Origin of the sequence: Massilia sp. Root335 (assembly GCF_001425685.1) — a bacterium.
Taxonomy (GTDB): domain Bacteria; phylum Pseudomonadota; class Gammaproteobacteria; order Burkholderiales; family Burkholderiaceae_D; genus Telluria; species Telluria luteola.
Map to the genome: position 1 here is coordinate 21,748 of NZ_LMCY01000050.1, position 55,983 is coordinate 77,730.

The 55,983-nt window shown below is 66.5% G+C and carries 52 protein-coding genes, 1 other RNA gene and 2 pseudogenes (1 of these 55 only partly in view); 38 read left to right on the plus strand and 17 right to left on the minus strand.

Features of this window, described 5'->3' with window-relative positions; genetic code table 11:
- The 3 genes and pseudogenes from ASC93_RS32430 to ASC93_RS25755 all read right to left on the minus strand — a co-directional run.
- Window positions 1-801: pseudogene (locus tag ASC93_RS32430) on the minus strand (gamma-glutamyltransferase); the annotation flags it as partial.
- A gap of 34 nt (window positions 802-835) precedes the next feature.
- The gene (locus tag ASC93_RS25750) at window positions 836-1,231 is read right to left on the minus strand and encodes a hypothetical protein (RefSeq protein WP_056449560.1); all 396 of its coding nucleotides are present in this window, start codon (window positions 1,229-1,231) and stop codon (window positions 836-838) included.
- 98 nt (window positions 1,232-1,329) lie between these two features.
- The gene (locus ASC93_RS25755; protein ID WP_056449685.1) at window positions 1,330-1,926 is read right to left on the minus strand and encodes a glutathione S-transferase; all 597 of its coding nucleotides are present in this window, start codon (window positions 1,924-1,926) and stop codon (window positions 1,330-1,332) included.
- A gap of 136 nt (window positions 1,927-2,062) precedes the next feature.
- Here ASC93_RS25755 and ASC93_RS25760 point away from each other — a divergent pair, with 136 nt between their 5' ends.
- Genes ASC93_RS25760 through ASC93_RS25770 form a run of 3 tightly spaced genes read left to right on the plus strand, consistent with a single transcriptional unit; the run spans window position 2,063 to window position 4,838 of the window.
- A complete protein-coding gene (locus ASC93_RS25760) occupies window positions 2,063-3,295 on the plus strand; it encodes an acyltransferase family protein (protein WP_082548347.1) in 1,233 nt (410 codons plus the stop codon).
- 47 nt (window positions 3,296-3,342) lie between these two features.
- Window positions 3,343-4,227, plus strand: a complete 885-nt coding sequence (locus ASC93_RS25765; RefSeq protein ID WP_056449564.1) for a dienelactone hydrolase family protein — start codon at window positions 3,343-3,345, stop codon at window positions 4,225-4,227.
- Window positions 4,227-4,838: a nucleotidyltransferase family protein gene (locus ASC93_RS25770; protein WP_056449566.1), complete on the plus strand. Its 612-nt coding sequence runs from the start codon at window positions 4,227-4,229 to the stop codon at window positions 4,836-4,838. Before ASC93_RS25765 ends, ASC93_RS25770 begins: the two co-directional genes overlap by 1 nt.
- On the opposite strand, the gene ASC93_RS25775 is transcribed toward ASC93_RS25770, so the two are convergent.
- Window positions 4,751-5,953: a YbfB/YjiJ family MFS transporter gene (locus ASC93_RS25775; RefSeq protein ID WP_056449569.1), complete on the minus strand. Its 1,203-nt coding sequence runs from the start codon at window positions 5,951-5,953 to the stop codon at window positions 4,751-4,753. The genes ASC93_RS25770 and ASC93_RS25775 overlap by 88 nt on opposite strands.
- 135 nt (window positions 5,954-6,088) lie before the next feature.
- On the opposite strand from ASC93_RS25775, the gene ASC93_RS25780 reads away from it, so the two are divergent.
- Window positions 6,089-6,994, plus strand: coding sequence for a LysR family transcriptional regulator (locus tag ASC93_RS25780; RefSeq protein ID WP_056449571.1), 906 nt, complete (start codon window positions 6,089-6,091; stop codon window positions 6,992-6,994).
- A 6-nt stretch (window positions 6,995-7,000) separates the two neighbouring features.
- Here ASC93_RS25780 and rpoH read toward each other — a convergent pair whose 3' ends face one another.
- The 5 genes from rpoH to ftsY form a co-directional block, all read right to left on the minus strand.
- Complete coding sequence (gene rpoH, locus ASC93_RS25785; protein ID WP_056449573.1) at window positions 7,001-7,891, minus strand: RNA polymerase sigma factor RpoH; 891 nt, start codon at window positions 7,889-7,891, stop codon at window positions 7,001-7,003.
- Between the two features lie 419 nt (window positions 7,892-8,310).
- Window positions 8,311-8,655 (minus strand): hypothetical protein, encoded by a 345-nt coding sequence (locus ASC93_RS25790; RefSeq protein WP_056449575.1) that lies wholly within the window; start codon window positions 8,653-8,655, stop codon window positions 8,311-8,313.
- 190 nt (window positions 8,656-8,845) lie between these two features.
- Window positions 8,846-9,766, minus strand: a complete 921-nt coding sequence (gene ftsX, locus ASC93_RS25795) for a permease-like cell division protein FtsX (RefSeq protein ID WP_056449578.1) — start codon at window positions 9,764-9,766, stop codon at window positions 8,846-8,848.
- Complete coding sequence (locus tag ASC93_RS25800) at window positions 9,763-10,428, minus strand: cell division ATP-binding protein FtsE (protein WP_056449580.1); 666 nt, start codon at window positions 10,426-10,428, stop codon at window positions 9,763-9,765. The genes ftsX and ASC93_RS25800 overlap by 4 nt, the downstream gene beginning before the upstream one ends.
- Before the next feature lie 7 nt (window positions 10,429-10,435).
- Window positions 10,436-11,611 (minus strand): signal recognition particle-docking protein FtsY, encoded by a 1,176-nt coding sequence (gene ftsY / locus ASC93_RS25805; protein ID WP_082548348.1) that lies wholly within the window; start codon window positions 11,609-11,611, stop codon window positions 10,436-10,438.
- Window positions 11,612-11,867: 256 nt separating this feature from the next.
- Here ftsY and ASC93_RS25810 point away from each other — a divergent pair, with 256 nt between their 5' ends.
- Together ASC93_RS25810 and ASC93_RS25815 are read left to right on the plus strand one after the other, a co-directional pair.
- Complete coding sequence (locus tag ASC93_RS25810; RefSeq protein ID WP_157202127.1) at window positions 11,868-12,074, plus strand: hypothetical protein; 207 nt, start codon at window positions 11,868-11,870, stop codon at window positions 12,072-12,074.
- 70 nt (window positions 12,075-12,144) lie between these two features.
- Complete coding sequence (locus ASC93_RS25815) at window positions 12,145-12,846, plus strand: YjjG family noncanonical pyrimidine nucleotidase (RefSeq protein ID WP_056449584.1); 702 nt, start codon at window positions 12,145-12,147, stop codon at window positions 12,844-12,846.
- A 6-nt stretch (window positions 12,847-12,852) separates the two neighbouring features.
- Here ASC93_RS25815 and ASC93_RS25820 read toward each other — a convergent pair whose 3' ends face one another.
- Entirely contained in the window at window positions 12,853-14,553 is a 1,701-nt protein-coding gene (locus tag ASC93_RS25820; RefSeq protein ID WP_056449586.1) for a thiamine pyrophosphate-binding protein, read from the minus strand.
- Window positions 14,554-14,677: 124 nt separating this feature from the next.
- Between ASC93_RS25820 and rnpB the strand changes: the two genes are divergently transcribed.
- The 5 genes from rnpB to ASC93_RS25840 all read left to right on the plus strand — a co-directional run bounded on the left by rnpB (window position 14,678) and on the right by ASC93_RS25840 (window position 19,617).
- Window positions 14,678-15,017, plus strand: an RNA gene (gene rnpB / locus ASC93_RS26085) — RNase P RNA component class A.
- A gap of 31 nt (window positions 15,018-15,048) precedes the next feature.
- A complete protein-coding gene (glpK, locus tag ASC93_RS25825) occupies window positions 15,049-16,542 on the plus strand; it encodes a glycerol kinase GlpK (RefSeq protein ID WP_056449588.1) in 1,494 nt (497 codons plus the stop codon).
- A 74-nt stretch (window positions 16,543-16,616) separates the two neighbouring features.
- A complete protein-coding gene (locus ASC93_RS25830; protein WP_056449590.1) occupies window positions 16,617-17,120 on the plus strand; it encodes a hypothetical protein in 504 nt (167 codons plus the stop codon).
- Window positions 17,121-17,244: 124 nt separating this feature from the next.
- Window positions 17,245-17,721: a hypothetical protein gene (locus ASC93_RS25835; RefSeq protein ID WP_157202128.1), complete on the plus strand. Its 477-nt coding sequence runs from the start codon at window positions 17,245-17,247 to the stop codon at window positions 17,719-17,721.
- A gap of 204 nt (window positions 17,722-17,925) precedes the next feature.
- Window positions 17,926-19,617 carry a methyl-accepting chemotaxis protein gene (locus ASC93_RS25840; protein WP_056449596.1) on the plus strand — a complete coding sequence of 564 codons (1,692 nt, stop codon included), beginning with the start codon at window positions 17,926-17,928 and terminating at the stop codon, window positions 19,615-19,617.
- A gap of 9 nt (window positions 19,618-19,626) precedes the next feature.
- Here ASC93_RS25840 and ASC93_RS30225 read toward each other — a convergent pair.
- Both ASC93_RS30225 and ASC93_RS25845 read right to left on the minus strand, forming a co-directional pair.
- Window positions 19,627-19,806, minus strand: a pseudogene (locus tag ASC93_RS30225) (C4-dicarboxylate ABC transporter); the annotation flags it as partial.
- 42 nt (window positions 19,807-19,848) lie between these two features.
- Window positions 19,849-20,088 carry a hypothetical protein gene (locus ASC93_RS25845; protein ID WP_056449598.1) on the minus strand — a complete coding sequence of 80 codons (240 nt, stop codon included), beginning with the start codon at window positions 20,086-20,088 and terminating at the stop codon, window positions 19,849-19,851.
- A gap of 132 nt (window positions 20,089-20,220) precedes the next feature.
- Here ASC93_RS25845 and ASC93_RS25850 point away from each other — a divergent pair, with 132 nt between their 5' ends.
- Window positions 20,221-21,603 (plus strand): PLP-dependent aminotransferase family protein, encoded by a 1,383-nt coding sequence (locus ASC93_RS25850; protein ID WP_200958405.1) that lies wholly within the window; start codon window positions 20,221-20,223, stop codon window positions 21,601-21,603.
- 91 nt (window positions 21,604-21,694) lie between these two features.
- Here ASC93_RS25850 and ASC93_RS25855 read toward each other — a convergent pair whose 3' ends face one another.
- Entirely contained in the window at window positions 21,695-22,645 is a 951-nt protein-coding gene (locus ASC93_RS25855; RefSeq protein WP_056449601.1) for an AAA family ATPase, read from the minus strand.
- A gap of 471 nt (window positions 22,646-23,116) precedes the next feature.
- Here ASC93_RS25855 and mraZ point away from each other — a divergent pair, with 471 nt between their 5' ends.
- The 18 genes from mraZ (at window position 23,117) to lpxC (ending at window position 43,017) form a co-directional block, all read left to right on the plus strand.
- Complete coding sequence (gene mraZ / locus ASC93_RS25860) at window positions 23,117-23,545, plus strand: division/cell wall cluster transcriptional repressor MraZ (RefSeq protein ID WP_056449603.1); 429 nt, start codon at window positions 23,117-23,119, stop codon at window positions 23,543-23,545.
- Between the two features lie 8 nt (window positions 23,546-23,553).
- Entirely contained in the window at window positions 23,554-24,513 is a 960-nt protein-coding gene (gene rsmH, locus ASC93_RS25865; protein WP_056449605.1) for a 16S rRNA (cytosine(1402)-N(4))-methyltransferase RsmH, read from the plus strand.
- The gene (ftsL, locus tag ASC93_RS25870) at window positions 24,510-24,782 is read left to right on the plus strand and encodes a cell division protein FtsL (RefSeq protein ID WP_056449607.1); all 273 of its coding nucleotides are present in this window, start codon (window positions 24,510-24,512) and stop codon (window positions 24,780-24,782) included. The genes rsmH and ftsL overlap by 4 nt, the downstream gene beginning before the upstream one ends.
- Window positions 24,779-26,548: a penicillin-binding protein 2 gene (locus ASC93_RS25875; protein WP_056449609.1), complete on the plus strand. Its 1,770-nt coding sequence runs from the start codon at window positions 24,779-24,781 to the stop codon at window positions 26,546-26,548. The genes ftsL and ASC93_RS25875 overlap by 4 nt, the downstream gene beginning before the upstream one ends.
- A complete protein-coding gene (locus ASC93_RS25880) occupies window positions 26,548-28,080 on the plus strand; it encodes a UDP-N-acetylmuramoyl-L-alanyl-D-glutamate--2,6-diaminopimelate ligase (protein ID WP_056449612.1) in 1,533 nt (510 codons plus the stop codon). The genes ASC93_RS25875 and ASC93_RS25880 overlap by 1 nt, the downstream gene beginning before the upstream one ends.
- Before the next feature lie 2 nt (window positions 28,081-28,082).
- A complete protein-coding gene (murF, locus tag ASC93_RS25885) occupies window positions 28,083-29,555 on the plus strand; it encodes a UDP-N-acetylmuramoyl-tripeptide--D-alanyl-D-alanine ligase (protein WP_229412879.1) in 1,473 nt (490 codons plus the stop codon).
- A gap of 4 nt (window positions 29,556-29,559) precedes the next feature.
- Window positions 29,560-30,729 (plus strand): phospho-N-acetylmuramoyl-pentapeptide-transferase, encoded by a 1,170-nt coding sequence (gene mraY, locus ASC93_RS25890; protein WP_056122815.1) that lies wholly within the window; start codon window positions 29,560-29,562, stop codon window positions 30,727-30,729.
- 13 nt (window positions 30,730-30,742) lie between these two features.
- On the plus strand, window positions 30,743-32,239 hold the full coding sequence (gene murD, locus ASC93_RS25895) for a UDP-N-acetylmuramoyl-L-alanine--D-glutamate ligase (RefSeq protein WP_056449691.1): 1,497 nt from the start codon (window positions 30,743-30,745) through the stop codon (window positions 32,237-32,239).
- On the plus strand, window positions 32,239-33,456 hold the full coding sequence (gene ftsW / locus ASC93_RS25900; RefSeq protein WP_056449616.1) for a putative lipid II flippase FtsW: 1,218 nt from the start codon (window positions 32,239-32,241) through the stop codon (window positions 33,454-33,456). Before murD ends, ftsW begins: the two co-directional genes overlap by 1 nt.
- Window positions 33,453-34,541: an undecaprenyldiphospho-muramoylpentapeptide beta-N-acetylglucosaminyltransferase gene (murG, locus tag ASC93_RS25905; RefSeq protein WP_082548350.1), complete on the plus strand. Its 1,089-nt coding sequence runs from the start codon at window positions 33,453-33,455 to the stop codon at window positions 34,539-34,541. Before ftsW ends, murG begins: the two co-directional genes overlap by 4 nt.
- Window positions 34,538-35,935, plus strand: a complete 1,398-nt coding sequence (gene murC, locus ASC93_RS25910) for a UDP-N-acetylmuramate--L-alanine ligase (RefSeq protein ID WP_056449620.1) — start codon at window positions 34,538-34,540, stop codon at window positions 35,933-35,935. The genes murG and murC overlap by 4 nt, the downstream gene beginning before the upstream one ends.
- A 2-nt stretch (window positions 35,936-35,937) precedes the next feature.
- A complete protein-coding gene (locus tag ASC93_RS25915; protein ID WP_056449622.1) occupies window positions 35,938-36,906 on the plus strand; it encodes a D-alanine--D-alanine ligase in 969 nt (322 codons plus the stop codon).
- Between the two features lie 18 nt (window positions 36,907-36,924).
- Window positions 36,925-37,746, plus strand: coding sequence for a cell division protein FtsQ/DivIB (locus ASC93_RS25920; RefSeq protein ID WP_056449624.1), 822 nt, complete (start codon window positions 36,925-36,927; stop codon window positions 37,744-37,746).
- Between the two features lie 21 nt (window positions 37,747-37,767).
- Window positions 37,768-39,000 (plus strand): cell division protein FtsA, encoded by a 1,233-nt coding sequence (gene ftsA / locus ASC93_RS25925; protein ID WP_056449626.1) that lies wholly within the window; start codon window positions 37,768-37,770, stop codon window positions 38,998-39,000.
- Between the two features lie 206 nt (window positions 39,001-39,206).
- On the plus strand, window positions 39,207-40,409 hold the full coding sequence (gene ftsZ / locus ASC93_RS25930; protein WP_056449628.1) for a cell division protein FtsZ: 1,203 nt from the start codon (window positions 39,207-39,209) through the stop codon (window positions 40,407-40,409).
- A 209-nt stretch (window positions 40,410-40,618) separates the two neighbouring features.
- On the plus strand, window positions 40,619-41,122 hold the full coding sequence (locus ASC93_RS25935) for a peroxiredoxin (protein ID WP_056449630.1): 504 nt from the start codon (window positions 40,619-40,621) through the stop codon (window positions 41,120-41,122).
- 26 nt (window positions 41,123-41,148) lie between these two features.
- Window positions 41,149-42,009: a DMT family transporter gene (locus ASC93_RS25940; RefSeq protein WP_229412878.1), complete on the plus strand. Its 861-nt coding sequence runs from the start codon at window positions 41,149-41,151 to the stop codon at window positions 42,007-42,009.
- Window positions 42,010-42,081: 72 nt separating this feature from the next.
- Window positions 42,082-43,017, plus strand: coding sequence for a UDP-3-O-acyl-N-acetylglucosamine deacetylase (gene lpxC, locus ASC93_RS25945; protein WP_056449632.1), 936 nt, complete (start codon window positions 42,082-42,084; stop codon window positions 43,015-43,017).
- A gap of 154 nt (window positions 43,018-43,171) precedes the next feature.
- Here lpxC and ASC93_RS25950 read toward each other — a convergent pair whose 3' ends face one another.
- Complete coding sequence (locus ASC93_RS25950; RefSeq protein WP_056449634.1) at window positions 43,172-43,675, minus strand: DciA family protein; 504 nt, start codon at window positions 43,673-43,675, stop codon at window positions 43,172-43,174.
- Window positions 43,676-43,920: 245 nt separating this feature from the next.
- Between ASC93_RS25950 and secA the strand changes: the two genes are divergently transcribed.
- From secA to ASC93_RS25975, 5 genes are all read left to right on the plus strand, one after another.
- Window positions 43,921-46,716 (plus strand): preprotein translocase subunit SecA, encoded by a 2,796-nt coding sequence (gene secA, locus ASC93_RS25955; RefSeq protein ID WP_056449636.1) that lies wholly within the window; start codon window positions 43,921-43,923, stop codon window positions 46,714-46,716.
- Between the two features lie 217 nt (window positions 46,717-46,933).
- Window positions 46,934-47,785 (plus strand): PEP-CTERM sorting domain-containing protein, encoded by an 852-nt coding sequence (locus ASC93_RS25960; protein WP_056449637.1) that lies wholly within the window; start codon window positions 46,934-46,936, stop codon window positions 47,783-47,785.
- Window positions 47,782-48,489: a DUF6445 family protein gene (locus ASC93_RS31540; protein ID WP_056449638.1), complete on the plus strand. Its 708-nt coding sequence runs from the start codon at window positions 47,782-47,784 to the stop codon at window positions 48,487-48,489. The genes ASC93_RS25960 and ASC93_RS31540 overlap by 4 nt, the downstream gene beginning before the upstream one ends.
- Window positions 48,490-48,500: 11 nt before the next feature.
- The gene (locus ASC93_RS25970; protein WP_056449639.1) at window positions 48,501-50,045 is read left to right on the plus strand and encodes a tryptophan halogenase family protein; all 1,545 of its coding nucleotides are present in this window, start codon (window positions 48,501-48,503) and stop codon (window positions 50,043-50,045) included.
- Window positions 50,046-50,154: 109 nt separating this feature from the next.
- A complete protein-coding gene (locus ASC93_RS25975) occupies window positions 50,155-50,967 on the plus strand; it encodes a hypothetical protein (RefSeq protein WP_056449641.1) in 813 nt (270 codons plus the stop codon).
- 22 nt (window positions 50,968-50,989) lie between these two features.
- Here ASC93_RS25975 and ASC93_RS25980 read toward each other — a convergent pair whose 3' ends face one another.
- Window positions 50,990-52,039 (minus strand): MerR family transcriptional regulator, encoded by a 1,050-nt coding sequence (locus ASC93_RS25980; protein ID WP_056449643.1) that lies wholly within the window; start codon window positions 52,037-52,039, stop codon window positions 50,990-50,992.
- 40 nt (window positions 52,040-52,079) lie between these two features.
- Window positions 52,080-53,156, minus strand: coding sequence for an AI-2E family transporter (locus ASC93_RS25985; protein WP_056449646.1), 1,077 nt, complete (start codon window positions 53,154-53,156; stop codon window positions 52,080-52,082).
- 242 nt (window positions 53,157-53,398) lie between these two features.
- Between ASC93_RS25985 and argJ the strand changes: the two genes are divergently transcribed.
- From argJ to ASC93_RS26000, 3 genes are read left to right on the plus strand one after another with little or no spacing between them, the layout of a single operon-like run.
- Window positions 53,399-54,637 (plus strand): bifunctional glutamate N-acetyltransferase/amino-acid acetyltransferase ArgJ, encoded by a 1,239-nt coding sequence (argJ, locus tag ASC93_RS25990; RefSeq protein ID WP_056449648.1) that lies wholly within the window; start codon window positions 53,399-53,401, stop codon window positions 54,635-54,637.
- A 4-nt stretch (window positions 54,638-54,641) separates the two neighbouring features.
- Window positions 54,642-55,547, plus strand: a complete 906-nt coding sequence (locus ASC93_RS25995; protein ID WP_056449649.1) for an ATP-binding protein — start codon at window positions 54,642-54,644, stop codon at window positions 55,545-55,547.
- Window positions 55,540-55,980: an NUDIX domain-containing protein gene (locus tag ASC93_RS26000; RefSeq protein ID WP_056449650.1), complete on the plus strand. Its 441-nt coding sequence runs from the start codon at window positions 55,540-55,542 to the stop codon at window positions 55,978-55,980. The genes ASC93_RS25995 and ASC93_RS26000 overlap by 8 nt, the downstream gene beginning before the upstream one ends.
- Here the strand turns inward: ASC93_RS26000 and ASC93_RS26005 are convergent.
- Window positions 55,977-55,983, minus strand: partial view of a hypothetical protein gene (locus tag ASC93_RS26005; protein ID WP_056449652.1) — the 3' end only. 1,028 nt of this gene lie beyond the right edge of the window; 7 of the gene's 1,035 nt are visible here — the last part of the coding sequence; its start codon lies beyond the right edge, outside the window; its stop codon occupies window positions 55,977-55,979. The genes ASC93_RS26000 and ASC93_RS26005 overlap by 4 nt on opposite strands.

Here is a 55,983-nt window from a genome sequence, read left to right on the forward strand (position 1 = left end):
TACCTCGTAGTTCGCGAGGTCCGCGAGGCTCATCGTGCCGGGCCGGACCTGGCTGCCGGCCGTGACGGGCGGCCGGTTGACGGCGGCGGCGACGGCGCGCGCCAGCGGACCTTCGTAAAACGTTTTATACCCTTTCGCGGCCAGTTCCCGATACGCCTTGGCGAGGTCGGGATTCTTGACGATCGTCCCGGTCGGCAGCGCCTTGCCGTCTTTCAGGTACAGCCGGCTCGTCGTGCTGAACATGCCGAATTTTTTCTCGTTTTCGACCATCAGCCCGTGCAGCGTCTCGTTGACGGGGAAGCCCTTTGTCGCGACCTGGATCGCGGGCGCCAGCACCTGCTTGAACGTCATGGTGCCGTAGCGCTCCAGCGCCTCGTGCCAGCCGCGCACGGTGCCCGGCACGCCGACGGACGCGCCGCTGGCGACGGCCGTGTCGAAATCGATCGGCCTGCCGTTGTCCTGGAAGACGGCGGGGCTGAACGACGCGGGCGCCGTTTCGCGGTGGTCGATCGTGATCACGCGCTTGTCCTTGGCGAGGTACACGACCATGAAGCCGCCGCCGCCGATGCCGCAGCTGAACGGATCGGTGACGCCCAGCGTGGCGGCTGCCGCGACCGCGGCGTCGACGGCGTTGCCGCCCTGGTTGAGGATGGCGAGCGCGGCCGCCGACGCCTTTTCGCTGATCGTGGCGACGGCGCCGCCGGTGCCCGTGGCGACCGGGGTCTTGGCGAGCGCGAGCGGCGGTGCCAGGACGATGGAGAGGGTCAGAGCGCAGGCGAGGGTTTTGACTGAGTGGGTCATGGCTGGCGCAGGGAGTGGGTGATCGTGGCCGTGCTCATTTCGTGCTGACCTTGAGCGTGACGGGAATGACGTCGCCGGGACGCATCGTGCCGGCCGCGCGCGCGGGCGGGATCGCGGAGGTGTCGAGGACGATGCGGGCGCCGTGCAGCGCCGCCGGCGCGGCCGTCGGCTGGTCGGGGCCGAGCGTGAATTCTTCGATGCCGTCAGGGCCGTCGAGGAGGAAGCGGAAGATCAGCCGTCCGGCCCAGATGCAGCGCGTGTTCGCGGGGCAGCGGCTGTCGCTGTAGCTGTCGTACGTGAGGACGAGGCCGCGCGCCAGTTCGACGCGCTGCTCGGGCCGGAGCGGATACACGCCCTCGTGCAGCGGCGCGGCGGCGCACCCGGCCAGGATAGTCATCAGCAACATGGCGAACGGGCGCGGCAGCGTCATGGAGCGTCCTTGTGTACGTTTGGCCAATCATAGCAAAATCGCCAGTCGGGGCCGGCGCAATTCGGCCTCGGCCGGCGGACGTTCCCGCCACGCGCCGTTCAGTCGATCGGATAGCGCAGGAACACGGGCAGCGCTTCCGCGCGCGCGGCCCAGGCGGCCAGGCGGGGGAAGTCGGCGCTCGCGACGATCTGCGGCACCATCAACCGGACGAACGACCACGTGATGGCGGCCGTGATGGCGGCCTGGTCGAGGGCGGCGACGTCGAACGCGTCCGCTTCGGCCTCCAGCAGCCTCAATGCGGCGAGCAATTGTTCCTGCACGCGGTCGAGCCACGGCTGGTGCAGCTTTTCCGCCGGGCGCAGCGTGTGCTCGTAGACGATCTGCGCCGTCTTCTCGCACGCGGCCAGCGCCGGGCCGATGGCGCGCAGGGCCTGTGCGCGCGCGGCCGGGGCGGGCGGCAGCAGGGAGCGGCCCGTCAGCGCCTCGGCGTACTCGAGCATCAGGGTGGAATCGATCAGGAACGAACCGTCGTCCAGGACGAGCGTCGGCGCCTTGACCGTCGGATTGATCGCGGCGAATTCGTCGAAGTTGCGGAACACCGAGAGCGCCTTGTGTTCGAACGGGACGTCGAGCAGGTCGAACGAAATGGCGACGCGGCGGACAAACGGCGAATCGAGCATGCCGATGAGTTGCATGGGGACCTCCTGATAGTTGCAGTTGCAGTTGCGGTTGCGGTGGTCTTTCATTCTATTGCCTTTGGGCCAATGCTGCTCGTTATGCAACTTGACTTGACGGCGGCGCCATCGCCGGTGGATATTTGAAATCGTTTTCATGAATAAGGGGGGCGCGATGGGCGACCCGATTCGTTTCGATTCCGGCGTCGCGGCAGGCGTCTCGCGGCAGGCCGTGACGGCGCGGCCGGACGAGGATGCCGGCACGCGCGCGCCGCGCGTGCTCGCCATCGACCTGCTGCGCGGCCTGGCCGTGATGGGCATGGTGATGGTCGCGTACGCGGGCGATTGGGAGCACCGCTTCACGTTCCTGACGCACGCCGACTGGCGCGGCTTCGCCATCGCCGACATGATCTTCCCGGCCTTCCTGTTCTGCGCGGGCGCCGCGCTGCCGTACGCGCTGCGGCGGCGCGCGGACCGGGGTAGAACGGCCCTCGTGGGCCACGTGCTGCGCCGCGCCGCCGCGCTCGTCGTGCTCGGCGTCGTCCTGAACCTGCTGCCCGGATTCGACTTCGCCCACGTCCGCCTGCCCGGCATCCTGCAGCGCATCGGCCTGTGCTATGCCATCGTGGGCACGGGCTGCGCGCTGGCGCTGCGCCGCGACGGCATCGCCGTGACCGCGCTGGTCGCGGCGACCGGCGCGCTGCTGGTGGGCTATGCGTGGCTGCTGCTCGCGTGGGATGCGCCCGGCTGCGGCCGCGCGTGCTTCGATTCGGCGCATTCGCTGCCGGCCGTCGTCGACCGCGCCGTGTTCGGCGTGCCGCACCTGTGGCCGTGGGGCACGACGGGCGATATCGTCACGTACGATCCGGAAGGGCTCGTGGCCACGCTGGGCGCGCTCGTCAACGTGCTGTTCGGCGCGACGGCGTCCGTGCTGCTCATGCGCTCGCACAGGCGCGCCACCCTGACGGTCCTCGCCGTCGCCGGCGTGGCCTGTCTGCTGGCCGGCTTCCTGCTCGATCCGCTCGTCCCCGTCGTCAAGAAGCTGTGGACGCCCAGCTTTGCCCTGCTGTCCGGCGGCTTCACGCTGCTGGCCTTGCTCGCCCTGATGCGCCTCGTGCCGCCCGGCCGCGCGGCGCCCGCGTGGGCCCGGCCGGTGCTGGCATTCGGCACCAACGCGACGCTGGCCTTCGTCGGCATCACGCTGCTCGACACGCTGCTGCAACTGCCGCTGGGCAGCGCGGGCAGCGGGCACGATCTGCTGGCGGGGCTACTGGCGCGCGCGATCCCGCAGGCGCGGGTCGCGTCGGCCGCCTATTCGGCCTTGCTGTTGCTCGTGCTGGGCGCGGGGCTGTGGCAGCTGTACAAGCGGCGCATCGTCATCCGGATCTGAAAAACCGGCGTATGCTGGCGGTCATTCAACCGGACCGGAGGAAGGTGATGACACGTTTGACCGCAGCGGATTTCGACCCCGAGGTATTGCAGCTGTTCGATGGCTATGTGCACGGCCGCGTGTCGCGCCGCGATTTTCTGTCGCGCGCGGGCCGCTATGCCGCCGGCGGCACGACGGCCGCCACGTTGCTGGCGCAGCTGTCGCCGTCGTTCGCCGCGCCGCTCGTCGCCCCGCTCGATGCGCGCCTGAAGACCAGCTACCTGGACTTCTCGTCGCCGCAGGGCTACGGCAAGGTGCACGGCTATCTCGCCGAGCCCGCGCACATCAAGGGCAGGCTGCCGACGGTCCTCGTCGTGCACGAGAACCGCGGCCTGAACCCGCACATCGAGGACATCGCGCGCCGCATCGCGCTCGAGGGATATATCGCCTACGCGCCGGACGCGCTGTATCCGCTGGGCGGCTATCCGGGCGACGAGGACAAGGCGCGCGAACTGTTCCCCAGGCTGGACCAGGCGAAGACGCGCGCCGACTTCCTCGCCGCCGCCCGCGCGCTGGCGGCGCTGCCGCAGGGGACGGGCAAGGTCGGCGTGGTGGGCTTCTGCTACGGCGGCGGCATCGCCAACTATCTGGCCACGCAGCTGCCGGACCTGGCCGCCGTCGTGCCGTTCTACGGCATGCAGCCGCCGGCTGTTGATGTCGCCCACATCCGCGCGCCGCTGCTGATCCACGACGCCGGCCGTGACGAACGCATCCTGGCCGGCTGGCCCGCCTACGAGGCCGCGCTGAAGGCGAACCACGTCGATTACCAGCACTTCGTGTACCCGGGCGTGGAACACGGCTTCAACAACGATACGACGCCGCGCTACGACGCGGCGGCGGCCAGCCTGGCGTGGGGCCGGACGATGGCATTCTTCAAGGCGAAGCTGGCGTAATGGACCGGTTGGCCGAACTGCGGGCGCTGATCGCGTCCGACGAGCGGCGCATGCAGGTGCTTTGCGCCGTGCGCGACCTCGGCCTTCCCGATTGCTGGGTCGCCGCCGGGTTCGTGCGCAACCGCGTGTGGGACCACTTGCACAGGCGCGCGACGTCGCCGCTGCCGCAGGATATCGACGTGATCTGGTTCGCGCCCGACGCGTGCGCTGCACGGCGCGATGCCGATCTGGAGGCCGCGTTGCGGAAGCGGGACGATACGCTCGCATGGTCCGTCAAGAACCAGGCGCGCATGCACGTGCGTAACGGCGATGCGCCGTATCGCTCCGCCCTCGACGCGATGCGCTTCTGGCCGGAGACGGCGACGGCCGTCGGCGTCCGGCTGGGGCCACGAGGCGATATCGACGTGGCCGCGCCGTTCGGGCTGGACGATCTGTTCGGACTGGTCGTCCGGCCGACCCGGCGGTTCGTCGCGGAGAAGCATGGCGTGTATCTGGAGCGCGTCCGTGCCAAGCACTGGGCGCGTCACTGGCCGGGCTTGCGGATCGACATCACATCGATGGCAAGCGACAGTCCGATGGCGCCTGTCCCGATGAGGAACAACGGGCCGTAGTCGCCGCCGTTGTGCCCGAACAGGAACGAGAAACCCCACGCGGCCAATGCCTGGCAGACGGCGAAGGCCGCCGTGGCCGTGCGCCACGCCTGGCCCTGCCGTTGCGGCTGGCCGGGCAGCAGTTCGTGGAGGCGACCCAGCACGAGCGGCACGGTGCCGGTGACGAAGGCGCCCACGATCAGGCTCGATGCCGCCAGGGCCGCGGTCGTCGTCGCGAGCGCGGGCAGCACGACGCCGGCGGCCTGCAGCACCAGTGCGAGGCGCAGCGTACGGCCGAAGCCGATGCGGTCGGCGACGTCGCCGACGGCGATCGGCCCCACGCTGGCGCCGATGCCGAACAGCACCCAGTAAGCGGCGCCCGTGCGCAGGCCCAGGCCAAGGCCGCGGGCGATGAAGTCGACGAGGAACAGCATGTGCGGCACCCAGCCGACCGCGTTCAGCGCATAGCACGCGTACAGCGCGCGCAGGGTACCGGCCGGTGTGGAGGCCGGGGTTGCGGTCGCGGGCGCGGCGGGAGCCACATGCGGCCAGCCGCCCCAGGCCAGCGCCGTCAGCAGCAGGGCCAGTACGCCGAGCCCGAGCCAGGCGGCGCGCAGGCCCAGTTGCAGGAGCATCGGCAGCAGCGTGCCCGATGCGACGATGCCGAGGCCGACACCCATGAAGATGATGCCGCCGACCATCCCGCGCCGCTGCGCCGGCACATGCGGCAGCACGGTCGGGGCCGCCAACACCATCAGCGCGCCGCCGGCCAGGCCGGACAGGAAGCGCCACACGAAGAACCACGGCGCGCCCGCCGGCCACGCGCAGGCGAGCAGCGAGAGACCGGTCAGCAGCATCATCGAGCGCAGCGTCGCCACGGGCGAGAGCCGGGCCGCGATCGGCCGGCCCAGCAGGGCGCCGGCCAGGTAGCCGGCCAGGTTGGCGGCGCCCAGGTAGGCCGCCAGCGCCGGCGAAAACCAGTGCGCGGCGACCAGCGCCGGCAGCAGCGGCGTGTACGCGAAGCGGGCGAGGCCGATGCCGACGAGGCTGGCGGAAAAGCCGGCCAGCGCGGCATGCCAGGCGCGGACGGGACGGGCATGTTCGCCGGACCGGGCAGGGAGCGGGATCGTGTTCATGATGGGACGCGTCAAGCAGGGAGATGACTTAGCTTAGGCCACGCAAGCTATCCGTAGAAGCGAAAGTTTCGGATAGCCGTTATCTGAAATCGAGATATGTGCTAGGCTCAGTCATCGCTTGACGAGGAACCGATCATGGAACTGGCCGACCTGAAAACCTTCGAGACCGTCGCCCGCCACGGCAGCATGAACCGGGCCGCGGCCGAGCTGAACACCGTGCAGTCGAACGTGACGGCACGCATCCGCGCGCTGGAGCACGAGCTGGGCGTCGCACTGTTCCAGCGCCATGCGCGCGGCGTGTCGACGACGCCGGCCGGACAGCGCATGCTGCCGCTCGTCGGCCGTATCGCCAAGCTGATGGTGGACGTCAAAATGGCCGCGCGCGACGACGGCGAACCGGCGGGCAGCCTGGAACTCGGGTCGGTGGAAACGACGATGGCCCTGCGGCTGGCGCCCGTCCTGGCCGGCTTTGCGCGCGCGCATCCGCAAGTGCGCCTGGCGGTGCACGGCGGCACGAGCGCGGCGCTGATCGACGACGTGCTTGCCGGCCGCCTCGACGGCGCGTTCGTGGCCGGGCCGGCGGACCATCCCGACCTGCTGACGGAGCCCGTGTTCAGCGAAGAACTGGTCCTTGTGACGAGCCCGGCTGTCGCCTCGCCGCAGGCGCTGGCCCGGCGGCCGGACCTGCGCACGATCGTATTCCGCAGCGGCTGTTCGTACCGCCAGCGGCTGGACACGCTGCTCGCGTCGCTGGGCATCGTGGCGTCCCGGCCGCTGGAATTCGGCTCGCTGGACGCGATCCTGGCCTGCGTCGCGGCCGACGTCGGCATCACCCTGCTGCCGCGCGCCGTGGCGGCGCTTGCGGCGGCTGACGGCGGCGTCATCCTCCATTCGCTGGCGCCCGAGCTGTCCGACGTCGAAACCCTGTTCGTCCGTCGCCGCGACGCCTACGTGTCGAGCGCGCTCACGGCCTTCCTCGCGCGGGCGCATGCGCTGCCGAAAAAACAAAAGGCACCCGAAGGTGCCCTTGTCGTTGGCTGAGATGGCTTACACGTAAGCCGCCAGCGCCGTTTTCATCTTTTTCAGCGCCGCCGATTCGATCTGGCGGATGCGCTCGGCCGACACGCCGAATTCCTCGGCCAGCGTGTGCAGCGTGGCGCCCGAGCCGTCGTCGTTGGCCAGCCAGCGCGCTTCCACGATGCGGCGCGAACGCGGGTCCAGCTTGCCGAGGGCCGTTTCCAGGCCTTCCGACTGCAGGCGCACTTTTTCCTCGCCTTCCAGGACCTTGGTCGGTTCCTGCTGGTCCGAGGACAGGTAGGCGATCGGCGAGAACTTGTCGTCTTCGTCGTCGGTCGGCGCTTCCAGCGCGATGTCGCGGCCGGACAGGCGCGTTTCCATCTCGATCACTTCTTCGCGCTTGACGTCCAGCATCTTGGCCAGGTCGTCGACTTGCTGCGGCGACATGGCGTCGAGACCTTGCTTGTTGCTGCGCAGGTTGAAGAACAGCTTGCGCTGTGCCTTGGTCGTTGCAACCTTGACCAGACGCCAGTTCTTCAGGATGTATTCGTGCATCTCGGCCTTGATCCAGTGCATCGCATAGGACACGAGGCGCACACCCTGGTTCGGGTCGAAACGTTTGACGGCCTTCATCAGGCCGATATTGCCTTCCTGGATCAGGTCGGCGTGCGGCAGGCCATAGCCCAGGTAGCCGCGCGCGATCGACACGACCAGGCGCAGGTGCGACATCACCAGTTTCTGTGCGGCGTCGAGGTCATTCTTTTCCTGCAGCCGTGTTGCCAGCGAAACTTCTTCCTCGTGGGTCAGCATCGGCAGGCGGTTCACTGCCGAGATATAGGCGTCGATATTACCGAGATTGCCACTGAAACCCAGTCCCAGAGTACGACTGCCGGCCGGGACCAATGCGGATTGTGCGGACATAGTCACTCCCTCTGATTTAAGCTGCTGCATCGTCTCGCCATCTCCAGGGCCCCGGAGGCACCACTGGCTGGCTTGCGTCGGGATGCTGACGGTGCTATCAAAACCATTTCCCGCGATAGTCTGACGTTATATTAGCACTCTCTTGAGGTGAGTGCTAGGCGCCACCATATCCCTGAAGATGTGTTTAAGTTTCATTAAAGTATTGCCCGCAGGAATCGAAAAACTCGGTCGACTCAACTGTAGAGCAGGGTACGAGCGTTTTAAATGATGCACGTCAAGCACCGCGCTCATTTCGATTGAAATCGGTAGAAGACAGGTTAGGCGACCCGTGATGCGCCTTCTGTTGGTTGGCGCACGTTGCGCTGTAGGTGGATGCCTCGCGTCCGCTGCCGGATTAGACTGGCCAGCAGCGGACGGGTTCACGGGACGGCGGCGATACAGGCCGAATTAAATTGGCTGAGCGGCAGCCCACGTTGCGGGAAGACGGTCATGACTGCCCAGCCATGGAGGAAGTTTCGGGTCCAGCCAGCCGATAACCTCAACACCTTTATCGTGTAGTTCGATGAGGGTTGGGTTGTCAGGCACCGGTGAGTCCCGTTTTTCAGGGCGACCTCAAGTACATTCAGCATCGGCATCATCGCCTCTGCCAGCAGCATGTTGTTGACATATGCTGTTGCTGCCCTGGCTTCGTCGCCATTGCACGAGGCAAGATAACGTCGCAGCCGCGCCGCAGAGAAGTGTTTTTCGAGGTCGGTCCAGTCCATCGCGCATCATTTTTGATCACGCCTGCTCACGATGATATACTGCGGGTGCAGCCCTGAATTTGTCCTCTCCCAGCCTCCATACCGGTGATGACGCCAGGTCAGTTTTTGGTCCCGTTCTGCGGGACCACCCGGATTCGAAACAAACCCGTCCTCGTGGCGGGTTTGTTTTTTTCCAGAGCCTCCTGGTGCGTCAGCGCAACCGCGCCAGATGCCTTTGCACCGACAACATGGCGCCCACGAGCCCGAGTCCGGCACTGATCGCCAGCAGCGCCGCCATGGCCAGCGGCGGCAGCGGGGACAGCTGGAATTCCGACGCGTACAGTCGGGCGAACTCGGCGATGGCCGTGTTCAGCGGACGCAGCGCCAGCGCCACCGCCCCCAGCGCCACGGCGCCCGCGCACAGGCCCAGCAGGGCGCCCGTGTAGTAGAACGGGCGGTGGATGAAGTTGTCGGTCGCGCCCAACAGTTTCGACACGGCGATTTCTTCGCGCTGGGTCAGCACCTGCAGCCGGATCGTGTTGAACACGACGGCGATCACGACGACGCCCAGCGTGATCGCGAGCAGCAGCAGCGCCAGGCGCAGCACGCCCAGCAGCGCGGCCAGGCGCTTGACCCAGGCCGAGTCGACCTGCACGGCATCGACGCCCGGCAGGGCGCGCATCTGGTCGGCCAGGCCGTCCACGCGCGCGGCGTCGGCGCGGCTGGTAAAGCCTTCGAGGCGCATCACGTAGCTGTCGGGCAGGGGGTTGTCGCCCAGTGTCTCGATGACGTCGGTGAGTCCGCTCTTGTCCTTGAGGCTGGCCAGCGCCTGCTCGCGCGGCACGAAGCTGACCTTCGCGTGCGTGCCGCGCAGGATCTGCTGCAGTTGCGGCGCCAGTGCCTGGGCCTGGTCGCGCGGCGTGTCGGCCTTGAGGAACAGGCTGACTTCCGGATCGACGGACAGTTCTTCCGACAGGGGCCGGACGTTGTCGAGCAGGGTCACGCCGGCGAAGGGCAGCGCGAGCGCGACGGCGACGACGAGCACGTTGAACAGGAAGCTGCCCGGCGCCTTGCGCACGTGCGACAGCGCGGCGCCGAGGGCGAAGCGGTGCTGGCGGAACCAGATGTTCATGCGCCACCTCCCGTCACATGGCCGTGTTCGAGGCGGATCACGCGCGCGGCGCTGTCCAGGATGTCGTCGTCATGGGTGGAGATGACGCAGGTCACGCCGACCGAGTGGAAGGCATGCAGCGCGCCGATGACCTTGTCGGCCGCGGCGCGGTCCAGGTTCGCCGTCGGTTCGTCGGCCAGGATGATCTGCGGGCGGTTGACGATGGCGCGCGCGATCGCCACGCGCTGCTGTTCGCCGCCCGACAATTCCATCGGCAGCGCCAGCGCGCGTTCGAGCAGGCCGACCTTGTCCAGCGCCGCGCGGGCGCGCTGCTCGGCCTGGGTGCGGGTCGCGCCGGTGACGATCAGCGGCAGCATCACGTTGGCCAGCAGGTGGCGGTCGTTCAGCAGGCGCTGGTTCTGGAAGATCAGGCCGAGGTTGCGGCGCAGGAAGGGGATGCCGGCCCGGCGGATGCGGCCGACGTCCTGCCCGTTCACGATCACGCGGCCGGACGACGGGCGCTCGATGGCGGCGACCATTTTCATCAGGGTGGACTTGCCGGCGCCGGACGGGCCGGCCAGGTACACCAGCTCGCCCTTGGCGATGTTCAGCGACACGTCGGCGAGCGCGAGCGTGTTGGCGGAATCCGAGTACTTCTTGGAGACGGACTGGAATTCGATCATCGTGCGTTTATCCCAGCAGCGCCTCGGCGAATTCGTCGGCGCTGAAGGGTTGCAGGTCCTCCAGCTTCTCGCCCACGCCGATGAAGTACACCGGCACCGGACGGGTGCGTGCGATGGCCGCCAGGATGCCGCCCTTGGCCGTGCCGTCCAGCTTCGTGATCACGAGGCCGGTCAGCTGCAGCGCGTCGTCGAACGCCTTGACCTGCGCGAGCGCGTTCTGGCCCGTGTTGCCGTCGATGACGAGCAGGATCTCGTGCGGCGCCTCGATCATCCCCTTGCCGATCACGCGCTTGATCTTCTTGAGCTCTTCCATCAGGTGCAGCTGCGTGGGCAGGCGGCCGGCCGTGTCGACCATGACGACGTCCACGCCGCGCGCCTTGCCCGACTGGACGGCGTCGAACGCGACGGCGGCCGGGTCGCCCGACTGCTGCGAGATCACGGTGACGTTGTTTCTCTGGCCCCAGACCATCAGCTGCTCGCGCGCGGCGGCGCGGAACGTGTCGCCGGCGGCCAGCAGGACCGATTGTTCGTGGTGCTGCATGTGCTTGGCCAGCTTGCCGATGGTCGTCGTCTTGCCGGCGCCGTTGACGCCCGCGATCATCATCACGAGCGGCTCGTGGCGGCCCAGTTCGAGCGGCTTTTCCAGCGGACGCAGCAGGTCGACCAGCAGCGCCTTCAGCGCCACCTTGACGGCGGCCGCGTCCAGCAATTTATCTTCCTTGACCTTGCGCCGCAGGTTGTCCAGCAAGAATTGCGTGGCGTCCATACCGGCGTCCGACATCAGCAGCGCGGATTCGAGTTCCTCGTACAGGTCTTCGTCGATGCGCGCGCCGACGAACAGCAGCGACAGATTGCTCGACGTCTTGGCCAGGCCGGCTTTCAGGCGCGACATCCAGGAACGCTTCGCTTCCGCTTCGCTGACCGGGCGCTCGGCCGTTTCGGGGAACAACTGGCCTTCGTAGGCGGACGGGGCGGTTTCCGGCGGGGCGGGCGCCGCGATGCCGGGCGCGGCCACGTCGGGCGCGGCCGGCATGTCGTCGCCACCGAACAGGCGGCGCAGGAAGCCCGGCTGCTCGGCCGGCGCTTCGGGTTGCGCGGCGGCGACCGGAGAAGCGGGCACCGCGGGTTCGACCGCAGCCGGCGTCTCAGCTTCAGGTTTTTTCTTTTTGAAGAAACTAAACATTGTGTATTCGGGAGGGCGGCGGATTTGCCGGAACGAGTCGCGCGTATTCTACCAGAGCGGGCCCGGTTCTCCCTGCTGGGTAACCGGAAAGCAATCCTTTCCGTCCGCTGCACGATTGTTTGATGTGCATCAGCTCTACCATATTGTGGCTAGAATACCGCTTAACAATGTCAATCCAATCACCGTGCTGGAAATGAGCGCGCAAGCGGTGTAGATTGTGAACATCCATGAAAACACGCGTCACCAAGGGACGATCGTGAACGTTTCCAAGTTTCTCAAGAGGCTCATCGCCGGCGATCACGTGGTGGGCAGCTCGGCGCCGTCGCTGCGCAACGTCGTCGTCTGGCTCTTCATCGCCCTCGTCGCCATGTTCCTCACTCACCCTTCCAGTCCGGCCAGCGTCTTCGACGCGCCCGTGCCGTGGCCCGCCGAGCTGGGCCTCGACGGCAGCCTCGGCATGTAACTGGTATCCTGTCGCTCTACCTTTGCCGTTCCGGTGGCGCCGGCGACCGCCGCGCGCACCGTCCCGCACGATGAAACACAGACTATTTCTTTTCGACCTCGACGACACCCTGCTCGATTTCAAGGCGTCCGAACAACTGTCGTTCGACCGCACGCTGCGTGCGCTGGGCCTGCACGCCCTCCCGGACGGGCTGTTCGCCCGCTACCAGGCCATCAATATGGCGCTCTGGAAAAGTTTCGAGACGGGCGCCGTCGCCAAGGACTTCCTGAAGGTTGAACGGTTCCGCAAGACGTTCCAGGAAACCGGCCTCGACCTCGACCCGGAAGCGGCCAGCAGCCTGTACCTGGAATCGCTGTCGGATACCGTCGTGCTCATCGACGGCGCGCGCGAACTGTGCGCAACCCTGGCCGGCATCGGCGAAGTGGGCATCATCACGAACGGCGTCGAGCACATCCAGCACCGGCGCATCGCCAGCTCGGGACTGCGCGACCACGTGTCGTTCGTCGCCACGTCGGAAGCGTGCGGCCACGCCAAGCCGGACAGCCGCTTCTTCGACTACACGGTCAGGATGGCGCGCGCGTTTTCTCATGCGGAGACGGTCATCGTCGGCGACCGCCTCGATGCCGACATCCTCGGCGCCAACCGCTTCGGCATCGAAAGCTGCTGGTTCAATCCCGGCGGTCTCGCCAACGACACGCAGGCGCTGCCCACCTTCGAAGTGGCGCGCCTGCACGACGTCGTCCCGGCCCTGCGCGCCCTGGCGATCGCCTGAGAAAGGTCAGCCGGCCTTCGCGGCCTGCGCGTTGCGGCGGATCGTATCCAGCGTGGCGCCCGGCGTGATCAGGTTGCCGTCGTAGCGCAGCTCGATCAGCGCCGGCAGCTTGCGGGTCCGCGTGAACTCGATGGCGCGCGCCAGGGCCGGCCCGAATTCGGCCGTCGTCGCGACCGCTTCGCCGTGGCCGCCGTACGCGTTGGCCAGCGCCGCGAAATCCGGATTGTGCAGCTGCGTGCCCGACACGCGGCCCGGATACTCGCGCTCCTGGTGCATGCGGATGGTGCCGAACATATTGTTGTTGAACACGAGGAAGATGACGCCGGCGCCGTACTGCACGGCCGTCGCCAGTTCCTGGCCCGTCATCATGAACTCGCCGTCGCCCGCGAAGGCGACGACCGTGCGCTCCGGCCGCACGATCTTGGCCGCGACGCCGGACGGCACCGCATAACCCATCGCGCCGCTCGTCGGGGCCAGCTGGGTGCGCATCGCGCCGTAGCGCCAGAAACGGTGCGCCCACGTCGCGTAGTTGCCGGCGCCGTTCGTGATGATCGTGTCGCGCGGCAGGGCCGCCTGCAGGTCCTGCACCATCTGCCACAGGTCCAGCGGCGCGCTGCCGTCCTTGAAGATGGCGGGGCGTTCCTGCCATGCGCGCAGCTCGGCCTTCGCTTCCTCGACCGTGTGGCGCCAGGCGGCGGCGTCGACCGGTTCCATCGCGGCCAGCATGCCGGCCGCCTGCGGGGCACCGGCGGCGATCATCAGCTCGGCCTGGTACACGCTGCCCAGTTCTTCCGGGTCCGGATGGATGTGCACGAGGCGCTGGCGCGGCACGGGCGACGCCAGCAGAGAATATCCACTCGTCGTCATCTCGCCCAGGCGCGGACCGAACGCGATCAACACGTCGGCGTCCTTCACGCGCGCGGCCAGCTTCGGATTGATGCCGATGCCGACGTCGCCCACGTAGTGCGGATGCTCGTTGTCCAGCAGGTCCTGGAAGCGGAACGCGCAGGCGACGGGCAGCGCGTTCGCTTCGGCGAATTTGCGTACGTCGGCGCACGCCGCGTCGGTCCACGTGCCGCCGCCCAGCAGCAGCAGCGGCTTTTTCGCGCCGGCCAGCATCGTGCGCAATGTCGCGATCTGGCCGGCCGACGGCGCGCCCTGTGTGGGCTGGTAGCGGCGCGTGTCCGCCACTTCCGCGCGCGCCACGAGCATGTCTTCCGGCAGCGCGAGGACGACGGGGCCGGGGCGGCCGCTGGTCGCGACCTGGAACGCGCGCGCCATGTATTCGGGGATGCGCTCGGCGCGGTCGATCTGCGCAACCCACTTCGCCATCTGGCCGTACATGCGGCGGTAGTCGATTTCCTGGAACGCTTCGCGGTCCATGAAGTCGGTGCCGACCTGGCCGATGAACAGGATCATCGGCGTGGAATCCTGGTACGCCGTGTGCACGCCGATGGAGGCATTGGTCGCGCCGGGGCCGCGCGTGACGAAGCAGATGCCGGGCTTGCCGGTGAGTTTGCCGTAGGCCTCTGCCATGAACGCCGCGCCGCCTTCCTGGCGGTTGATGACGAAACGGATGTTCGAATCGTGCAGCGCGTCCAGCACGTCGAGATAGCTTTCGCCGGGCACGCCGAAGGCGGTGTCCACGCCGTGGACCTGGAGCGCATCGACCAGGATCTGGCCGCCGCTGCGGGAGGGGTGCGTCATGGTGAGGTCATCCTTATCACGATGGAATCCGGGCATTCTATGCAAGTCGACCGGCACTGGCTTTTCAAATAGCGACACGACCTTTCACAAAAGGCAGCGGCGCATGGAGTACAATGGCGGCCGTGAAGCAGGCCAGGCAGCCGCTGGTCCACGCCGCAAGGTCGTGGACGGGAGGAAGGTCCGGACTCCACAGAGCGGGGTGACGGTTAACGGCCGTCCGCCGAAAGCCGGGCGCAAGCCAGGTATAAGGCGAGGAATAGGGCCACAGAGACGAGCGTATTCAGTTACGGTGAAACGCGGTAACCTCCACTCGGAGCAATTCCAAATAGGCACGCGTTGATGTTGCTCGCGGAGCGTGCGGGTAGGAAGCTTGAGCGCCGGAGTAATTCGGCGCCTAGAGGAATGGCTGTCATAGCGTCCGCAAGGGCGTTACACAGAATCCGGCCTATCGGCCTGCTTTACACATGATTCACGGCCCCGGGGAGCTCGACGACGATGCGTTACATCCTCGCCCTCGACCAGGGCACCACCAGTTCGCGCGCCATCCTGTTCGACCGCCAGGGCCAGGCCGTGCGCATCGCCCAGCAGGAATACCCGCAGCATTTTCCGCAGCCCGGCTGGGTCGAGCACGATCCGCTCGACATCTGGACGAGCCAGCTCGCCTGCGCGCGCCGGGTGCTGCTCGATGCCGGCGTCGATGCCGGTGAAGTCGCCGCGATCGGCATCACCAACCAGCGCGAGACGACCGTCGTGTGGGACCGCCATACGGGCGAACCGCTGTGCCACGCCATCGTCTGGCAGGACCGGCGCACGGCCGCGATCTGCGACGACCTGCGCGCGGCCGGCAAGGCCCCGCTCATCCAGCGCAAGACCGGGCTCGAACTGGATGCCTATTTTTCCGCGACCAAGCTGCAATGGCTGCTCACGCACGTGCCGGGCGCACGCGCACGCGCGGAGCGGGGAGAACTGGCGTTCGGCACCGTCGACAGCTGGCTGACCTATAAACTGACGGGCCGTCACGTCACCGACGCGAGCAACGCCTCGCGCACGATGCTCTTCAATATCAACAGCCTGCGCTGGGACCCGGAGCTGTTGTCCCTGTTCGGCGTGCCGGCGACTATGCTGCCGGAAGTCGTGCCCAGTTCCGGCATCGCGGCCGAATCCGATCCGTCCTGGTTCGGGCGCGCGATCCCGATCGCGGGCATCGCGGGCGACCAGCAGGCGGCCACGTTCGGCCAGGCCTGCCACCGGCGCGGCATGGTCAAGAACACGTATGGCACCGGTTGTTTCATGCTGATGCACGCGGGCGACACGCCGCCGCAATCGCATAACCGCCTGTTGGCGACCGTCGGTTGGACCATCGGCGGCCACACCGACTACCTGCTCGAAGGCAGCGTGTTCATGGGCGGCGCCACCGTGCAATGGCTGCGCGACGGCCTCGGCATCATCAGGCAATCGTCCGACGTCGAGGCGCTGGCCCTGTCGGTGCCGGACAGCGGCGGCGTGATGCTCGTGCCGGCCTTCGTCGGCCTCGGCGCGCCGCACTGGGACGCGTATGCGCGCGGCACCATCGTCGGCATGACGCGCGGGACGACGGCCGCCCACATCGCGCGCGCCGCCGTCGAAGCCATCGCCTACCAGAGCGCGGAACTGCTGGCCGCCATGCAGAAGGACGCCGACTGCGCCGTGCACGAGGTGCGCGCGGACGGCGGCGCCGCGCGCAACGACCTCCTGATGCAATTCCAGGCCGACCTGCTGGGCGTGCCCGTCGTGCGGCCGCAGGTGACGGAGACGACGGCCCTCGGCGCCGCCTGCCTGGCCGGCCTGGCGGTCGGCTTCTGGTCGTCGCGCGAGGAGATCGCGGCCGGGTGGAAGAGCGAGCGCCGCTTCGAGCCGCAGCTGCCGGCCGTGCGCCGCGCCGAGATGATGGCGCGCTGGTCGCGCGCGGTCGCGCATGCGCGCGCGTGGGCCGTGCCGGACCCGCACTGACGCCGCCCTGCCGTGCGGCCGCGCCCGTGCCGATGAGGCACAATCGGTTCGACATCGTTGGAACCGGAGGCGCCTTGAAATTCCTGAAGGGTTTCTTTTCTGCCGCGCACGCGCTGCTGGGGCTCCTGTTCGTGCTGGTCTCCGTGCTGATCACGGTGCTGGCCGTGCAAACCGGCTGGCGCGCCGTCGGTGCCGATACCGACGCGAGCGCCGAGATGGCCATCGAGGCGATCGGCCTGCTGGCCATCGCCGTCGTCTCGCTGCAGATCGCCCAGACCATCACCGAGGAAGAAGTCGTGCGCGACGCCCACATCAGCGCACCCACGCGCGTGCGCCGCTATCTGTCGCGCTTCTTGGTCGTGGTCGTCGTCGCGCTGTCGATCGAGGGCCTCGTCGGCACGTTCAAGGCCTTGCACGAGGCGCCGGAACTGCTGCCGCACGCGGCGTCGGTGCTGATCGCGGCGGGCGTGCTGCTGTCCGGCTGGGGAGTGTTCATCCGCATGAACAAGGCGGCCGAGGAGCTCGAGCCTGAGGCGATGAAAGCGGCCAAGAGCGAGGACGCGAAGGTGGACGAGTGATCTGCGCCGCAAGTGAATAAACCTATTTCGATCAATGTGAAATTGTGAGAGCTTTTCGTTCACTTCGATCGATATACTGCCGGGTAAGGTTATTTACTTTTAATCATCAAGGGTATCCAGCGCGATGCCCGCCGTATCCCTGCACCATGCCGCACGGCCCCGGTTTATCGAGAGTTTTATGTTTGCTGGGCAAATCAACCTTCCTGAAGACGCCGATTTCGAATGCCTGCTGCATCAGGTATTGGCCTGGTGGCCGGACGAGCTGGCCGGCGACGACGGCGCCGACGCCGGCGCACGGCAATCGTCGGTCGCGCGCCTTTATGAAGCGAGCATTGCGCCGCGCGCGATCCAGTCGGCCAGCATGCTGCTGGTGCAACTGGATTGGGTCCTGTTCGGGATCGTCGTCGATTTATCGCGTAAGGTATCCCGGGTGCGCGTCAAGGATATCCGGCCGCAACTCATCAAGGATAGATTCCACGCACTGCTGACGAATATCGCATTGCCGCAACTGCTCGGCGAAAAACAGTGGGATGGGTCGTTCGAGCGCGACGAACTCGTGAACTATTTGCGGGTCGAGGACATGGCGGTGCTCAGCCAGTAACTGGGCCGCAGTTGCCAATCATGAAATTCATATTGCGTTTCATATAAAATCGTTCCCGAATGACATCGATATCAACCCGTGACGCCAGCGCAGGTGTCATGGACTGACATCAAACAATGCACGGATGCAATCACGTAAGCTGCTGGTTGCTTGCCCGTTGCGGAACATATTCGTCAATCTCGGTCTCGAACAAATGGAAACGGAATGAATATCAAAAACTGGAAGATTGGAACTCGATTGGGCGGGGCATTTGCGCTGTTGCTCGTCCTGTTGGCGGCATGCATCTGGTTCGGCATTGCGAGCCTGAGGCTATTGAACGAGGGTACGTCGAGGATCGTCGGCGAGGATTATCCGAAGACCGTACTGGCCTACGAAAGCCTCGATACCGTGAACCGCAATGCCCGCGCGATGCGCAATATGCTGCTGTGGGATAAGCCCGAGGAAGTGACGCGGGAACGGCAGACCATCCTGCAGAACAGGCAGGAAAACGCCGCCAATCTCGACAAGCTGGCGGCAATGATCAAATCGGAAGAGGGCAAGGCCAGGCTGAAAGCCGTGCTGGACGCCAAGGCGGTGTATCGCGCGTCGCAGCAGGCCTTTCTCGACCTGATCGATGCGGGCAAAAAGCCGGAAGCGTCCACCTTGCTGCTGACGCAGGTTCGCAACGACCAGCGCACCTATTTCGATGCCGTCCGGGCATTGATCAAGCTTCAGGACGCACGTGTGCTCGACAGCGGCCGCGAGGCCGAGGAGACGTACCGGTCGACGATCACGTGGCTGCTGGGATTGGCGGCCCTGGCGCTGGTGCTCGGCACGGGCGTCGCCATCTGGATCACGCGGTCGATCACGCGGCCGCTGCGGCAAGCGGTCGACGTGGCGCGCACCGTGGCCACCGGCGACCTCGGCGCCACGATCGACGTCCATTCGGCGGATGAGACCGGCCAGTTGCTGCAAGCCCTGCGCGACATGAACGAAGCGCTTGTGACAATCGTCGGTGAGGTGCGCAGCGGCACCGAAACGATTGCCTCCGCCTCGCAACAGATCGCTTCCGGCAACGCCGACCTGTCGTCGCGCACGGAGGAGCAGGCTTCCTCGCTGGAAGAAACCGCCTCGTCGATGGAAGAATTGACGTCGACCGTGAAACAGAATGCGGACAATGCGCGCCAGGCGAACCAGTTCGCCGTGTCGGCATCGGAAGTGGCGGGGAAAGGCGGGGCGGTGATGGCGGAAGTGGTCGACACCATGGGCGCGATCAACGACTCGGCGCGCAAGATCGTCGACATCATTGCGGTCATCGACGGCATCGCATTCCAGACCAATATCCTGGCGCTGAACGCGGCCGTGGAAGCGGCGCGCGCGGGCGAGCAGGGACGCGGCTTTGCCGTCGTCGCGTCCGAGGTGCGCAGCCTGGCGCAGCGCAGCGCGGCCGCCGCGAAGGAAATCAAGGTGTTGATCGACAACTCCGTGGAGAAGGCCGATGCGGGCAGCCGGCTCGTGGATCAGGCCGGGACGACGATGCGCGAAGTGGTCGAGAGCATCAAACGGGTGACCGACATCATGGGCGAGATCAGCGCGGCCAGCCAGGAACAGAACGACGGCATCGGCCAGGTGCAGCTGGCGATTTCGCAGATGGACCAGACCACGCAGCAGAACGCCGCGCTGGTGGAAGAAGCGGCCGCGGCGTCCGAATCGCTGCGGGAGCAGGCGGCCAAGCTGTCGCAGACGGTGGCCGTGTTCCGGCTCGACGGTGCCCGGGGCCGGGCGGCGCAGGCTTCCGTACCGAAGTCGAACGTCACGCCCTTGAAGAAAAAACCTGTCACGGCGGCACCGGCCGAACCGTTGCGGGTGAAGCGTCTCGCCGGCGCCGGCAGGGGCGACGACTGGGAAGAGTTCTGATCGATCTCTTCAACCGGCCAGGAGCGTGCCCTTCGCCAGCATATGGAGGGTACGCACGAACAGCACGGCAATTGCGATCGTCACGATGACCAGGATGACGCCGGCCAGGTCATGCAGGGCGATCGTATGTTGTGCCGCGGCGTACTTCAGGGCTGCGTTCGACAGCGCAGCCATGGGGAAGCTGATGGCCCACCATCCGGGGCAAACGGGATCGACGGCCGGTCTATGCCATCACGGCAAGCTCAAGTCCAGGCCGAGTATCCTGGCAAGGGCAAAGGTGACGACCACCAGGCCCAGGAGCGACAGAACGAAGACGGCGGCCACCTTGCCGCCCGCGCGCAGCACCGCGCGCCTCTCGTTCTCCTTCCCCTTCTTCCCTTGGTCGTAATGCCACTTGACGGCGAAGAACATCCCCGTGCCTAACACGAGAAGCTTGAACGTAACGAAGACTACAGGGATCCAATCCATCATTTGCGTATTTCCAGGCTATTACTTGACACTATCTATCGCGCGTTCCAGAACGCCGGCGACTGCATGCAAGATCGTGTTGCGGCACGTTCCGAGACATACTACTTAAAAGCAATATCCATACATCGAGACAAAATGTCCCAGTTGAAAACCATACAAGCTGAAAATTCGCCGATCTGGTTGCCGCGACTGGCCGGGAACAAAGGGCCACGTTTCTTGCAGATTGCGGATGCGTTGCAGGCGGCGGTGGTCGACGGCGCGCTGAAACCGGGCGACCGTCTGCCTCCGCAGCGCCGGCTGGCGGCACAGCTGGACGTCGACCTGACGACGATCACGCGCGCCTACGACGAAGCCAGGCGCCGCAACTTGCTGGAGGGCCGCGGCGCCCGAGGCACGTATGTCGCGGCGCCGAAAGTCGAATTGACCTCGATCCTCGACCTGAGCATGAATACTCCGCCGCCGCCGGATGGCGTGGACTTCGACGACATGTTGAAACAAGGTTTGTCTCAAGTCCTGATGAGGGCAGACAATGAATTGCTGATGACTTACCACTTGGGCGGGGGAAGCGGCTCCGACCGCAAGGCTGGCGCCAAATGGCTCGAACCGATGTTTGGACGCCTGGATCCTCGACACGTTGTCGTCTGTCCGGGTGCGCAAGCGGCGATCGCCGCATTGATCCTCGCGCTGACGAAGCCCGGCGACGTGATCCTGGCGGAGCCAACGAGTTATCCCGGCTTGCGTGCCGCGGCGACCCAGTTCGGCCGGCGCATCGTTGCGGTGGAAGCGGACAGGCACGGGATGGTGCCCGGGATGTTCGAGGAAGCGTGCCGCCGGCACAAGCCTGGCCTGGTCTACCTCAATCCGACATTGCAGAACCCGACCGCCAGCACCGTTCCGGAACGCCGGCGCAAGGAGCTCGCCGGCATCGCGAAGCGCTGCCATGTCCGCATCGTCGAGGACGATCCCTACTGGCTCCTTGCCGATGCCCCGCCGCCGCCGATTGCCACGTTTGCCCCGGAACAGGTGGTCTACATCTCGACGCTGTCGAAATGCCTGACGCCCGGCTTGCGTGTCGCTTTCGTGCTCGTGCGCGACCCGCACGAACGCGAACGTTTCCTGGTCGCGCTAAGATCGTTTGCGCTGATGGCCGCTCCCCTGACGACCGCACTGGCCACGCAGTGGATCCTCGACGGCTCGGCCGCCGGATTGATGGAAGGTGTACGCAGCGAGGCGCGCCTGCGCCACCGGATGGCGCGGGATATCCTGGCGGGGCGGTACGGCGGCAGCGGCGACGGCCTGCACGTATGGCTCGAGTTGCCGGCGTACTGGAACGCCTCGCAGCTTGCGCGCGCAGCCGGCAGCGAGGGCATCGCGGTCACGCCGGCGGAGGATTTCGCGACCGGCAGCGAATCCGTGAATGCAATTCGGATCTCTTTGGGCAGCATCAAGGACCGTGGACGCTTGCAGGCGGGTCTTCAACGGCTGTCCCGTCTGCTTGCGCGGCGGCCGGGTCCATGATTCGCGCCTGCCCATCCCGCCCGTAGCATCGATCCCGGCCGTCAAAGGACGATCCGGACGTGCGCGCAGACGCGCGTGGCGTACTGACGTACTAAAACCCGATCCGCCCCTTGCCCGGCACCGCCTTGAGCCGGATATCGTCGACAATGACGTGCGCGCGCCCGTCCGCCACCGCGTAGCCGAGCCCATCCAACAACGTCTTGCGCAGGTCGCGCGGCGATACGCCAGCGAGTTTGTCCAGCACCACGTCCCCGAGCAGCGGATCGAAGGATGCCAGGTTCAGCTCGCGCAGCAGCCCCGCGTACATGCGCTGGGCGATGCCGGCCGCCTGCTCGGGTGTCGGCTTCGGCACCTCGTAGACGGCCATCCGGTTCAGCAGCGGGTGCGGGATGCCTTCGGTGGAATTGGCCGTGAGCACCCAGAAGATTTGCGACGCGTCGATGTCGACGTCGATGAATTCGTCGCGGAAGGCGCTGGCCGTTTCCGGTTCCAGCAGCTGGTACAAGGCCGCGAGCGGGTCGGATTGCGAGGAGCCGGTCGCCTTTTCCACTTCGTCCAGCACGATCACGGGGTTCGCGAACTGGCCGCGCACGAGGCGCTCGGCCACCTTGCCGCACTTGGCGCCGCGCCAGCTGGCCGAGCTGCCCGTGATGACGAAGCCGGCCGACAGGGCGTTCATGCTGATCAGTTCGCAGTCCGTCTGCATGACTTTCGCCAGGCGCTTGGCGAAATGGGTCTTGCCCACGCCCGGGCCGCCCAGCAACAGGATCGGCATGACGTTGAACCCTTTATCGCCGGCATGGGCCAAGCGCAAGTAGCGCGAAAGGTCGTCCAGCACTTCGTCGAAATTGGGACATTCCTCGAGCAGCGGGTCGAGGGCGTCGATGGAAGAGGGCGTGGTGACGAAACGTTCGGGGCCGGTCTCGAGCATGCGTTCGTACAAGGCTTCGAGTTCGGGCGAACGTCCGCGGCTGCGGTCGAGCGCGCCTTGCACCTCGTTGAGGTCGTACACGGTGCGGCTCCGGGCCAATGTGATGCTCATGGCGTTCTCCTGCGCGATAGTGCGGACTCACTTATAATGCCGGCTCCCCAAAACCGCCAAGTGAGCCGAAACGGCTGGGTGATCGCCTTCGCCTTATCCTAATCCTCCCCGCATCGAACCGCAATTTCCTGTCGTGCTAGGCGTGTTGCAATATGGCAACCTACCGACAGTCAAGACTTGTCCTTTATCAAAGGTAAAACACATGTGTGCAGATGAGGTAGCACATGCATTGTTTTACCTAAGTGTCTAATTTTGCTCGATATTTTTACTTGAGGTTGCGTCAAGTAAGTTCGCTAAGTCATTGGTTTCATTGGCAATTTCGCCGTTTTCTAAACGTGAATTCGCTTGACCACAGACAACGCTTCCTCTAAAGTGGGAAACGGTGGCAAAAAGTGCAGTTTTGTGGGAGATCGGTGGATCTCCCGGCGCCCAAAATAATCAGACTGATAACTCTCCAAAACTAGGTACAACGTGTTTCAGGGCGCGTCAGCGATCAATCTCGATGCAAAAGGACGGATGTCAATACCGGCCAAGCATCGTGACGCCTTGATGCAGCAATGTGAAGGCCGTATGACGCTCACGAAACACCCGCATGGTTGCCTGTTGTTCTTCCCGCGCCCGGTGTGGGAAGAGCATCGCGAACAGATCGCCGCCTGGCCGATGTCGGCGCGGGCGTGGCAACGCATTTTCCTGGGGAACGCCTGCGATGTCGAGATGGACGGCGCGGGTCGGGTGCTTATTTCGCCCGAATTGCGCAATGCAGTTGGTTTGGAGAAAGAGGTCATGATGCTCGGGATGGGAACCCATTTCGAGATCTGGGACGCCGCCAAGCTGGCAGAAAACGAGGCCGACGCCGTCGCGGGCGGTATGCCCGATGTCCTTTCCAATTTCTCCTTCTAAGGCGCCGCATGAATGTGACTCAGCCGGTGCCCGGTTTGCAGCATCGTACGGTGCTGCTGGATGAAGCAGTCGATGCGCTGGCCCTCGAGGGCGCGCGCGCTGCAGGTATTTATATAGACGGCACGTTCGGGCGCGGCGGTCATAGCCGGCTGATCCTGTCGAAACTGGCGCCCGAGGGGCGCCTGGTCGGTTTCGACAAGGATCTCCAGGCAATCGCGACGGCCGGACAGATGAACGATCCGCGCTTTTCGATCGTGCACGACAGCTTCGCGACGATGGTCGACGCGATGGCGGCACGGGGCGTGCACCAGGTCGACGGCATCCTGCTGGACCTGGGCATCTCGTCGCCCCAGGTGGACGACGCGAGCCGGGGCTTCAGCTTCCGCAACGACGGTCCCCTGGACATGCGGATGGATACGACACGTGGCATCTCCGCCGCCGCATGGCTGGCCGAGGTGCCGGAGAGACAACTGGAAAAGGTGATTCGCGATTATGGGGAAGAACGGTTTGCTTTTCAGATTGCAAAGGCGATTGTTGCTCGCCGGGCAGTCGAACCAATTTCAAGCACACGACAGCTTGCCGCAATCGTGGCAAACGCGGTCAAAACCCGGGAGAAAGGCAAGGATCCGGCAACCCGCACCTTTCAGGCTATCCGGATTTTCATCAATCAAGAGCTTGAGGACCTTGAAGCAGGTTTGAAGGCCGCCTTCGAACTGCTGGCGCCCGGCGCTCGCCTGTCCGTGATCAGCTTCCACTCGCTGGAAGACCGGATGGTCAAGCAGTTCCTGGCGTCCAAGGCCAAGGTCGAGCAACCGGACCGCCGGTTGCCGATCCGCGCCGTCGATCTGCCCCAGCCCTTGATGAAGTTGATCTGCAAAACCAAACCCTCGGACCTCGAGGTCGCGGCCAATCCGCGTGCCCGCTCGGCGGTGCTGCGCGTGGCCGAACGCCTGGGAGCGCGCGCATGACGGGCAAGATCAACGTCGTGCTGACCGCGCTCCTGGTCGGTTGCGCGCTGTCGGTCGTGAATGCGCGCTACCAGCGCAATCACCTGATCAACGACATCGAGAAACTGGCGACTCAGCAGCGCCAGCTCGAGATCGACTGGGCCCAGCTCCAGCTCGACCAGTCCACCCTCGGCAAGAACGAGCGCATCGAACAGATCGCGCGCTCCGAGCTGAACATGGCGCCCCTGAGCCCGGCTCGTACCCAATACCTGACGGAAGGCGGCAAATGAAGGCCGGCGCCAACGGTTCCCGCGTCGCCGCCGCCAAGGGCGTGGCGTTCTCCAAGAGCCCCGTGCTGGCCGTGCGCCTGCCGGACTGGCGTTCGCGCGTCGTCCTGTTCGTGCTGTTCGCCGCGTTCTTCGCGCTGGCCGGACGCGCGCTGTGGCTGCAGGGCGTCTCCAATCAGTTCCTGCAGAAGCAGGGCGCGAGCCGCTACGAACGCACGCTCGAACTGCCGGCCACGCGCGGCAAGATCTTCGACCGCAACGGCATCGTGCTCGCGTCGTCGCTGCCGGTGAAGGCCGTGTGGGCGATTCCCGAAGACGTCAAGCAATCGCCGCCGGACAAGCTGCGCGCACTGGCGCAGCTGCTCGACATGCCGCAGGCTGACCTGCTCAAGAAGCTCGATTCGGACCGCACCTTCGTCTACCTGAAGCGCCAGGTCGAAATGGATGTCATCGCCAAGATCGAAAAGCTCGGCATCGACGGCATCGACACCCGCAAGGAATACAAGCGCTACTACCCGCAGAACGAGGTGATGGCGCACATCGTCGGCTTCACGAACGTCGAGGACGCGGGCCAGGAAGGCATCGAACTCGCCCAGCAGAAGAACCTCGTGGGCCAAACGGGCAGCCGGCGCGTGATCAAGGACCGCCTGGGCCGCATCGTCGAGGACGTGGGCCTGTCGCGCGAGCCGCACGACGGCAAGGACATCACGCTGTCGGTGGATTCCAAGCTGCAGTACATCGCCTACAACAGCGTCAAGGAAGCGGTGGAGAAGTTCCATGCCAAGGCCGGCGCCGCCGTCGTGCTGGACGTGCACACGGGCGAAGTGCTGGCGCTCGCCAACTGGCCGACCTACAACCCGAACGACCGCTCGCACCTGACCGGCGAGCAGCTGCGCAACCGCGTCATCACCGACACGTTCGAGCCGGGTTCGACGCTGAAACCGTTCACCGTCGCGCTGGCGCTGGACAAGGGCCTGATCAAGCCGACCACGCTGTTCGATACGGGCAGCGGCCGTTACCAGACCGGCGGCCACACGATCCGCGACACCCATCCGCACGGCGTCATCGACGTCAGCACCATCATCCAGGTGTCGTCCAATATCGGCACCACCAAGATTTCGGAACTGCTGTCGGCGCAGGAGATGTGGGAGATGTTCACCAAGGTCGGCTTCGGCCAGGCGCCGCGCTTCGGCTTCCCGGGCGCCGCCGCCGGCCGTGTACGTCCCTACAAATCCTGGCCTATCGTGGCCAAGGCCAATATGTCGTTCGGCCAGGGCATCTCGATGTCGCTGCTGCAGCTGGCGCGCGCCTGGCTGATCTTTGCGCGCGACGGCGACATCATTCCGCTGTCGTTCCAGAAGGTGACGGACAAGCCGGTCGGCCAGCAAGTCATCTCGCCGAAAACGGCCGCGCAGATCCGCACGATGGTCGAATCGGTGGTGAGTCCGGAAGGCACCGCGCCGCAGGCGCAGATCGCCGGTTACCGCGTGGGCGGCAAGACCGGAACCGCGCAAAAGGTCATCAACGGCCGCTACTCGCAGACCCACTACGTCGGTAACTTCGCCGGCATCGTGCCGATGTCGAACCCGCGCTTCGTGATTGCCGTGATGATCGACGATCCGCAGGGCGCTGGCCACGTCGGCGGAGTCGTCGCCGCGCCGACCTTCGCGACACTCGCAGCAAACGCGCTGCGGGCCGCCAACATACCGCCCGATTCATCGGTCACCGACATCATCATTCCTGAACATCCTCTCGAGGAGAGCAATTGATGGCCGAGACGCCGAACATCGTCGAATGGATGCAGGCCGCCGCACCGGGCGGCCGTCTCGTTTCCGACTCGCGCCGCGTGCGCCGCGGCGACGTGTTCTTCGCCTATCCGGGCGAAGCCTCCGATGGCCGCCGCTTCATCCGCGCCGCCGTCGACAACGGTGCCGCGGCGGTCGTGTACGACGGCCGCGATTTCACGTTCGACGAGGCGCTCGCCGTGCCGCACCTGGGCGTGCCGGACCTGAAGCGGAACGCCGGCCCGATCGCGCATGCGTACTACGGCGCGCCGGATGCGGCCATGTTCACCGTCGGCGTCACGGGCACCAACGGCAAGACGTCGTGCGCGCTGTGGACGGCGCAGGCGCTGGCCGCCCTCGGCGAGACGGGCGCGGTCGTCGGCACGCTCGGCGTGGGCCTCGTGCGCGGCCGCGCCGAGCCGGAATTCGACGCGACCGGCTACACGACGCCGGACGCCGTGCTGCTGGCGACGGAACTGGCGCGCCTGCGCGACGCGGGCGCGACGTCGCTCGCGATCGAAGTGTCGTCGATCGGCCTCGTCGAACACCGCACGGCCGGCATGCACTTCGACGTGGCCGTGTTCACGAACCTCACGCGCGACCACCTCGACTACCACGGCGACATGGACGCCTACGAGGCCGCCAAGCGCCGCCTGTTCGACTGGCCCGGCCTGAAAACCGCCGTCGTCAACCTGGACGACGACGCCGGCGTGCGCATCGCGCGGCACCTGCGTGCCACCCGGCCGGAGGTGGCCGTGATCGGCTACACGCTGCGTGCCGTCCACGAACAACCGGTGCTGGACGGTGTCGCCGTGCTGCGCGCATCGAACCTGCGCAGCCGCCCGAACGGCAGCGAATTCCATATCGAATCGCCGTATGGCAGCGCCGTCGCCCGCACGCACATGGTCGGCCACTTCAACGCCAGCAACGCGCTCGCCGTGCTGGGCACGCTGCTGGCGAAGGGCGTGCTGCTGCGCGCCGCGCTCGACGCCATCGAGGCGCTCGTGCCGGCCCCGGGCCGCATGCAGCAGATCGGCGGTCATGATGCGCCGATGGTCGTGATCGACTACGCGCACACGCCGGACGCGCTGGAAAAGACCCTGGAAGCGCTGCGCCAGGTCGCGCAGGAGCGCGGCGGGGCGCTGTGGTGCGTGTTCGGCTGCGGCGGCGACCGCGATCCGGGCAAGCGCCCGCAGATGGGCCGCATCGCGCAGATGGCGGGACACGTGCTGGTCACGAGCGACAACCCGCGCAGCGAGGAGCCGCGCGCCATCATCGACCAGATCGTGGCCGGCATGGACCCGCACCACCCGACGTCGACGTACCAGGCCGTCGAGGACCGCGCCGCCGCGATCCTGTCGGCCGTGAAGCATGCCGCCAAGCCGGACGTGATCCTGCTGGCGGGGAAGGGCCATGAGCCGTACCAGGAAATCAAAGGCCGGAAGATTCCATTTTCCGATGCCGACCACGCCGCGCTGGCGCTGACCGCGCGGCTCACGATGATGAGGACTGTTTGATGATTCGGGGTTCGCTGGAACAAATCGCGGCGTCGATCGAGGGCGCGCACGTCACGCGCGACGCTTATTTCCAGGGCGTCTCGACCGACAGCCGGCAACCGGTGCCGGGGTCGCTGTTCGTCGCCCTGCGCGGCGAACGCTTCGATGCCCACGACTTCCTCGGCCAGCTGGTCGACAAGCCGCTGGCGGCCGTCGTCGTGGAAAAGCTGCCCGAACACTATCCGCTGCCGGCGGTCGTCGTGCCGGACACGCTGGCCGCGCTGGGCCGCATCGGCAACTTCTGGCGCCGGCGCTTCGCGATTCCCGTCATCGGCGTCACCGGCAGCAACGGCAAGACGACGGTCAAGGAAATGATCGCGTCCATTCTCGCGGCCGCATTTGGTGCCGACGCGCGCCTGGCCACGCAGGGCAATTTGAACAACGAGATCGGCGTGCCGCTGACCGTGACGCGCCTGAACGACACGCACAAGGCCGCCGTCGTGGAACTGGGCATGAACCACCCGGGCGAGATCGCGCGCCTGGCCGCCATCGCCGAACCCACCGTCGCGCTGGTCAACAACGCGCAGCGCGAGCACCAGGAATTCATGCACACCGTGGAAGCGGTGGCGCGCGAGAACGGCGCCGTGCTGCAGGCGCTGCCGGCGGACGGCGTGGCCGTGTTTCCGGGCGATGAAGAGTACACGGCGCTGTGGCGCGAACTGGCGGGCGAGCGCGACGTGCTGACGTTTGGCCTGACGGATGCCTGCGACGTGCGGGCGACGTACACGGTCACCGACTTCGGCAGCGAGCTCAAAGTCACGTCGTTCCCGCGCAGGCGGGAACCCAAGATTGCCGGCGCGGCCGCTCACGTAACATTGGATCCCCGCCTTCGCGGGGACGACGTTCTGGAGGCGCAGGGCGCAACCGAGCCATTGCGGTTCACGATCAATCTTGCCGCCGCCGGCGTCCACAACGTCCGCAACGCACTGGCCGCCATCGCCTGCGCGCGCGCGGCCGGCATTCCCGCCGACGCCATCGTGCGCGGCCTGGAAGCGTTCGCGCCCGTCAGCGGCCGCCTGCAGCGCAAGCAGGCCGTGAGCGGCGCCACCGTCATCGACGACAGCTACAACGCCAACCCCGACTCCGTGCGCGCCGCCATCGACGTGCTGGCGCAATATGCCTCCCCGCGCATCCTCGTGCTGGGCGACATGGGCGAGGTTGGCACGCAAGGACCTGAGTTTCACCAGGAAATCGGTGCCTACGCCGCAAGCCGCGGCATCGACACCGTGCTCGCGACCGGCGACCTGGCTCGCCATCTGGTCGGATCGGGAGCGCAACACTACGAGCAGTTCGACGAATTATTGGCAGCACTGGATCAAAGACTGGGCAGCAAATCTGACGCAACTGTGTTGGTGAAGGGCTCGCGCTTCATGAAGATGGAACGCGTGGTCCAACACCTGATCGCATCAACCAACACCGGCAAGGAAGCCCACTAGACTTATGCTGCTTTGGCTCGCACAATATTTTCAGGACTATCTCGGTCCGCTGCGCGTTTTTAACTACATCACGTTCCGCGCCGTGTTCGCGACCATCACCGCGATCAGCATCGGCATGCTGTGCGGTCCGGCCGTGATCCGCAAGCTCACCGAGATGAAGGTCGGCCAGGCCGTGCGCACGTACGGTCCGCAGACCCACCTGTCCAAGCACGGCACCCCGACCATGGGCGGCGTCCTCGTGCTGATCGCCATCGGCGTCTCCACGCTGTTGTGGTGCGACCTGTCGAACCGCCTCATCTGGCCCGTGCTCGTCGTGACGCTCGGCTTCGGCGCGATCGGCTGGGTCGACGACTACCGCAAGGTCGTCTACAAGGACCCGGAAGGCATGCGCTCGGGCGAGAAGTATTTCTGGATGTCGCTGATCGGCATCACGTCGTCGCTGTACCTGGCATTCTCGGTCTCGGCCGCGACGCCGTGGGAAGTGTGGCAGCTGTTCTTCGCCTGGGTGCAGTCCGGCTTCTCGATGGACCTGCCGCCCAAGGCCGACCTGATCGTCCCGTTCTTCAAGACCATCAGCTATCCGCTCGGCGTGTGGGGCTTCATCGCGCTCACGTACTGCGTGATCGTGGGCGCCTCGAACGCCGTCAACTTCACCGATGGCCTCGACGGCCTCGCCATCATGCCGACCGTGATGGTGGGCGGCGCGCTGGGCCTGTTCGCTTATCTGACCGGTAACGCGACGTATTCGAAATACCTGTTCATCCCGCACATCCCGGGCGCCGGCGAACTGCTGATCTTCTGCGGCGCGATGGCGGGCGCGGGCCTGGCCTTCCTCTGGTATAACGCGCACCCCGCGCAGATGTTCATGGGCGACGTCGGCGCGCTGGCGCTGGGCGGCGCGCTCGGCACCATCGCCGTCATCGTGCGCCAGGAAATCGTCCTGTTCATCATGGGCGGCGTGTTCGTGGCCGAGACGCTGTCCGTCATCATCCAGGTCAGCTGGTTCAAGTACACGAAGAAGAGATATGGCACGGGACGCCGCGTGTTCCTCATGGCGCCGCTGCACCACCATTTCGAACAGAAGGGCTGGAAAGAGACCAAGGTCGTCGTGCGGTTCTGGATCGTGACGATGATCCTGGTGCTGGTCGGCTTCTCCACCCTCAAGCTGCGCTGACGACGAACCCATGATGAACTACGAAGGCAAAACCGCACTGGTACTGGGGCTCGGCGAATCGGGCCTGGCGATGGCGCTGTGGCTCGCGCGCTCGGGCGCCCGCGTGCGCGTGGCCGACACGCGCGCAGAACCGGCTCGCCTGCCGGCACTGCGCGCGGCCGTGCCGGATGCGGACTTCGTCGCCGGACCGTTCGCCGCGGGCCTGCTGGACGGCGTCGACTTCGTCGCCGTCAGTCCCGGCCTCGCGCCGAACCGCGAACTGGCCGGGATCGCGCCGGCGGCCGCCGCGCGCCAGGTGCCGCTGTGGGGAGAGATCGAGCTGTTCGCGCAGGCGCTCGCCGCGCTCGAGGCGCAGCAGGGGTACGCCCCGAAGGTCATCGCCATCACGGGCACGAACGGCAAGACGACGGTCACGAGCCTGACCGGTTTGCTGTGCCGCCGCGCCGGCCTCACGACGAAAGTCGCGGGCAACATCAGCCCGGCCGCGCTGGACGTGCTGCGCGAAGTCATCGACGCCAACGAGCTGCCGCAGGCCTGGGTGCTGGAACTCTCCAGCTTCCAGCTGCACACGACGTACAGCCTGAATCCCGACGCCGCCACCGTCCTGAACATCACCCAGGACCACCTCGACTGGCACGGCAGCATGGCCGCGTATGCCGACGACAAGGCCCGCATCTTCGGCGCCGACACGATCCGCGTGCTGAACCGCGACGATGCCGTGGTGATGGGCATGGCGGCGCCGGGTGCGGCGGTGACGACGTTCGGCACCGGCGAACCGGATGCGCCGGGCAGCTTCGGCCTCGTGAACGAACGCGGCGTGCTGTGGCTGGCGAACGCGAATCCGGGCGAAGAACCGGAAAAGAAGCGCAAGAAGAACGAACCGGCCGAACCGGCCGGGATCACGCTCAACCGCCTGATGCCTGCCGACGCGCTGCACATCCGCGGCCTGCACAACGCGTCCAACGCGCTGGCCGCGCTGGCGCTGTGCCGCGCCGTCGGCCTGCCGCTGGCGCCGCTGCTGCACGGCCTGCGCGAATACCAGGGCGAGCCGCACCGCGTGGAGCTCATCACGAGCATCGCCAACGTCGAGTACTACGACGACTCCAAGGGCACCAATGTCGGCGCCACCGTCGCCGCGCTCGAAGGCCTGGGCAAGACGTTCGGCGAGACGGAACGCCAGATCCTGCTGATCGCCGGCGGCGACGGCAAGGGCCAGGATTTCAGCCCGCTCGCGGGTCCGTGCTCGCGCTACGTGCGCGCCGTGCTCCTGATCGGCCGCGACGCGCCCGCCATCCGCGCCGCGCTCGAACCCTCCGGCGTCCCGTGCTTCGACCTCCCGGGCCTGCCGGAAGCCGTACGTCGCGCGAGCGGCCTGGCAAAGTCCGGCGACGTCGTGCTGCTGTCGCCCGCCTGCGCGAGCCTGGACATGTTCACGAACTACGCGCACCGCGCCCAGGTCTTCATCGACGCCGTGCGCGACATCGCACTCGAAAACGGGCAGGAGATCTGATGCCGTTCCAGATTCCATTCAAGTTCGGCGGTTCGGCGAGCGACGCGACGATCGCGACGCGCGCACGGCCGTCGCGCATGATGGAGTACGACCAGCCGCTCGTCTGGGTCGTGCTGCTCATGATGCTGTTCGGGATGGTGATGGTGTATTCGGCGTCGATTGCGTTGCCGGATTCGCCCAAGTTCGCCTACCTGCAGGGCAAGAACAACTACTTCCTGATGCGCCAGGCCGCGTTCATCGTCGTGTCGATGGTGGTCGGCCTGTTCGTGTTCCGCGTCCCGGTCGCGACCTGGCAGCGGTTCGCGCCGCTGATGTTCGTCGGCACGCTCGTGCTGCTGGCGCTCGTGCTGGTGCCGGGCCTGGGCCACTCGGTCAACGGCGCCCGCCGCTGGCTGCCCCTCAAGATCATGCAGTTGCAGCCGTCCGAGATCATGAAGGTCGTGTCCGTGCTGTACGCGGCCGACTTCACGGTGCGCAAGCAGCAGTACATGCACAAGCTGACGAAGGGCTTCATGCCGATGGCCGCCGCGATGGCGCTGGTCGGCGCGCTGCTGATGCTGGAGCCCGACCTCGGCGCGTTCGGCGTCGTCGTCTGCATTTCGATGGGCATCCTGTTCCTGGGCGGCTTCAACATGATCTGGTTCGGCGGCATCGGCGCCGTCCTCGTGCTCGTGTTCTCGACCATCATCGCGCTGTCGCCATTCCGCCGCGCGCGCATGTTCGCGTACATGAACCCGTGGGAAGAGGGCAATGCGCTGGACAAGGCATACCAGCTGACGCACTCGCTGATCGCGTTCGGCCGCGGCGAGATCTTCGGCGTGGGCCTGGGCGGCAGCGTGGAAAAGCTGCACTACCTGCCGGAAGCGCACACCGACTTCATCATGGCCGTCATCGGCGAGGAGCTCGGCCTGGTCGGCGTGCTCGTCGTGATCGGCCTGTTCTACTGGCTCGTCAAGCGCGCCTTCGACATCGGGCGCCAGGCCATCGCGCTGGAACAGCACTTCGCCGGCCTCGCGGCGAAAGGCATCGGCATCTGGCTCGGCGTGCAGGTCTTCATCAACATGGGCGTGAACCTGGGCCTGCTGCCCACCAAGGGCCTGACCCTGCCGCTGATGAGCTACGGCGGCTCGGGCATCCTGTTCAACTGCGTGGGCCTCGCGATCCTGCTGCGCATCGATTACGAAAACCGCGTCAAGATGCGGGGAGGCCGCCAATGAGCACGCCGAAAAGACTGATGATCATGGCGGCCGGCACCGGCGGCCACATCTTCCCCGGCATCGCCATCGCACAGTCGATGCGCGAGCGCGGGTGGGAAGTCTCGTGGCTCGGCACGATGCACGGCATGGAGCGCGACATCGTGCCGAAGCACGGCATCGCCATGGACAGCATCGATTTCGCCGGCATGCGCGGCAAGGGCATCGCGCACACGGTGTCCGGCGCGTTCAAGCTCGTCGCCAGCTTCGCGTCGTGCCGCAAGTACCTGGCATTGCGCAAGCCCGACGTCGTGCTGGGCATGGGCGGCTACGTGACGGTGCCGGGCGGGATGATGGCGCGCGCGCGCGGCGTGCCGCTGGCGCTCGTGAACGCGGATGCGGCCTTGCTCCTGTCGAACAAGACGCTGACGCCCATCGCGCAACGCGTGCTGTTCGGCTTCCCGGCCGATTTCGGCAAGGCGGCCGGCAAGGCCGTCGTCACGGGCAATCCGGTGCGCAAGGAGATCCTCGACATGCCGTCGCCGGGCCACCGTTTCGCCGGCCGCAGCGGCCGCTTGAACCTGCTCGTGGTCGGCGGCAGCCTCGGTGCCAAGGTCCTCAACGACAGCGTGCCGGCCGCGCTGGCCCTGATCCCGGAAGGATTGCGTCCGGTGGTCACGCACCAGTCGGGCAAGAAGAACATCGACGCGCTGCGCGCCGCGTACGCGCAGGCAGGCGTGAAGGCGAACGTGGTCGACTTCATCGACGACATGGCGGCGGAATACGCGAACGCGGACCTCGTGATTTGCCGCGCGGGCGCCATCACCGTCTCGGAACTGACGGCGGCCGGCGTCGCGAGCGTGCTCGTGCCGTTCGTCGCCAGCACGACGAGCCACCAGCGCGACAACGCGACCTGGATGGCGGGGCAGAAGGCGGCGGTGCATCTGCCGCAGGGCGAACTGAATCCGCAGCAGCTGGCGAGGCTGCTGCAAACGACCACCCGCGACGACTGCCTGGCGATGGCCGAGGCGGCGCAGGCGGTGGGGCGGCGCGACGCCAATGCGGCGATCGCGCAAGTACTTGAAACACTGGCGAACGGCGGACAATGAAACACAAGATCAAACACATTCACTTCGTCGGCATCGGCGGCAGCGGCATGAGCGGCATCGCGGAGGTGCTGCTGAACCTCGGCTACAAGGTGTCGGGCTCGGACCTCGCGTCGAACGCGGCCAGCCAGCGCCTGCAGGAACTGGGCGCCAACGTGCGCATCGGCCACGCGGCGTCGAACATCCTGGGCGCCGACGCCGTCGTGACGTCCACCGCCGTCAACGAAGCGAATCCGGAAGTCGTCGCCGCGCGCGCCGCGAAAGTGCCGATCGTCCCGCGCGCCATCATGCTCGGTGAGCTGATGCGCCTGAAGCGCGGCATCGCCATCGCCGGCACGCACGGCAAGACGACGACGACGAGCATCGTCGCGTCCGTGCTCGCGCAGGGCGGCCTCGATCCGACGTTCGTCATCGGCGGACGCCTGAACAGCGCCGGCGCCAACGCCAAGCTGGGCACCGGCGAATACATCGTGGCCGAGGCGGACGAGTCGGACGCATCGTTCCTGAACCTGTCGCCGATGATCGAGGTGATCACCAACATCGACGCCGACCACATGGACACGTACGAGCACGACTTCGAAAAACTGAAGGGCGCGTTCGTCAACTTCACGCACCGCCTGCCGTTCTACGGCCGCGCCATGATGTGCATCGACGATGCGAACGTGCGCGCCATCCTGCCGCAGGTGACCAAGCCGGTGACGACGTACGGATTTTCGGAAGACGCCGAAGTGCGCGCCCTGAACGCGCGCGCCGAGGGCATCCGGATGCATTTCACCGTGCGCCAGCAGGGCTATCCGGACACGGAATTCGTGCTGAACCAGCCGGGCATGCACAACGTGCTGAACGCTTGCTCGGCGATCGCCATCGCGCGCGAGATCGGCGTGCCGGACGAAGCGACGGCGCAGGGCCTGCGCGAATTCAACGGCGTCGGCCGGCGCTTCACGCGCTGGGGCGAAGTCGAACTGCCGCAGGGCGGCAGCTTCACCCTCGTCGACGACTACGGCCACCATCCGGTGGAAGCCCAGGTGACCCTGGCCGCCGCGCGCGCCGCGTATCCGGGCCGCCGCCTCGTGCTGGCGTTCCAGCCGCATCGCTATTCCCGCACCCGCGACCTGTTCGAGGACTTCGTGAAGGTGCTGGGCGCGCCGGACGTGCTGCTGCTGGCCGAGGTGTATCCGGCGGGCGAGGCGCCGATCGTGGCCGCGGACGGCCGCGCGCTCGCGCGTGCGCTGCGCGCGGGCAGCCAGATCGAACCGATCTTCGTGGAAGCGATCGCCGACATGCCGGCGACGATCCTCAAGGTGGCGCGCGACGGCGACGTCGTGCTCACCATGGGCGCCGGTTCCATCGGCGGGGTCCCCCAACAACTGACATCGAATCAAAAGGTGGCATCGTGAGTATGACAGACACCGAAGCGAAGGCGCTCGGCAAGGTGGGCGTGCTGTTCGGCGGCCGGTCCGCCGAGCGCGAGATCTCGCTCATCTCGGGCAGCGGCGTGCTGCAGGCACTGAAATCGAAAGGCGTCGACGCCCACGCGTTCGACCCGGCCGAGCGCTCGCTGGCCGAGCTGGCGGCGGAAAAATTCGACCGCGTGTTCATCGCGCTGCACGGCCGTTTCGGCGAGGACGGCACCCTGCAGGGCGCGCTGGAACTGCTCGGCATTCCCTACACGGGCAGCGGCGTGATGGCGTCTTCCGTCGGCATGGACAAGATCACGACCAAGATCGTGTGGCTGGCCGCCGGCGTGCCGACGCCGAAGTACATGACGATCGGTGCCGATGACCGCGTCGACGCCGACGGCATCGTCGCGGCGCTCGGCCTGCCGCTGATCGTCAAGCCGCCGCTGGAAGGCTCGACGATCGGCATCACCAAGGTCAGCGCCGCCGCCGACCTGCAGGCGGCCGTCGACCTGGCGCGCCAGTACGACAAGGCGGTGCTGGTCGAGCAGTTCATCCAGGGCCGCGAATTCTCGGTGCCGGTGCTGGGCGCCGGCGCCACCGCGCGCGCGCTGCCGATCGTGGAGATCGTCGCGCCCGAAGGCAATTACGACTACCAGAACAAGTACTTCACGGACGACACGAAATATCACTGCCCGGCGCCGCTCGACGCGGCGACGACGGCCGCGATCCAGGCCCACGTGGTGGACGCCTACCGCGCCCTCGGCTGCGAAGGCTGGAGCCGCATCGACGTGCTGCTGCGCGCGTCGGACAACCAGCCGTTCCTGCTGGAGGTGAACACGTCGCCCGGCATGACGACGCACTCGCTCGTGCCGATGGCGGCGCGCGCCGAGGGTACGAGTTACGAAGACCTGTGCGTGGATATCCTGCGCTCCGCCAGCCTCAAGGCCGGCCAGGCGAAGAAAGCATAAAAGGACTAGGGAAGCAACATGTGGCATGACGTGCGAGCTCTGAACGCAACCGCCGGCGCGATCACCGCGCTGACGGTGCTCGCCTGCGTGGGATCGGGATTGTGGTGGCTGTCGCAGCGCCCGATGTTCACCCTGCGCGAGGTGCGTGTCGAGAGCATGTACGGGCTGGACCTGCAGCACGTGAACGAGCTGACGGTGCGTAACGGCGTGCTCGGAAAGATCAACGGCAACTTCTTCACGACCGATCTCGAACAGGTACGCACGATCTTCGAGTCGGTGCCGTGGGTGCGCAAGGCCAGCGTGCGCCGCGAGTGGCCGAACGAGTTGATCGTGCAGGTGGAAGAGCACGAGGCGCTCGGCACCTGGGGCGAGGATGGCCGGCTGCTGTCGGTGAAGGGCGAAGTGTTCACGGCCAACCTGGCCGAGGCCGACGAGGACCACGCACTGCCTGCCTTCGGCGGTCCGGCCGGCAGCGAAAAGGAAGTGCTGACGCGCTTCGCGGAACTGCGCGGCTGGTTCGCGCCGATCCGCCTCGTGCCGGAGTCGATCAGCCTGTCGAACCGCTACGCCTGGACGGTCAGGTTGAACAACGGGATGAGCGTGGAGCTGGGGCGCGAGAAGGACAAGGACACGCTGCACACGCGCGTGCAGCGGCTGGTGAGCATTTACCCCCAGCTGGTGGCGAGGCTGCAGGAAGGGCGCATCGATACGATCGACATGCGCTATCCGAACGGCCTGGCCCTGTCCTCCGCGGCGCTCACCATCCCGGCGGATGCGACCAAGCCCGTGAAGGCGGCGGTGAAGAAGAAAACAAATACCAAAACAACAAAGCAGATCTAATTTAAGCAGGCGACAGCAAACATGACAAAAGACGCGAAGAACCTGATCGTCGGCCTCGACATCGGCACCTCGAAGGTGGTGGCGGTGGTGGCCGAAGTGATGGCCGATGGGCGCCACGAGGTGATCGGACTCGGCCAGCACGAGTCCAAGGGTCTGAAGAAGGGCGTTGTCGTCAACATCGAAGCGACCGTCGAATCGATCCAGCGCGCGCTCGAGGAAGCGGAGCTGATGGCCGACTGCAAGATCCGCAACGTGTACGCGGGGATCGCCGGCAGCCATATCCGCTCGTTCAATTCGAGCGGCATGGTCGCCATCAAGGACAAGGAAGTGACGGCCACGGACGTGGCGCGCGTGATCGAGACGGCCAAGGCCGTGAACATCCCGACCGACCAGCAGCTGCTGCACACGGTGCCGCAGGAATTCATCGTCGACAACCAGGAAGACGTGCGCGAGCCGATCGGCATGAGCGGCATCCGCCTCGAGGTGCGCGTGCACATCGTCACCGGTGCGGTGTCCGCCGTGCAGAATATTGTAAAGTGCGTGCGCCGCTGCGGCCTCGAGGTCTCGGACCTGATCCTGCAGCCGATGGCGTCGGCCGATTCGGTGCTGACGAACGACGAGAAGGAACTGGGCGTCGTCCTCATCGACATCGGCGGCGGCACCACCGACATCGCGGTCTTTTCGGACGGCGCGATCCGGCACACGGCCGTGCTTCCCATCGCCGGCGACCAGATCACGAGCGACATCGCGATGGCCCTGCGCACGCCGACGGGCGAGGCGGAAGAGATCAAGATCCGCTACGGCGTGGCCAAGCAGGTGCTGGCCGATCCGGGCGAAACGCTGGAAGTGCCGGGCCTCGGCGACCGCGGTCCCCGTTCGCTGTCGCGCCAGGCGCTGGCCGCCGTGATCGAGCCGCGCGTGGAAGAACTGTTCGCGATGGTGCACCAGGTCGTGCGCGAGTCCGGCTACGAGGGCGTGCTCTCGTCGGGCATCGTGCTCACGGGCGGGTCGTCGATCATGCCGGGCATGATCGAGATGGCGGAAGACATCTTCTTGAAGCCGGCGCGCCTTGGCACGCCGGAATATCGCGGCCAACTGGCGGACGTCGTGCGCAGCCCGCGCTATGCGACGGTCCTCGGTCTGCTGCTGGAAGCGAAGAAACAGTACCTGCGCGGACACATCGTCACGCGCCAGGACGGTTCGGTGAAGGCAGTCTGGCAGCGAATGAAAGAATGGTTCCTAGGGAATTTCTAGAGACCGAAAAAGCGGCGGCGCGTTGCCGAGCACGTAAATGCAACGCGGGAGAGGCTTTTCGGGAGTGTAGTAACAGCTGGTAACGGTTTTGCTTGGTAACGGACACGAAACATTTTTAAAATAGTGGCACGTTTCCAATCTCGAGTTCTGACGGCGTTCGTGAGAATTCGGGCTTGGAAACGGCTCATCGAGATTAGGAGTTCATCATGGAGTTCGATATGGTCGATAACGCAGCATTGGGCACGGTCATCAAGGTCGTCGGCGTTGGCGGCGCGGGTGGCAATGCGGTCCAGCATATGATCAACAAGGGCGTGTCCGGCGTGGAGTTCATCGCCGCCAACACCGACGCCCAGGCACTGGCCGCATCCGGCGCCCACAACATCATCCAGATCGGCGAGTCCGGCCTGGGTGCGGGCATGCGTCCGGAAATCGGCCGCCAGCTCGCCGAGCAATCGCGCATGCGCATCGAGGACGCGCTGCGCGGCGCGCACATGGTGTTCATCGCCGCCGGCATGGGCGGCGGCACGGGCACGGGCGCCGCGCCGATCGTCGCGGAAGTCGCCAAGAGCCTGGGCGCGCTGACCGTGGCCGTCGTCTCGAAGCCGTTCTCGTACGAAGGCCAGAAGTGCATGGACGTCGCCGAAAACGGCCTGAACGAACTGACCAAGCACGTCGACTCGCTGATCGTCATCCTGAACGAAAAACTGGAAGACATCTACGAAGACGAATCGATGCTGGACTGGATGAAGCATGCGGACGATGTGCTGAACAACGCCGTCGCCGGTATCGCCGAGATCATCAACGTCCCGGGCCACATCAACGTCGACTTCAACGACGTCAAGACCATCATGAGCGAGCAGGGCAAGGCCATGATGGGCACGGCCACCGCGTCGGGCGTGGACCGCGCGCGCATCGCCGCCGAACAGGCCGTCGCGTCGCCGCTGCTGGACGGCATCGACCTGTCGGGCGCCAAGGGCGTGCTGGTGAACGTCACCGCGTCGCGCAGCCTGAAAGGCAAGGAGATCAAGGAAGTCATGGCCGCCGTGCGCGCCTTCGCGGCACCGGACGCCGCGATCGCACAGGGCATCGCCTACGACGACGAGATGGGCGACGAACTGCGCGTGACCGTCGTCGCGACGGGCCTGGGCAAGAACAAGGCCAGCATCTCGCTGGTGCAGCCGCAGCAGGTGCTGCGCACCGGTACGTACGGCGCGCCGATGATGTCCGGCACCCCGGGCGTGACGGCCGGCGTGACCATGGGTGCGGCCAGCGGTGCCGGCGCGATGGACGGCATGAAGCAGCCGGCCGTGTGGCGCCGCGAGCAGGCGTCCGAGCAGGTGCGCGCGATGCAGAACAACGGTGTCGAGACCTACGACATCCCGGCGTTCCTGCGCAAGCAGGCCGACTGAGTAGCAGACTCCAACGCCGGCTGACCACCGGCGCTCCATGATGCGGGGCCAGGCTGTTCCAAGCAGCCTGGCCTTTCGTTTTTAAACCGGGGTCAGAGCCCGAATTTTGGAAATGGCCCGATGGCTGTTGCCAAAAAAAGGGCTCTGACCCCGGTTTTGTTTGGTTCAGGCATACTTGCGGGTTCTGAAAACTTGAAAGGAACACCACCATGACCATCCAGATCGGCGACCGCCTGCCCGCAGGCTCCCTGCAGGAATTCATCGACGTCGCGACCGAAGGCTGCGCGCTCGGCCCGAACACGTTCGACGTGGCCGACCTCACCCGCGGCAAGACCATCGCCATCTTCGGCCTGCCGGGCGCCTTCACGCCGACCTGCTCGGCCCAGCACCTGCCCGGCTACATCCAGCTGGCCGACCAGCTCAAGGCCAAGGGCGTCGACGAGATCTGGTGCATCTCGGTCAACGACGCGTTCGTGATGGGCGCGTGGGGCCGCGACCAGAAGGCCACCGGCATCGTCCGCATGATGGCCGACGGCAGCGCCGCGTTCACCAAGGCGCTGGGCCTGGAATTCGACCTCGTCGCCAAGGGCTTCGGCGTCCGTTCGCAGCGCTACTCGATGCTCGTGCAGGACGGCGTCGTGAAGCAGTTGAACGTGGAAAGCGGCGGCTTCGACGTGTCGTCGGCCGAGACGCTGCTGAAGCAACTGGGCTGATCCGGGTGAGCCGGCTGGCGGGGAATATGCGCAGCATCCGCGCGATGCTGGTCTGCGTCGCCATGTTCTCGATCATGGACATGACGATGAAGCTGCTGTCCGCGCACTTCCCGCCGATGCAGGTGGCGGCGATCCGCGCGCTGTCCGCGCTGCCGCTCGTCGGCGCCTATCTGTTCTGGCGCGGCGGCCAGCGCTCGCTGCTGCGCATCCGCTGGCCGCTGCACCTGCTGCGCGGCGCGATCGGCATCGCGATGCTGGCGCTGTTCACGTACGGCCTCAAGACGCTGTCGCTGGCCGAGGCGTATTCGATTTTTTTCGTCGGCCCGATCCTGATCACGGCGCTGTCCGTGTTCGTGCTGGGCGAGCGCGTGAACGGGGCGCGCTGGATCGCGATCGCCGTCGGCATGGCCGGGGTGCTCGTCGTGCTGCGGCCGACCGGCGCCGGCTTCTTCACGCTGGGCGGACTGGCCGTGCTGGCCGCGGCCGTGTTCTATGCGGTGTCGGCCGTTGCCGGCCGCGTACTGGCGCGCACCGACCGCGGCGAGCACATGATGTTCTGGCTGATGGTCCTGATGGCCATCGGCGCGACGCCGCTGGCCGCGCCCCACTGGGTGCCCGTCCAGGCCGGGCACTGGCTGCTGATCCTGGCGCTGGCCGTCAGCGGTTTTTTCGGCCAGCTGGCGCTGACGGAAGCGTTCAGCCATGGCGAAGCGTCGGTCGTGGCGCCGTTCGAGTACACGGCGCTGGCGTGGGGCGTGGCCATCGACTGGCTGATGTGGAAAACCTTGCCGGATGAATATACTTTGCTGGGCGCCGCCATCATCATCGGCAGCGGCCTGTACCTGATCCGCCACGAATCCGTGCATGCGGAGGCCGAGCATCCGTGAAAACGTGGTGTTCCTGCCACCGCCCCGCGGGGGGCGCCGGCAGGCTCGAAAGCCCTACGATATAATCGAACGATGCTCAAACAACGAACCATCAAACAGCTGGTGCGCACGACAGGCGTCGGCCTGCACTCCGGGACCAAGGTCGAGCTGACCCTGCGTCCGGCGGCCGCCGATACGGGCATCGTGTTCCGCCGCGTCGACCTCGACCCCGTCGTCGAGTTCCCGTCGAATGCCGACATCGTGGGCGATACCCGCATGGCGTCGGTGCTCACGCAGGGCAATGCGCGCGTCTCGACCGTCGAGCACCTGATGTCCGCCTGCGCCGGTCTCGGCATCGACAACCTGTACGTCGACGTCACGGCCGAAGAGATCCCGATCATGGATGGTTCGGCCTCGTCGTTCGTGTTCCTGCTGCAGCAGGCGGGCGTGCAGGAGCAGGCCACGCCCAAGAAATTCATCCGCGTGCTGAAACCCGTGGAAGTCCGCCAGGGCAGCGGCGCCGGCGAGAAATGGGCGCGCCTGAGCCCTTACGACGGCTTCAAGCTCGACTTCTTCATCGAATTCAACCACCCGGCCGTGGACGGCACGACGCAGCGCGCCGTCGTCGACTTCGGCAAGGTCTCGTACGTGCACGACGTGGCGCGCGCCCGTACGTTCGGCTTCATGCAGGACGTGGAAAGCCTGCGCGGCATGGGCCTGGCGCGCGGCGGCTCGCTGGAAAACGCGATCGTGATGGACGAATACCGCATCCTGAATGCGGACGGCCTGCGCTACGAAGACGAGTTCGTGCGCCACAAGATCCTCGACGCGATCGGCGACCTGTACCTCGTCGGCGCGCCGCTGCTGGCCAGCTACGAGGCGCACAAGTCGGGCCACGGCCTGAACAACCTGCTGCTGCGCGAACTGCTGGCGCAGCCGGAATCCTACGAGATCGTGTCGTTCGACGCGCAGGAGCGGGCGCCGGTGTCGTATGAGGCGCAGATGGAAAGGGAGTGGGCGCTGACGTAAGTCGCGGCCTTTTACCTTGACCGTAGCCCAAAACAACGTCGTTCTCGCGCAGGCGGGAACCTAATTTACGCTAGCGCTGCGCTAACGCACTTGGATTCCCGCCTGCGCGGGAATGACGGTTTTAAAGGTAACGACAGCGTTCGAGACAACGACGTTATGACTTCTTCCTTCTCTCCGCCAATCTTCTGATCGCCGCGATCAGCGCCGCATTCTGCTGCGTCTCCGGCAACGTTTCCCCCAGCTGCTCGAACGCTTCCACCGCCGTTGGCGGCAAGGTCAGCGACGACGGCTTCAATTCCTCGCGCACCGGCACGTTGGGCCGCATCTGGATCTTGATGCGCATGTTGTCCACCTGCCATCCCTTTTTCTGCAAGCCCGCCTGCAGCTTGGGCAGCTGCTGCTTGAGCTTGGCCGCGACGGCCGAGGAGGGCACGGCGAGGGTCAGGGTCGCCTCCTGGAACGACAGCACGTCGCAGCCGGCGTACATCGGCGGCAGGATCGCCTTGACGTCGCGCTGCAGGTTGCCCACGCGCAGGGCGGTCGGCATCAGCGCGGCGAGGCGGTCGTTGGAGCGCAGGAAATCGGTGGCGACGAACGACGTCTTGCGGTCGCGGGTGCCGTAGATATGGAAGGGACGCTGCTTGTTCGTGGACTGCATGCTCGGAACATACCACAGCCGCGGGCCATGCCGCGAGCAATCGTGCGCGATTGATGCAATCGAATGCAAACTGATAACAATTTTTGCCAGCCGCACTTGTGATCCGCCCGGCGGACCCCAAGTGTGGCCGCATCGCATGATAAAATCGGTGGCTTTTTGCCATTGGCGCTCTCGGGGCGATATGTTTTTGTTATCATCCTGGGCTCCTCGGACCCTTTTCGCGGCGTACTTTTGAAGAACACAGCATGTCATTCCTGACCAAGATTTTCGGCAGCCGTAACCAGCGTCTGCTCAAGCAATACCAAAAATCCGTGCGCGACATCAACGCGCTCGAGCCGCAGATGGAAGCGCTGTCGGATGCCGATCTCCAGGCAAAGACGAACGAATTCAAGCAACGCGTAGCCGGGGGCGCCAGCCTGGACGACATCCTCGTGGAAGCCTTCGCCGTCTGCCGCGAAGCCGCCAAGCGCGTCATGAAGATGCGCCACTTCGACGTGCAGCTGGTCGGCGGCATGGTCCTCCACTACGGCAAGATCGCCGAGATGGGCACGGGCGAGGGTAAAACGCTGATGGCGACCCTGCCCGTCTACCTGAACGCGCTGTCCGGCAAGGGCGTGCACGTCGTGACCGTCAACGATTACCTGGCCCAGCGCGACGCCGAGCAGATGGGCCGCCTGTACGGCTGGCTCGGTTTGACGACGGGCGTGAACCTGTCGCAGATGGATCACGACAGCAAGCAGCAAGCCTACGGTTCCGACATCACCTACGGCACCAACAACGAATACGGCTTCGACTACCTGCGCGACAACATGGTGTACGACGTGCGCGAGCGCGTGCAGCGCGGCCTGAATTTCGCCGTCGTCGACGAAGTCGACTCGATCCTGATCGACGAAGCGCGTACCCCGCTGATCATTTCCGGCCAGGCCGAGAACCACACGGAGCTGTACCACAAGATCAACGAACTCCCGCCGATGCTCACGCTGCAGATCGGCGAGGAGACCCCGGACGGCAAGGGCCAGATCGAAGTCCCGGGCGACTACACGAAGGACGAGAAGGCGCACACCGTGCTGCTGACCGAGGCCGGCCACGAGAAGGCCGAAGCCATCCTGACGAAGATGGGCCTGCTGCCGGAAGGCGCGTCGCTGTACGACGCCGCCAACATCACGCTGATCCACCACCTGTACGCTGCCCTGCGCGCGCACGTGCTGTACCACAAGGACCAGCATTACGTCGTGCAGAACGGCGAGGTCGTGATCGTCGACGAATTCACGGGCCGCCTGATGACGGGCCGCCGCTGGTCCGAAGGCCTGCACCAGGCCGTGGAAGCGAAGGAAGGCGTGCGCATCCAGAACGAGAACCAGACGCTGGCCTCGATCACGTTCCAGAACTACTTCCGCATGTACGCCAAGCTGTCCGGCATGACCGGTACGGCGGACACGGAAGCCTACGAATTCCAGGAGATCTACGGCCTGGAAACCGTCGTCGTCCCGCCGAACCGTCCGTCCCAGCGCAAGGACCGCCAGGACCAGGTCTACAAGACGGCCGACGAAAAATACCAGGCCATGCTGAACGACATCCGCGACTGCTACGAGCGCGGCCAGCCGGTCCTCGTCGGCACGACGTCGATCGAGAACTCGGAACTGTTGTCCGGCATCCTGACCAAGGCGGGGCTGCCGCACAACGTGCTGAACGCGAAGCAGCACGCCCGCGAGGCGGAGATCATCGCGCAGGCGGGCAGCCCGAAGATGATCACCATCGCCACCAACATGGCGGGCCGCGGTACCGACATCGTCCTGGGCGGCAACGTCGAGAAGCAGATCCAGCTCATTGAAGCCGGTTCCGAGGCCGACGGGGCGTCGGCGCAAGAGCAGAAGGCCGAGCAGGCCGCCAAAATGCGCGCGGAATGGCAGTCGCTGCACGACCACGTCGTCGCGCAGGGCGGCCTGCACATCATCGGCACCGAACGCCACGAATCGCGCCGCGTCGACAACCAGCTGCGCGGACGTTCCGGCCGCCAGGGCGACCCGGGTTCGTCGCGCTTCTACCTGTCGCTGGACGACCCGTTGCTGCGCATCTTCGCGGGCGACCGCGTGCGCGCCGTGATGGACCGCCTCAAGATGCCGGAAGGCGAACCGATCGAGGCGGGCATCGTGACCCGCTCCATCGAAGGCGCCCAGCGCAAGGTCGAGGCCCGCAACTTCGACATCCGCAAGCAGCTGCTGGAATACGACGACGTCGCCAACGACCAGCGCAAGGTGATCTACACCCAGCGTAACGAACTGCTGGAAGCGGCCGACATCTCCGAGCTGATCGCGTCGCTCCGTACCGGCGTGTTCACCGACGTCGTGCGCGCCCACGTGCCGGCGGAGTCGGTGGAAGAGCAGTGGGACATCCCCACGCTCGAGCGCGTGCTGGCCGACGAATGGTCGCTCTCCCTGCCGCTGGCGCAGATGCTGGAGGACGAGCCGAACCTGAACGACGACGACATCCTCGAGCGCGTGCTGGCGGCCGCGGAAAGCTCGTACGAGGCGAAGGTCGGCATCGTCGGCAAGGAAGCGTTCGGCGGCTTCGAGCGCAACGTCATGCTGCAGAATATCGACACGCACTGGCGCGAGCACCTGGCCGCGCTGGACCACCTGCGCCAGGGCATCCACCTGCGCGGCTATGCGCAGAAGAACCCGAAGCAGGAGTACAAGCGCGAAGCGTTCGAGCTGTTCGGCGCCATGCTGGACCAGATCAAGAACGAAGTGATCCGCACCATCATGACCGTCCGCATCCAGACCCGCGAAGAAGTCGAGGCGGCGGAAGCGGCCATGCAGGCGGCCGCGGCGCACCTGGAAAACGTCAACTACCAGCACGCCGACTTCGATCCGACGGCCGCGCCGGAAGAGCTGATGGCGCCCCTCGCGGTGACCCCGGGCACCACGGCGATGGCGGACGATCCGTCCACCACCTACCTGGGCATGAAGGTCGGCCGCAACGACCCGTGCCCGTGCGGCAGCGGCAAGAAGTTCAAGGCTTGCCACGGCAAGCTGGCGTAAGCAAGCGGACGAACGGTAAAAAGCGGCGGGAGCGATCCCGCCGCTTTTTTTGTGTCCGGCGCAGGAGACGGTCTTTGCAATTTGATAGCAAAAAACAACAAAAATTAACTGTAAGTATCTTTGTTGATATTTATCAATTAAAATTGATTTGTATAAATACGAGTCGAGATGAACCAGGGTGCGGCTCCCCGCTATCAAATAACGACGAAGGAAACAGATGGCAAAGAACCTCACCGCAGCACTGGCCCTGATGGGCGCGACGGCCGCGGCCGGTGCTACGCCCGTCACCGTCACGGAAACGATCAGCCTGTCGCAGCTGTTGTCCGGCAACTCGACAAACATCGCGTTCAACCTCAACGCCCAACTGGCTGCCGCCGGCCAGGGGCTGGGCGACATCCTGTCCGGCGACCTGGTGGTCTTCGGCTATTCCGACGCGCAATACAACACGACGCAGGCCGATCCGTACAGCGGTTACGCCACGACCGGCGTCGAGGGCTACCATTCGTATTCGGTACCCTACACGTATTCCTACTATGTCTCCTGCTCGTACTGGAGCTGGAGCTGCAACCACACCGCGTACGCGACCGGCTATTACCAGGTCGGCGTGACGGACTACAATGCCGCCGCCACGCGCACCGTCGAGCACATCGACTCGGTGGCCGATACGATGGTGGTGGCGGCGGGCACGACCAGCGCCAGCGGCAGCGCCTCCACCCACACGACGCGCGACGGCGGCTACAGTGGCTCGCAATACGTGGGCACCAGCGGCGATTACTACAACGGTTACACCTATCTCTACAACCGCGACCACGACGTGTACGACGCCATCGCCGGCGACCTGTCGGCGACGCTGCACCTGGACGTCGCCGCGCTGTCCGACCTGAACCAGGACGGCATCCTGGCGCCGACCGTCAGCGCCACGCTGGGTGGATTCCACCTGACGTCGGCCACGCTGACCGTGTTGTCGGAAGTCGTCGAGCGCTCCGAGGTGCCGGAACCCGCTACGCTGGGCCTGTTCGCCGTGGCCGCCGCCGGCGCCACCGTCGCGCGCCGCCGCCGCAAGAAATGACGCTCGATCCGCAGCTGTTCGCCCTCAACCCGGCCGCGCAGCTGAAGGTCGAGACGACGCCGGCCGGCGTGCCCGTCCTGATCGTCGACGATTTCTACGCCGATCCGTTCGCGGTGCGCGCCGCCGCGCTCGGCGGCCAGTTCGATGCGTCGATCGCCTATTACCCGGGCATGCACAGCCGGATCGACGCCGCCAGCACGCGCGACCTGTTCGCCACGCTGGTCCGGATGCTTGCGCTGCTGGGCGACGTGCGCGCGCAGCCCGAATATTTCTGGACCGATTTCTCGATCGTCACGACGCCGGCGTCGCAGATGCTGGCGAAGCAGAAGCATCCGCACATCGACCCGACGCCGCTGGCCGGCCTCGTGTACCTGAACCACGATTTCGAAGTCGGCACCTGCTTCTTCCGCCACCAGCCGACCGGCCTCGCCGTCATCCGCACGCCCGAGGAATCGCGCCAGTACGGCGAATGGATGGAAGCCTACGGCGAGCAGTGCCAGCCCGCGTCCTATGCGGTCGGCGACGACGGGGTGTGGGAGCGCCTGTACCGGGTGCAGGGCCGCTTCAACCGTTTCGTGATGTATGCCGGGAACGCGTTCCACTCGATCGACATGCGCGACGTGGCCGCCAACCCGACGCTCGCCCAGGCCCGCCTGACCCAGCGCCTGTTCCTGGGCCAGCTCGACAACCCCGCGTCAACCTGATCCGCTCCATCATGTCCTATCAATCCATCGCAATCGTCGGCGGCGGCACCGCCGGCTGGCTGGCCGCCTGCTACCTGCAGCGTGCCCTCAACGGCAATCCCGCGCATCCGGTCCGGATCACGCTCATCGAGTCGCCCGACGTGGCGGCCATCGGTGTCGGCGAGGCGACCGTTCCCACGCTGCGCATGATGCTGCGCACGATCGGCATTCCGGAAGCGGCGCTGTTCGCCTCGGCCGAAGCGACGCTCAAGAACGGCATTCGCTTCGTCGGCTGGCACGACGGCACGGACAGCTTCGACCACCCGTTCGACATGCCGATCGTGGCCGATGGCTACTCGACGATGACGCACTGGCTGAACCTGAAGCAGCGTGGCCTGACCCGCCAGCCGTTCGGCGAGGCCGGCGTCGTGCAGCCCGCGCTGATGGACGCGCTGCGCTCGCCCAAGCTGATGTCGTCGGCACCGTACGAGGCGCCGGTTCCGTATGCCTACCACCTCGACGCCGTGCTGCTCGCGCGCCTGCTGCGCGACACGGCGAAGGAACGCGGGGTGGTGCACGTGGAAGGCACCGTCGAGCAGGTGGATGTGGACGAGACGGGCATCCGCGCCGTCTGCCTCGCGGACGGCACGCGCCACGCGGCCGACCTGTTCGTCGACTGCACCGGCTTCGCCTCCCTCCTGTTGGGCAAGACGCTGGACGTGCCGTTCCACTCGTATGCCGACACGCTGCTGTGCGATCGCGCGCTGGCCTGCCCGGTGGCGCACGAGGCGTCCGACGCGCCGCTGCGCAGCCACACGGTGGCGACGGCGCAGGACGCCGGCTGGACGTGGGACATCGAACTGCAAACGCGCAAGGGCACCGGCTACGTGTACTCGTCGCGCCACTGCAGCGACGACGAAGCGCTGGCGACGCTGCGCCGCTACAACGCGGGCCGCACCGAACTGGCCGAGCCGCGCCTGCTGCGCATGCGCGTCGGCCGCCACACGCGCATGTGGGAAAAGAACTGCCTGGCGTTGGGACTGGCCGGCGGCTTCATCGAACCGCTCGAATCGACGGGCATCTACCTGATCGAATACGCGCTGCAGATGTGGCTCGACTACCTGCCCACGCCCGCCGGCGCGGCGCCGATGCGCGACCGCTACAACATGCTGATGGCCGAGCATTACGACGAATTGCATGACTTCGTGCTGGCGCACTACGTGCTCTCGGCGCGCCGCGATACCGCGTTCTGGCGCGCCTGTACGGAAGAGGTGAAGGTGTCCGACCGGCTGGCCGCGCTGCTGGCGCTGTGGAAGCACAAGCTGCCCGGCACCGCCGATATCGATGCCCGGCGCCAGGTCCTGTTCGGACCGCACAACTGGTTCTTCATCCTGGCCGGGCAGCGCTGCCTGCCCGAACACGGGATCGGGCAGATGCCGTACATCGCGCCCGAGCGCAGCCAGGCGGCGCTCGCGCGCATCGCGGAGATCCGCAAGGCCGCCGTGAGCCAGTCGCCGTCGATGCGCGAGTACGCGCAAAAGATCCGTGCGGCGGCGGCCAACGCGCCGCGCCGCTAGTTCGCCGGCACGGCGCGTCCATGACCATTTGGTAATCTTGGCATGACGTGCCGGGCGGGCCGGGCCCGGTTGCGCTAGGATGTCGCTCGATATCCCATCCGGAGCCCGCATGACACCGACATCCGCCCCGCACGCAGCGCACGCCCGCGACCTCGCCAAGGTCCCGGCCATGACACTCGGCTTCTGGATCATCAAGATCCTCGCGACGACGCTCGGCGAGACCGCGGGCGACGCCGTGACGATGTCGATGGAACTGGGCTACCTGGCCGGCACCGCGATCTTCGCGGCGCTGCTGGCCGTCATGCTGAGCGCGCAGATCCGCGCCAACCGCTTCCACCCGCTGCTGTTCTGGGCCGTGATCGTCGCCACGACGACGGTCGGCACGACGCTCGCCGACCTGTGCGACCGCTCGCTGGGCATCGGCTACCTCGGCGGCTCGACCCTGCTGGCCGCGCTGCTGGCCGCGACGCTGTACGCCTGGCACCGCACGCTCGGGTCGGTGTCGATCAACCGGCTCGATACGCGCGACGCCGAGGTGTTCTACTGGATCACGATCCTGTTTTCCCAGACCCTCGGCACGGCGCTCGGCGACTGGGTCGCCGATCCGGACACCGGCTGGGGCCTCGGTTATGGCGGCGGCGCGGTGCTGTTCGCGGCGGGACTGGCCGTCGTGCTCGCGCTGTACTTCTGGACGCGCACGTCGCGCACCGCGCTGTTCTGGGCCGCGTTCATCCTCACCCGGCCGCTGGGGGCGACGGTCGGCGATTTCCTCGACAAGCCCGTCGCGGACGGCGGCCTCGCGCTGAGCCGCTACACGGCATCGGCGGCCCTCGTCGCCGGCATGCTGCTGCTCGTGCTGCTGTTGCCCCAGCGCGCGGAGCGGATCGCGCGCCCGGTGCCCGGCGACGAGCCGCGCGGTTGAGCCGCGCGGTTAAGCCGCGCGGTCAAGCCGGATCGTTGCCGTCCTTGACGGCGGCAAGCCGCTGCGCCTGCATGACCTTGCGCAGCCAGTCCACGCTCTCGCCGCCGATGCCCGATCCCATGCGCAGCAGGGGTTCGGTCGCGCTGGCGGCGCGGAAGGCGTCGATGTCCTGCTGGTCGCGGCCGACCATGTCGTGGAACAGGTCCATCCACTGGCGCGCGAGCTCGTGCGCCCGCGGCCCGTCCGCATCCGGATCGGCCTGCATCTCGGCCTGCATCCGCGCGATCAGGGGCGTCCACTCGTGGCCGCGGGTCGCGTAGTGGCGCCGCATGCGCTCGACGACTTCCGGCCGCACATATTTTGCCCACGTCTCCAGCTTCAGTTCACCGATGGCGGCGTGCACGTAGTGCATCACGGACGCCGGCATGCCGACGGCGTCCAGTTCGCGCTCGACCATCAAGTTGAGTTTCGCCGTCAGCGCCGGGTCGTTCCCGGTGTCGCGCGCAAACGTCTGCAGCCAGCGCAGGGCGAAGGCCCTGGCGGCGTCGGCATCCGGCGGGACCTGCGAGTCGATCAGGCCGCGCGCCTGTTCGACCATGCCCTGCCACTGGGCCTTCGTGGCATCGTTGCGGAGCAGCGGCAGGCGGTCCAGTTCCTCCTTGGTGAAATAGCGTTCGTACACGTTCGTCATGTCCATGGTGTTCTCCAGTGTGGTGAGCCACGTGGACAGGTCCGGCGCGCTGCCGCGCACGAGTTGCGCGCGCACGCGCAGCAGCTGGTCGCGCAGCCGCGTGGCTTCCGCCATGCGCACTTCGAGCGCGGCCAACTGGCGGTCGACGATCGCCAGCGGCTCGCCGGCCGGACTGTCCAGCGTGAGGCCGATGTCGGACAGGCTCAGGCCGAACGCGCGCAGGGCCTGGATACGGTGCAGGCGTGCCACGTCGTCGCGGTCGTAGAGCCGGTAGCCGGCATCGGAACGCGCCTGGGGACGGAGGAGGCCGATGCTGTCGTAGTGGTGCAGCGTGCGCACCGTCAGGTTGGCCAGGGCGGCCAGCTCTCCCACTTTCAGCATCGTTCGTCTCCGTTCTTCGGCGTGGGGACAGTCTCGAGGCTCACGTGACGTCAGGGTCAAGGTTTTTCGCGTCGCGGAAGCTGCGCTCTTCGTGCCACAGGGTCACGAACAGGGTCATCACGACGGGGCCGACAAACAGGCCGATGAGGCCGAGCGTCTCGACCCCGCCGAGGATGCCCAGCAGGACGGCGATGAACGGCAGTTGCGTGGCGTTGCCGATCATCGCCGGGCGCACGAAATGGTCGGCCACGAACAGGATGATGAAGCCCAGCACGAGGATCGCGATCGCGGCGATCGTCGCGCCCTGCCAGGCCAGCAGGCCGGCGGCGGCGCAGAACGCGAGCGGGGCGCCGAACGGGATGATGGCGAGGACGCCCGACGCCGCGGCCCACAGCACGGCCGACGGCAGCCCCGCGAACTGGTAGCCGATGCCCAGCAGGACGCCTTCCGCGAGGCCGACGAGCACGAGGCCGTTGACGGTGGCGCGCACGGCGACGGGCACCTTCAGCGAGAACAGCGTCCAGCGCCGCACGCCGATCAGGTCGGCGCCGATGGCGTCCGTCTGGCGCTGCAGGGCGGTGCCGTCCTTGTAGAAGAAGAACAGGCAGAGGAAGGCGAACAGCATGTCGACCAGGCGGTGCATGACGCCGCTGCCGACCCGCTTGAGCACTTCGCTGGCCGTCTGCATGCGGCCGACGGAGCCGTCCTGCAGCAGGTGCGCGAGGCCGTGCGGCTGGCCGAGCGTGGCCAGCCACCAGTTGTAGACGGCGTCGCCGGCGAACGGAATGCGGTGCAGCCACTCCGGCGCGGCCAGGCCTTCGGTGTTGGCGCTGGCGACCATCTGCGCCAGCGCCGGCGCCTGGCGCGCGGCCTGCGTGACGCCCAGCGCGAGCGGGATGATGAAGACGATTGCGGCGGCGATGGTGACGAGGGCCGCCGCAAGGATGGTGCGGCCGCCCAGCGCGGTGCGGACCCGCACGTACAGCGGCCACGTGGCGATGCACAGGATGGCGGCCCACAGCAGCGGCAGGATGAAGCGCTGCGTCACGAGCAGGGCGAACAGGACGATCGCCAGCGAAAAGCAGGCGCTCAGCACATCGCGTTGGTTGTCGGTCATGGCTTCTCCGGTGGATGGAACATCTTACCAAAACGGCATCGCCGGATGGGTGGTGTTGCCGATTATCAATTGGCCGACTTAAGTGTGTATTAACAGGCAGGCCGTCGTTCCCGGGCCGTCGGTACGCAAGCAAACTGGGCGCCCGCCTGCGCGGGGGCGACGTACGCACCGGCGGACCGTGCCTGTCTCCCGCAGGCGGTACAATACCGGACCTTCTTTCCATCCTTTCATTAGAGAACGCCATGGCCGTCAATTCCCCCCTGCCCGTCGCCGCCGACCTGAAACCCGTCGCCGGCATCGAACTCGGTTACGCCGAAGCCGGCATCAAGAAGCCGAACCGCAAGGATGTGCTGGTGATGAAGCTCGCCGAAGGTGCGACCGTCGCCGGCGTGTTCACCAGGAACCGCTTCTGCGCGGCGCCGGTCCAGGTGAGCAAGGCGAATCTGGAGGCGGTGAGGGCCGGGGGCAAGCCGATCCGCGCGCTGGTGGTCAACACGGGCAACGCGAACGCGGGCACGGGCGAGCCGGGCCTCGCGAATGCGCAGGCCACGTGCGCCGAAGTGGCGCGCCTGCTGGGCCTCGACGCGCAGCAGGTGCTGCCGTTCTCCACGGGCGTGATCCTGGAACCGCTGCCGGTGCAAAAGATCGTCGCGGGCCTGCCGGCCGCCATCGCGAACCTGAAGGCGGACAACTGGTTCAACGCGGCCGAAGCCATCATGACCACGGACACCCAGCCGAAAGCGGCGTCGGTCACGACGACGATCGCCGGCCACGCGGTCACGATGACCGGCATCAGCAAGGGCGCCGGCATGATCAAGCCGAACATGGCGACGATGCTGGGCTACCTGGCGTTCGATGCGAAAGTCGCGCAGCCGGTGCTCGACGAACTGGTGAAGTACGCGGCCGACCGCTCGTTCAACAGCATCACCATTGACGGCGACACGTCGACCAACGATTCCTTCATCCTCGTCGCCACGGGCGCGGGCACGCTCGTCGTCGATTCGACCGACAGCCCGCACTATGCGGCGCTGCGCGACGCCGTCAGCGGCATTGCGCGCCACCTGGCGCAGCAGATCATCCGCGACGGCGAAGGCGCCACCAAGTTCATCACCATCACGGTGGAGCAGGGCCGCGACATGGAAGAGTGCCGCAAGATCGCCTACGCCATCGCCCACTCGCCGCTCGTGAAGACCGCGTTCTTCGCGTCCGACCCGAACCTGGGCCGCATCCTGGCCGCCATCGGCTACGCGGGCGTCGACGATCTCGACACGGCAAAGCTCGACCTGTACCTGGACGACGTGCTGGTCGCCAAGGCCGGCGGCCGCAACCCGGACTACAAGGAAGAGGATGGCCAGCGCGTGATGAAGAAGGCCGAGATCCTCGTGCGCGTCGTGCTCGCGCGCGGCGAGCTTGACGCCACCGTGTGGACCTGCGACCTGTCGCACGACTACGTCTCGATCAACGCCGACTACCGTTCCTGAGCCGATGAACCAGCTGGATAACTTCCTGCACCGCGCCGAAGCCCTGCTGGCGCGCGTGGAGGCCTTGCTGCCGCCGGCCGCGCCGCGCGACCCGGACTTCCGGCACGGCTATGCCTACCGCTGGCGCAAACGCGCGGGCAGCGGCAACGTCAAATACCTGCAGGCGGTGACGCACGCGTCGACCATCCGCCTCGCCGACCTGCAGCACATCGGCCCGCAGAAGGACCAGATCGAGCAGAACACGCGCCAGTTCGTGGCGAAGCGCCCGGCCAACAACGTCCTGCTGACGGGCGCGCGCGGCACCGGCAAATCGTCGCTCATCAAGGCGTGCCTGAACCAGTTTGCGCCGCAGGGCCTGCGCCTGATCGAAGTCGACAAGGCCGACCTGGCCGACCTGCCGGACATCGTCGACCTGGTCGCCGGCCGGCCGGAGCGCTTCGTGATCTTTTGCGACGACCTCAGTTTCGAAGAGGGCGAAGCGGGCTACAAGGCGCTCAAGGTGGCGCTGGACGGCAGCATCGCGGCGCAGTCGGACAACGTGGTGATCTACGCGACGTCGAACCGCCGGCACCTGATGCCGGAAAGGATGTCGGACAACGCGAGCTACAAGCACACCGACGACGGCGACCTGCATCCGGGCGAGACGGTCGAGGAAAAGATCTCGCTGTCGGAGCGCTTCGGCCTGTGGCTGTCGTTCTATCCGTTCAAGCAGGACGACTACCTGGACATCGTCGGCCACTGGCTGGCGAGCTTCGGCTGCACGCCGGCGCAGATCGCCTCCGCGCGCGGCGACGCGCTGCGCTGGGCGCTGGGCCGCGGCTCGCGCTCGGGCCGCGTGGCCTGGCAGTTCGCCAAGGACTACGCCGGCAAGCTGCCGCCGGCGCCGGCACAGGAACAGGTCGATGCCTGAGGCGCGCATCGATATCACCTCGAAGCCGGTGGACGTCGCCGTGGGCGTGCTGATGCGCCCGAACGGCGACGTGCTCCTGGGCCAGCGCCCCGACGGCAAGCCGTATGCCGGCTACTGGGAATTCCCGGGCGGGAAAGTCGAGCCGGGCGAGGACATCTTCCACGCGCTGCAGCGCGAATTCGTCGAAGAGCTGGGCGTGAACGTGATCTCGGCCGAGCCGTGGTGCTGCGTCGAACACGTGTACGAGCATGCGCACGTGCGGCTGTACTTCTACATCAGCCGCGAGTGGGAAGGCGAACCGCAAAGCCTGGAAGGGCAGGCGTTCGCGTGGCAGGGCGCGTATGCCGTCAGCCCCCTGCTGCCGGCCACCATTCCGTTGCTGGCATGGCTGGACCAGGTGCGGTATCCCGCGCAGGGGACGGCCGCGGGCTAGTCG

What these genes read in the sequence shown, in the direction of transcription:
- ftsY (WP_082548348.1), bottom strand. Translation starts at nt 11,611, where the DNA reads ATGTTTAGTTTCTTCAAAAAGAAAAAACCTGAAGCTGAGACGCCGGCT.
- ASC93_RS25915 (WP_056449622.1), top strand. Translation starts at nt 35,938, where the DNA reads ATGACAGACACCGAAGCGAAGGCGCTCGGCAAGGTGGGCGTGCTGTTC.
- ASC93_RS25835 (WP_157202128.1), top strand. Translation starts at nt 17,245, where the DNA reads ATGCCCGCCGTATCCCTGCACCATGCCGCACGGCCCCGGTTTATCGAG.
- rpoH (WP_056449573.1), bottom strand. Translation starts at nt 7,891, where the DNA reads ATGTCCGCACAATCCGCATTGGTCCCGGCCGGCAGTCGTACTCTGGGA.
- ASC93_RS25780 (WP_056449571.1), top strand. Translation starts at nt 6,089, where the DNA reads ATGGAACTGGCCGACCTGAAAACCTTCGAGACCGTCGCCCGCCACGGC.
- ASC93_RS25850 (WP_200958405.1), top strand. Translation starts at nt 20,221, where the DNA reads ATGTCCCAGTTGAAAACCATACAAGCTGAAAATTCGCCGATCTGGTTG.
- ASC93_RS25980 (WP_056449643.1), bottom strand. Translation starts at nt 52,039, where the DNA reads ATGCTGAAAGTGGGAGAGCTGGCCGCCCTGGCCAACCTGACGGTGCGC.
- ASC93_RS25935 (WP_056449630.1), top strand. Translation starts at nt 40,619, where the DNA reads ATGACCATCCAGATCGGCGACCGCCTGCCCGCAGGCTCCCTGCAGGAA.
- ASC93_RS25770 (WP_056449566.1), top strand. Translation starts at nt 4,227, where the DNA reads ATGGACCGGTTGGCCGAACTGCGGGCGCTGATCGCGTCCGACGAGCGG.
- ASC93_RS25775 (WP_056449569.1), bottom strand. Translation starts at nt 5,953, where the DNA reads ATGAACACGATCCCGCTCCCTGCCCGGTCCGGCGAACATGCCCGTCCC.
- ASC93_RS25755 (WP_056449685.1), bottom strand. Translation starts at nt 1,926, where the DNA reads ATGCAACTCATCGGCATGCTCGATTCGCCGTTTGTCCGCCGCGTCGCC.
- argJ (WP_056449648.1), top strand. Translation starts at nt 53,399, where the DNA reads ATGGCCGTCAATTCCCCCCTGCCCGTCGCCGCCGACCTGAAACCCGTC.
- ftsZ (WP_056449628.1), top strand. Translation starts at nt 39,207, where the DNA reads ATGGAGTTCGATATGGTCGATAACGCAGCATTGGGCACGGTCATCAAG.
- ftsX (WP_056449578.1), bottom strand. Translation starts at nt 9,766, where the DNA reads ATGAACATCTGGTTCCGCCAGCACCGCTTCGCCCTCGGCGCCGCGCTG.
- ASC93_RS25995 (WP_056449649.1), top strand. Translation starts at nt 54,642, where the DNA reads ATGAACCAGCTGGATAACTTCCTGCACCGCGCCGAAGCCCTGCTGGCG.
- murG (WP_082548350.1), top strand. Translation starts at nt 33,453, where the DNA reads ATGAGCACGCCGAAAAGACTGATGATCATGGCGGCCGGCACCGGCGGC.
- murD (WP_056449691.1), top strand. Translation starts at nt 30,743, where the DNA reads ATGAACTACGAAGGCAAAACCGCACTGGTACTGGGGCTCGGCGAATCG.
- ASC93_RS31540 (WP_056449638.1), top strand. Translation starts at nt 47,782, where the DNA reads ATGACGCTCGATCCGCAGCTGTTCGCCCTCAACCCGGCCGCGCAGCTG.
- ftsA (WP_056449626.1), top strand. Translation starts at nt 37,768, where the DNA reads ATGACAAAAGACGCGAAGAACCTGATCGTCGGCCTCGACATCGGCACC.
- ASC93_RS25875 (WP_056449609.1), top strand. Translation starts at nt 24,779, where the DNA reads ATGAAGGCCGGCGCCAACGGTTCCCGCGTCGCCGCCGCCAAGGGCGTG.
- ASC93_RS25790 (WP_056449575.1), bottom strand. Translation starts at nt 8,655, where the DNA reads ATGGACTGGACCGACCTCGAAAAACACTTCTCTGCGGCGCGGCTGCGA.
- ASC93_RS25760 (WP_082548347.1), top strand. Translation starts at nt 2,063, where the DNA reads ATGAATAAGGGGGGCGCGATGGGCGACCCGATTCGTTTCGATTCCGGC.
- ASC93_RS25845 (WP_056449598.1), bottom strand. Translation starts at nt 20,088, where the DNA reads ATGATGGATTGGATCCCTGTAGTCTTCGTTACGTTCAAGCTTCTCGTG.
- ftsL (WP_056449607.1), top strand. Translation starts at nt 24,510, where the DNA reads ATGACGGGCAAGATCAACGTCGTGCTGACCGCGCTCCTGGTCGGTTGC.
- ftsW (WP_056449616.1), top strand. Translation starts at nt 32,239, where the DNA reads ATGCCGTTCCAGATTCCATTCAAGTTCGGCGGTTCGGCGAGCGACGCG.
- ASC93_RS25855 (WP_056449601.1), bottom strand. Translation starts at nt 22,645, where the DNA reads ATGAGCATCACATTGGCCCGGAGCCGCACCGTGTACGACCTCAACGAG.
- ASC93_RS25880 (WP_056449612.1), top strand. Translation starts at nt 26,548, where the DNA reads ATGGCCGAGACGCCGAACATCGTCGAATGGATGCAGGCCGCCGCACCG.
- ASC93_RS25975 (WP_056449641.1), top strand. Translation starts at nt 50,155, where the DNA reads ATGACACCGACATCCGCCCCGCACGCAGCGCACGCCCGCGACCTCGCC.
- ASC93_RS25985 (WP_056449646.1), bottom strand. Translation starts at nt 53,156, where the DNA reads ATGACCGACAACCAACGCGATGTGCTGAGCGCCTGCTTTTCGCTGGCG.
- glpK (WP_056449588.1), top strand. Translation starts at nt 15,049, where the DNA reads ATGCGTTACATCCTCGCCCTCGACCAGGGCACCACCAGTTCGCGCGCC.
- ASC93_RS25750 (WP_056449560.1), bottom strand. Translation starts at nt 1,231, where the DNA reads ATGACGCTGCCGCGCCCGTTCGCCATGTTGCTGATGACTATCCTGGCC.
- ASC93_RS25800 (WP_056449580.1), bottom strand. Translation starts at nt 10,428, where the DNA reads ATGATCGAATTCCAGTCCGTCTCCAAGAAGTACTCGGATTCCGCCAAC.
- mraY (WP_056122815.1), top strand. Translation starts at nt 29,560, where the DNA reads ATGCTGCTTTGGCTCGCACAATATTTTCAGGACTATCTCGGTCCGCTG.
- ASC93_RS25920 (WP_056449624.1), top strand. Translation starts at nt 36,925, where the DNA reads ATGTGGCATGACGTGCGAGCTCTGAACGCAACCGCCGGCGCGATCACC.
- murC (WP_056449620.1), top strand. Translation starts at nt 34,538, where the DNA reads ATGAAACACAAGATCAAACACATTCACTTCGTCGGCATCGGCGGCAGC.
- ASC93_RS26000 (WP_056449650.1), top strand. Translation starts at nt 55,540, where the DNA reads ATGCCTGAGGCGCGCATCGATATCACCTCGAAGCCGGTGGACGTCGCC.
- ASC93_RS25815 (WP_056449584.1), top strand. Translation starts at nt 12,145, where the DNA reads ATGAAACACAGACTATTTCTTTTCGACCTCGACGACACCCTGCTCGAT.
- ASC93_RS25950 (WP_056449634.1), bottom strand. Translation starts at nt 43,675, where the DNA reads ATGCAGTCCACGAACAAGCAGCGTCCCTTCCATATCTACGGCACCCGC.
- ASC93_RS25765 (WP_056449564.1), top strand. Translation starts at nt 3,343, where the DNA reads ATGACACGTTTGACCGCAGCGGATTTCGACCCCGAGGTATTGCAGCTG.
- ASC93_RS25940 (WP_229412878.1), top strand. Translation starts at nt 41,149, where the DNA reads ATGCGCAGCATCCGCGCGATGCTGGTCTGCGTCGCCATGTTCTCGATC.
- ASC93_RS25840 (WP_056449596.1), top strand. Translation starts at nt 17,926, where the DNA reads ATGAATATCAAAAACTGGAAGATTGGAACTCGATTGGGCGGGGCATTT.
- ASC93_RS25970 (WP_056449639.1), top strand. Translation starts at nt 48,501, where the DNA reads ATGTCCTATCAATCCATCGCAATCGTCGGCGGCGGCACCGCCGGCTGG.
- rsmH (WP_056449605.1), top strand. Translation starts at nt 23,554, where the DNA reads ATGAATGTGACTCAGCCGGTGCCCGGTTTGCAGCATCGTACGGTGCTG.
- ASC93_RS25820 (WP_056449586.1), bottom strand. Translation starts at nt 14,553, where the DNA reads ATGACGCACCCCTCCCGCAGCGGCGGCCAGATCCTGGTCGATGCGCTC.
- ASC93_RS25960 (WP_056449637.1), top strand. Translation starts at nt 46,934, where the DNA reads ATGGCAAAGAACCTCACCGCAGCACTGGCCCTGATGGGCGCGACGGCC.
- secA (WP_056449636.1), top strand. Translation starts at nt 43,921, where the DNA reads ATGTCATTCCTGACCAAGATTTTCGGCAGCCGTAACCAGCGTCTGCTC.
- lpxC (WP_056449632.1), top strand. Translation starts at nt 42,082, where the DNA reads ATGCTCAAACAACGAACCATCAAACAGCTGGTGCGCACGACAGGCGTC.